This is a genomic window from Vibrio sp. 2132-1, assembly GCF_033344315.1.
Genome location: NZ_JAWPON010000002.1, coordinates 313,425 through 371,095, shown reverse-complemented (window position 1 = coordinate 371,095; position 57,671 = coordinate 313,425). Strand labels below are relative to the sequence as shown.

The following is a 57,671-nucleotide window of genomic DNA, read 5'->3' as shown; positions in this document are numbered from 1 at the left end:
AACGCTGGCCCACTCGCTCCATCCCATGCATAGCCCTTTTTAATCGTTAACACGCCTTGTTTGGACAAACTAAGAAAAGGGCTGTCATACGCCTGACTCACTGAAATGTGCGTCTCAATCTTTTCTTCAGAATGGAGAGTGTATTTATACTTCTGACGCTTTTTGTATTTCATCAGAGACCTCGCGTTTACTTATTCTTATTTATCACGCACAGCTGAATATTTATCCAGAAACCCTACAAGATCGGCTCTTGTTATTATGGCGTACTACCTATTACAAAGCCCAAATCAATATAAATAGAACTCCATGCAATCAATAAAGCCAGAACCCCTGACTTTATTGACCAAAATTTAACCAACAATCCTTATTCTGAAGGAAGTCTACTCAATTTTTTATGGATATCTTCTACAAAATTGGCTTGTTCACTTGGAGAAACCTCTAGAACATAATGAAAAAACGGACTTGTATGCTCAGTAATTTTATACTCTTCACTTAACAGCTTAATTACTTGTTCATGATTAAATCGTGCGGAGACTAAGCCACTCTCGGTTTCTTGAGTTATAACTATATAGTGAGCGGTTGGAAAAACCGTAAACCTTCCTTCGACAGGAAACCAAGGAGCAAAAGAAATAATCTCGTCATCAATTATGTATGCTTGAGGTTTACTGACATAGGTGTAAGGGTACTTTTCATCTAAATAGGGTCTTGCTGTATCAAACAAGCCATCATAATAAGTTGGTATTTCTACTTTTTGGATTTTACTTAAGGGATCGAAAGTGAAGGTATCAAGTGATTTTAAATTATTACTTCCCGAATCTGGATTATTAACACCATTATCAATAGAAGAACAACCTACAATTATCACTGCACAAAAAAAAGCTAAAATTTTATTCATTATTTCTTTTATCTTTAATTGATTGTTTTGAAAGTTAGTCACATTAAAAATGCAACCAATTTAGAAAGTAAAAATGATATATTATTTATATAAAATCCCAAACATATATTTGAGTACAGTAAACTTAAATATTCATAATTTATCCATTTTTCTTCTTCCAACTTGGTAACTTGATAAAAAAACGGAGCCGATTGGCTCCGTTTCTCGCTTTATGTGTTACTACTATTTCTTTGGTACTTCTAATTGCATCTCTGGCATGGCATCGCGCTTCGCTTTAATTTTGCGCCAGACTATCCATGCAATGATCACAATCAGCAGCATTATCAAGTTACCTACCGCGATAATAATCATGCTGCGCTTACGCTCAGCCTCCCGCTCAGCGATAATTTGCTTTTCCATTTCAATACGGCGCTGCTCGGCTAATTCAGCTTCTTTTGCAATTCGAGCAGCTTCTAGATCAACTTCATCAACAACACTGAAAGTTTGCTCTGGAATAGGAAACACCAACGGACGCTGGGTTGCAAAATCAGTGGTAAAGATCTCGCCGCGCCATGCGTACTTACCAAGCTCAGCATCGTTATTGAGGTTCAACGTAACTCTCATTCCATCTTTAGAGACCTGTCCTTGGCTGTAACTAATGAAACCATCGGGAGCATCCTTTTTCACTGTGACTGCAATAGAGCCTGGTGCAATCATACCTTGCTCACCACTCACCACTAATTGATGTGGCTTATCGGGATTACGAGCCTGAATAAAAGTACGAGAGATTGGGTTCGGATAAACCAAGATGACTTGTTCTTGCGCTCGTAAGAATACGCCATTGCCAGACGTGATGCGCGCGCGGTACTTACCAGGCTCAACGTCTATTGGGAGCTGAACCGTGAACACTCCATCCCCTGCTTTTTCATCCAAGCCGCGGCCGTCATCAGAAAACTCACCCACAACCATCGGCACTGGACGTGCTTCTTTGATCAGCTCATCTTCATTTTCGACAAACTTGGTAAATGTCACGCGCAGATTCACGCGATCAAGGAAGTCGCGCAGTACAAGAGGTTTGCCGTCGGAGGTCAGGCGAGCTGTAAACTTAAGCGCTTCCCCATTATATAATCGGTTTGGGAACAGATCCGTACTGAGCTTTAGGTGAGAAATTAAGCGGATGTTATTTTTAGGCGTAACTTTCCCCACAGCCTGCCATGGACCTGGCATAGGGTTATCAACGGAAATAATATCGAGTGAGGCTTCTTGATACCAACGTACATTGTCGTAAGAGCCCCAAGCATAGTATTTTTTACCGTCAGGACGGACTAAAACAACTGGCTGAGAACTTTGCTCACGATAAACCAAAAACGTGATCTGCTCGATGGTTGGATCAACTCGAAAGCGATTGTCTAACAAAGACATTGTAGATTCACTCGCAGCACTCGAGAGACTACTCCATATCGCTAAAAACGCGACCAACAAAGCCCTCAACATAGCTTCTCCTATTGATGCCAAATACAGTCGTTCACCAACTCTAATCTTTTTTGGTGAGCTTCTAGTTCATCGGCACTTGCGCGCAAAACCTTTAGCGCTTTTCTTCCTTCAATACGACGAATGGTTTCTACCCCACCCTCTTGTTTATTCGCGTTAAATTCTAGACTCGTTTGACCACCCGTCATAAAGAGGTAAACGTCGGCTAGAATCTCCGCATCGAGCAAAGCTCCGTGGAGTGTACGGTGCGAGTTATCAATACCGTAACGTTCACATAAGATATCAAGGTTGTTTCGCTTACCAGGGAAGATTTTCTTCGCCATTGCAAGGGTGTCGGTCACCTTGCAGTAGTCGTCCGTTTTGCCGATGTTAGGATCGAGCATGCCAAACTCGTAATCCATAAATCCGGTATCGAAGGGCGCGTTGTGGGCAACAAGTTCTGCGCCTTTAATAAACTCAAGAAACTCTTGGTGCACGCTCGCGTATTCCGGTTTATCAACCAAGAATTCATCCGTAATACCGTGAACTTCAACCGCTTCTGGTTGGATTTCACGATCGGGTTTTAAATAAACGTGGAAGTGACGACCAGTCAGCTTACGGTTGATGATCTCCACGGCACCGATTTCAATAATGCGGTGTCCCATGTAGTGAGGACCACCCTCGCGGTTCATACCTGTGGTTTCGGTATCGAGAACGACAATGCGGTTATATTCAGAATTGCTGCTGGTATTCATAAGGTTATGTATGTCAGACTATGCTTTATTAAATGTTTCGGCTAATAGTACCAAAAAATATGACCAAACACGTTGAGATTTTCACTGACGGTTCTTGTTTAGGTAACCCAGGACCAGGTGGTTACGGCATAGTATTGCGTTACAAAGACGTAGAAAAGACACTTTCCAAAGGCTATACGTTAACTACCAACAACCGCATGGAAATGTTGGCGGCTGTCGTCGCGCTACAGACGTTAAAACAACCTTGTAAAGTCACTTTAACGACTGACAGCCAATATGTGCGCCAAGGTATTACTCAGTGGATCCATAACTGGAAGAAGCGTGGTTGGAAAACAGCGGATAAAAAACCCGTGAAGAATGCCGATTTATGGCAAGCTCTAGACAAAGAAACCGCACGCCATCAAGTTGAATGGCATTGGGTAAAAGGCCACGCAGGCCATCGTGAGAACGAAATGTGTGATGAGCTAGCCCGGACTGCTGCAGAAAACCCAACTGAGGAAGATACAGGTTACCAACCCTCTTAGCGAGATTCTTTCCTCATAGTGTTACCCTCTCGATTCATCACCCCAAGTGGTGTGAGCTTTTTCTTCAAGCGCCAATGCGGTTTGATAGGCTTGAGAGGGTATGTCCGTTTCCGCGCGACTATGTAATACAAACTCCCAGCGGGTGATGCCCAATCACCAAGACTATTTTCCAACCATGTCCACATCGTACGGTAACGTTTCATCGGAAACAGCGCATAACGATCACAATGAATCACTTGATAATTAAGTAACCCTAACCAATCTTTGATGCGGTTCGACGTAAACATTCGTCCACTCCAAGGCAAATTATGTTTACGCCATGGAAGTAAACTCGCTAATCCAGTCAAGCTTAATGGGTTGAATCCAGTAATAATTACATAGCCATCATCCATCATCACTCTATCGACTTCACGCAACAAACGGTGTGGATCGCTTGCATAGTCGAGCTGATGAGCGAGTATCACAACATCAAAGCTTTTTTCCAAAAAGGGTAATTCGTAACCATCTGCAATCACATTATGCAACGGGTTCTGGATATCTACGTTGACTTGGTGTTGAATGTTACAATTACAGCTGGTTAGCTCACAGCTCAACCCGCCCAGTTTGAGCATATGGTAGCCGAAGAGTTTCGGACACCATTCATCAAGTCGGGTCTGGATTGACTCAAGCACCCACGGACCGTTGTTCATTGCTGACCAAGTCGACGGGTGTGGTATAGTTTTGTTGCTGAGTGCTGGTTTCATTAACCACCTGACTAAAATGGGTGACGGAGAACGAATCGTGTTAGAGATCAAAAGCATACCCGCATTTAATGATAATTACATCTGGCTGATACAAAATAGCGATAAGCGCTGCGCAGTCGTTGATCCGGGCGATGCGAAGCCAGTATTAGAATTTCTGCAGGCTAACGAATTAACTTTAGAAGCGATTTTAATTACGCACCACCACAACGATCACATTGGTGGCGTTCCAGACTTAGTGCGTGCATTTCCTGACGTCGCCGTTGTGGGCCCAAAATCAGAGCCAATTCCAACCCTAACGACACCAATGGAAGAAGGCGACAAGCTGGAGTTGTTTGGTGAGATTTTCTTAGTACTTGGGTTACCCGGCCATACTTTGGGCCATATCGGTTACGTTGGGGACGGAAAACTGTTTTGCGGTGATGTGCTCTTTTCTGCTGGCTGCGGTCGTATTTTTGAAGGTACGCCTGAGCAAATGTTTGAATCACTGAGCAAACTAACGTCTCTACCAGAAGAAACTCAAGTCTTCTGCGCGCATGAATACACCGCGAGTAACGTGGCGTTTGCTCTAGCGGTTGAACCTGACAATGAGCAACTTCGCCAATATCGCGACGATGTAAACCGACTGCGAGCACTCAACATTCCGACACTTCCAACAACAATACGCAAAGAAAAGTGGATTAATCCGTTCTTGCGAACCTCTAACCCTGACGTGGTTCAATCTGTTGCTAGTCGCATTAAAAATAGCGATCCATGCTCGGTTTTTACTGCTTTACGCGAGTGGAAGAACGAATTTTAACCATTTTCTGCTTGTAAGTTTGCAAGACCCCAGTATTATCAGGGACTGATTTTTCGAGAAGCGCCACTGGCGCTTCTCTTACGTTTGGGGTTGATATAAATCTATTTGAATTTCTCCCCATTGCATAATTAGAAGCTCTTTGCCTCTATAAATTAGTTAGTGTTTAAAAGATGTCTATTATCTTGCGACTGCCACGCACATTACGTTGCGCGACAGGCAGGTGAAGATAAACAGGCCCTAAATAGGCTGAATCCATGCGTTTGAAGTATACTTGGGCGTTGGCGTTGTTATTATCTGGCTGTCAATTGACTCAGTCAGATTCAACGTCTTCTACACCAGAAACCAATAAATCTGAGCAGACTGCAAAGCAAAATGCAGTAAAAGCTCAACCGGGCAATAAATCGTCACTAGCAAAAAAATCCGCTAACGACGCGCCTAAAGTTCTCTCCCCCCAAGAACAAGAAGATGTGTGGCAACGTATCGCCATGCAGCTGGACATGGATATCCCAAACCACAAGAAAGTGGACTACTACCGTACGTGGTATTTAAAGCACCCAAATCACCTTTACACGGTATCTAAGCGTGCGACTCCTTTTCTATACATGATCACAAAACGTATCGAAGAGCGCGGACTCCCAATGGAGCTTGCATTACTTCCTGTAGTGGAAAGTTCATTCGATGCCTTTGCCTACTCACATGGTAGCGCGGCTGGGTTGTGGCAATTTGTCCCAGGCACCGGAAAAATGATGGGATTAGAGCAAAACTACTGGTATGACGGTCGCAGAGATGTGGCAGCAGCAACGGATGCAGCGCTGGACTACCTAGTACAACTAAACGAGCGTTTTGATGGTAACTGGGAACATGCAATCGCCGCTTATAACAGCGGTGGAGGCCGAGTTTCTAGCGCAATTCGTAAGAATAAAAAGCTCGGTAAACCTATCGATTTCTTCTCATTAGACTTACCAAAAGAGACCAGCAGTTACGTTCCTAAGCTATTGGCCTTGGCTGACGTTATCGCAAACCAAGACAAGTACGGACTTAATATTCCTGCAATTCCAAACAAGCCTGTTCTAACGCTTGTTGATCCAGAAGAGCAGTTAGATCTGGCTATTGCCGCAGATTATGCCGGCATTAGCGTAAAAGAGTTGCAGAGTTACAACCCAGCATACAACCAGTGGTCGACAGCGCCTGAGGGGCCGCACCAACTTTTGATTCCCGTAGAGAAAAAAGAGACTTTTCTCACCAAGGTGGAGAAAAATCGCGGTAAAGGGATGAAGGTCGCTCGCTACAAGGTGAAATCTGGTGACTCTTTAAGCGTGCTAGCTAATAAATACGGCACAACCACGAAAGTCATTCGACGTGCCAACGGCCTATCGAATAACAACATTCGTATTGGTCAATACCTATTGATTCCGACATCAACAAAAGACGATGCAAAATATGCATTAACGGCACAAAACCGATTAAACAAGACTCAATCTCGTGCTCGTGGTCAACTCAAGCTCACCCATGTCGTTCAGTCTGGAGAAAGTTTGTGGTCAATCGCACGTAACAATAAAGTGTCGTATAAATCGTTAGCTAAATGGAATGGTATGGGCCCTAAAGATCCATTGCGTGTGGGTCAAAAGCTAGTGATTTGGAAAGACTCAGACAAAGGTTCTGTGATCCGTACCGTTTTCTACAACGTTCGCTCTGGCGACACCATTAGCGGCATTGCAAGCAAGTTCAAAGTAAAAACGAACGACATCGTGAAATGGAACTCGCTACACAAGAAAAAATACTTACAACCAGGTCAAAAGCTTAAGTTGTACGTTGACGTAACGAAGGTAAGTGTATGAACCCATCAAGCAATCCACTTGTGATGCTGTTGGACATTTTTCGTTCTCCAACATCTTGTTTTCTTGCGCTTTATCAACGCGGTGGATGGGGATGGCAACCGTTCATCTTCCTGATGCTTAGTCCGTTTTTATTCTGGGGTGCTTACTTTTCGAATGTCGATTTCACGTGGCTCAGTGACCAACTTGCTGCGCAATTTCAGCAAATCGACCCGAAGCAGATTGAGCTATTAGAACCAAACACGCTAATGGCAAGCGCGATCATCAATGATGTATTCAACCGCTTTGCCACCTTACTATTGCTCGCGCTTTGGTTCTTTCTTGCAACAAAGGCAAGCAAACAACAATACGGTTACTGGAAATGGTTTGCCGCATCGTGTGCTATCTTATTCCCAGCAGTATTGGGCGATGTAGCAAGCTACGCGAGCTTGCTACTCAAGCATGGTCAGGTAATGACTTACGCTGCCGATTTAAATAGCCTCAATGGTCTATTAAAGCTGCCTCTTACTAACGAATGGTCTCATTTCGCTAGCTCGTTACCTTTGCTTCTGCCTTGGTACATTGTGCTCGGCTACGGCGTTGTACTGACGTGGACGGAGTTTGAACGTGGCCAAGCTTTGGTGATAGCAAGCCTGCCATGGGTATTCTTCTACGTTATTTGGGCACTTTATATTGTGGTAACCTAAGCTAGTTATTTAACGTAAATGACAATAACAATGGGTTATGATCGGAAGCGTCGCTCTGCGGCGCTTTTGCGTACTTAAGCGTCAGACCTCGGTAAAACACATGGTCCAGTGGTAACCCTGTTATAAATTGGACTCGATGATCCGGCAAGAACGTCACCTCTTGTAAGTCCGCAGCCTTTAAGGCCTGCCTCATCGCATTAACGCGAGATTCACTCCAGCTATTGAAGTCTCCAGCAAATAGAATTGGCCCCACATGATGCTTTAAAAGCATTTCAAGCGCCGTTAACTGAGATACATACTCTTTTGTACCCACGGTGAAGTTAATCGCATGTACATTCACCACTGCGAGTTTCTCGCCATTACTCAAGTGATACTGGCTATATAATGCAGACTTAGGTAAGCGAAGCCACGGCTCTTTAGAGGTGTAAGCGCAGGCTTTTTCTGGTTGCCCTTGAGCAATACTAATTACACCGGCACCGCTACCCAGCGCCTTAAAAGCACTCACTTGATTACTAACCCAGCGACCATCCACCAACCACTGTTTAAATGATGGTGTCATGCTGGCTTCTTGCAATAACAGTAACTGCTTATCAGCAGAAAACTCATCGAGTGCACGTTGCCAATTAGCCCGGTTCTGTTTGTAGATATTCCAGACAAGCACATTGATTTTGCCGTCATGATCGAGAGCTTTTGAATCGCTAAATTCGATGCACCTAATATCCTGCGTCAACTCTGAGCCTGTTTGAGTAATGATTTGCGGCTGATCTGGTACGGTGAAAATAACCTGGAAGCCGACCAATACCGCCATAATAAGAAAAGCTAACGCCAGAAAAAAACGCTTAAACATACGACAAACCTGAATGTAGGCACCCGAAATCTAGAACAACCAATCTCGGGTTAAATGATTTCACTAATAAGCAAACAACAAAAAAGGAGCCACTTGGCTCCCTTTTAGCATAATAAATACGAAACAGGTGACAAGAAACCTTAGATCGCGTCTTCGTCTTCTTCACCAGTACGAATACGAACCACACGCTCAATATCAGTGACGAATATTTTACCATCACCAATCTTACCAGTTTGCGCGGTTTCAATGATTGTCTCTACGCATTTATCAGCCACATCTTCGGTTACAACGATTTCGAGCTTCACTTTAGGTAGAAAGTCCACCATATACTCTGCACCACGGTAAAGCTCTGTGTGACCCTTTTGGCGACCAAAACCTTTCACTTCAGAGACGGTCATCCCTGTAATGCCAACTTCAGCTAGCGCTTCTCGAACATCATCCAATTTAAATGGCTTGATAATCGCTTCAATTTTTTTCATGTTCATCCCTTAAGCTTCAATCGATTGCGCTTATTATCGTTTAGCGTTTCGCAACATTCAATGTTTGTCTCTGATCCACCAGCGAAAATCCAGGCTGAGCAAATTAACATGGCGAATATCATAAGTTGATAAAACCCAATGAGGACTGCTCAATGCCCAATCGTCCAAGCTTTACTTCAGACTCGCGTTTACTTCAAACTTGCGTAGTAAGCCGCTAGGTTAGCGATGTCTTCATCAGACAACAATGAAGCTTGAGCTTGCATCACAGCAGCAAGCCCACCTGTTCGCTCTTTATTTTTATAAGCTTTAATTGAACTGATAATATATTGCTCATTTTGCCCTTTCAGATTTGGGTAACCCGGAATGACAGCAATACCATCAGCGCCATGACACGCCGCGCATACTCCCGACTTTGCTTGACCTGCTGCGACATCTCCCGCAGCTAGAGCTTGCCCACTGAACATGGTTAACGCCACCATTGCACCCATGATTGTTTTCTTCATTGCTTCACCTAATCAATTATTATTTAAGGATTTTTATATTTTATAATCGACATTGTGGCATGAATTTTCATTACCTGCGCCAAATAAGTTCACAATCTTGACCATTAAATGCCTGATCAACGAACAGATCTGCCACAGCAACGACTCGGTCTTGATACATCAAAATCGGAATTTGACGACGCAGCCAGCTTGGCACATTGTATTCTTGGAACAACTTCTTCAGTTTTCGACTGTGATTACGCGTGGTTGGATGCGCTGATAAGCCTTCCGGATTAAAGGTCACGCGAAGCAATTCTGGCTGACTCGGAAGCGCAATCGTTGCGTTGCTAGAACTCGTCGTTAAGGTCAGCTCCCCTAGCCGCTCTGGCAGCGATAAAACGGTATCGACTTGAATCGTACTTTGCCACTCAGTGACGTCAGCGATTTCCGTTACCCAATAGAGACGATTTCGAAAACGGCGCACTTCACCTTGTTTAAGTTGTAGTTTGGGGTTGGCATCTTGCTGAGCTAATGCGACTTCATTCCAGATAAGATTGAGTTGTACCTGAGTCGGCATACTAGTATTAAGCTTAGCCAGCCACATACGAATCAAGCGCGCACGCGCTAATCCACTGTGCTTAGCCAGTTCTTCAATACTCAAACTTAGATCCGTTTGTAAAGCGCGTTCAAACACCGCGCTCAATAGTTCATCCAATAGCACCTCTTGTTGAGCACATAAGCTTGCACTGCGCTGAACCGCTTGATGGATACTCGGCCAGCGACCAGACAATTCAGGGATAACACAATGACGAAGAAAGTTACGATCATAACGAGTATCTTGGTTGCTTTCGTCTTCCACCCACTCCAAACCTAATTTAGTAGCCGCGTCTTCGATGGTCTTCCGCTTGATAGTAAGCAATGGTCGAACTAGAGATCCGCAAGAAAACGGCATACTCTCCGCCATCGAAGATAACCCTTTTGGCCCGCTACCGCGCTTAAGCGCAAGGAGAAAAGTCTCTATTTGATCGTCGGCATGTTGACCAGTCAACAGTATATCGCCTTCTTGAATGTACTTAGTTAAGGCTTGGTAGCGAGCTTCACGAGCAAGAAGTTCAATACTTTCACCATTGCTGATGTCTAAGCTCACTCGCTCGATCGAGCACGATATCCCCACTTGTTGTGCCCAAAGTAAGCATTTATCGGCCCAATTATCGGCATTCGAGCTTAAACCATGGTGCACATACACAGCGTGACACTCTACAGAGTGCGCTTGTTGGTAGCGACTGAGTAATTCGAGTAAAAGACGTGAATCCACTCCTCCGCTAAACGCCAAGACAACCTTAGTGCCTAATTGATAGTAGCGGCCGAGAACTTGAGCAAAATGCGGGTAAAGCGATTCCATAAGCGATCCGATAGGTACAAAAAAAGGGCTGGACTCTCATCCAACCCTTTCTATTTTAACTGTTATCACTTGAGATATCAGCTAACGCTTAATAGCAATCACCGAAATTAACAGTAACCGTAGCTCATTAGACGCTGGTAACGACGCTCACGTAGCGTCTCTTCATCCAGTTGTTCTAGATCTTCTAGCTGACGAAGTAGTGTCGCTTTCATATTCGCTGCCATTTGAACATGATCGCGATGAGCGCCGCCTAGTGGCTCTTCAATGATTTCGTCGATCAGTTCAAGCTCTTTAAGACGCGGAGCAGTTAGACCCATTGCCTCTGCCGCTTGTGGCGCTTTGTCTGAATCACGCCATAAGATTGAAGCACAACCTTCAGGAGAAATTACTGAGTACGTAGAGTACTGAAGCATGTTCACGTAGTCGCCTACACCGATTGCTAGTGCACCACCAGAACCGCCTTCACCAACAACGTTACAGATTACTGGCACTTTAAGACCAGACATCACTTTTAGGTTTTTCGCGATAGCTTCAGATTGACCACGCTCTTCTGCGCCCACACCTGGATACGCGCCAGCCGTGTCGATAAATGTGATAATCGGCATGTTGAAACGCTCTGCCATTTCCATCAAACGTAGCGCTTTACGGTAACCTTCTGGTTTCGGCATACCAAAGTTACGTTTCACCTTTTCTTTGGTCTCACGACCTTTTTGGTGACCAATGATCATCACAGGGCGGCCTTCAAGGCGAGCCATGCCACCCACAATCGCTTTGTCGTCTGCAAACGCGCGGTCACCCGCTAATTCATCAAACTCCTCAAAAGCGTGTTGGATGTAATCCAGCGTGTAAGGACGTAGTGGGTGACGAGCCAGTTGAGCTGTTTCCCATGCACCTAGGTCACTGAAGGTTTTTTTCTTCAGCTCTAAGCTTTTCTTCTCAAGCTGTTCGATTTCTTTATCCAGGTCAATCGCAGAATCACCACCGTGACGAGAGACATCACGTAATGCTTCAATTTTCGCTTCTAGTTCTGCAATTGGCTTTTCAAATTCAAGAAAGTTTAGGCTCATCTATGAATCCTTGTTTACTCAGCGTCTAACATATTGCGCTGAATTTTTAGTTAAATTCGAGTTCTACCTGGCTTTTGCCAAGCAACTGTTTTAAATCGTCGAGTAATGTATCACTTGGCGTAACTCGCCACTCGGTGCCCAATGTTAACCGCGCTCTGGCGTCGGCACGCTGGTAGTATACATTGACGGGTACGGTTCCGGCTTTGTGCGGTTCTAAAATACGGCTGAACTGCTCAAAAAACTGATCGTTGATCTGATTTGCATCTATCGATACCGACAAACCACGAGCGTATTTCTCGCGCGCACTGCCGAGATCCATAACTTCACGCGCCGACATTTTAAGGCCACCGTTGAAGTCATCAAAGCTGACCTGTCCAGAAACGACCAAAATTCTGTCTTTTTCGAGAAGTTCAGCGTATCGATCCAGTGCATCTGAGAACAACATCACTTCCATGCGGCCACTTCGGTCATCCAGTGTCATAATACCAATTCGTGTACCACGCTTGGTCGTCATTACACGAGCGGCAATAACCAGGCCGGCTACCGTGACAGATTGATCGCGGCGAGTGGGCGTTGCGTCTTTTAGTCGACAACTGGTGTATTTGTTTAGTTCCTTTACGTAGGCGTTAATTGGGTGCCCTGTCAAATATAGACCTAGGGTATCACGCTCGCCCTCTAACCACACTTTTTCTGGCCAAGGCGGAACTTGCGTATACTTGTGCTCTACTTCTTCAGGCGCATCCGTTAGCACACCAAACATATCCGTTTGACCAAACGCCTCAGCTTGGTGATGTTGACTTGCGGCTTTTACCGCATCATTGAGTGACGCCATCATCGCCGCGCGGTGTGGGCCTAGTCGATCCAACGCACCCGCGTAAATCAGCTTCTCTATCACTCGTTTATTGACGCGTTTTAGATCAACTCGAGCACAGAAATCAAACAGGTCTTTAAAGTGACCACCTTTATTTCTCGCCTCAAGAATCGCATCGATAGGACCTTCACCTACCCCTTTTATCGCACCAATACCGTAAACAATTGCGCCATTTTCATCAACATTAAAGCGATATAGGCCAGAGTTGATGTCTGGTGGCAGCACGGTGAGCTTCATACGGAAACACTCATCGACCAAGCCAACGACTTTTTCCGTGTTATCCATATCGGCTGTCATTACCGCAGCCATAAATTCGGCAGGATAATGTGTTTTCAGCCAAAGAGTTTGATAAGAAACCAATGCATAAGCAGCAGAGTGCGATTTGTTAAAACCATAACCGGCGAACTTCTCTACCAAGTCGAAGATTTTCATCGCCAACTCGCCATCGATACCGTTCTTTATCGCACCTTCTTCAAAGATAGCACGTTGTTTTGCCATCTCTTCTGGCTTTTTCTTACCCATTGCACGACGGAGCATGTCCGCACCACCTAGCGTGTAACCCGCTAAGATCTGCGCAATCTGCATTACCTGCTCTTGGTACAGGATGATGCCGTAGGTTGGATCAAGCGTCTCTTTTAGAGACTCGTGTTGCCACTTTTCATCTGGATAAGAGATCGCCTCTCGGCCATGTTTACGGTCGATAAAGTTATCTACCATGCCCGATTGCAAAGGACCCGGACGGAAGAGTGCTACCAATGCGATAATGTCTTCGAAACAGTCTGGCTGAAGTCGTTTGATCAGCTCTTTCATGCCTCGAGATTCAAGCTGGAATACTGCTGTCGTTTCAGAGTTTTGCAACAAACGGAAAGAGGCAGGGTCTTCTAACGGTATGGATTCAATTTGAACCGGTTCTTTCCCTTCTCGCTCTAGGCGTGGGTTAATCAGTCCTAACGCCCAGTCAATAATGGTTAAGGTACGTAAACCCAAGAAGTCAAACTTAACTAGGCCAGCGGTCTCAACATCGTTTTTATCAAATTGAGTAACCGGAAAGTGACCTTCAGCGTCTGCATAAATTGGCGCAAAATCGGTAATTGTTGTAGGTGATATTACAACACCACCAGCGTGTTTACCGGCGTTTCGCGTACAGCCTTCCAAAATATGACACATGTCGATGAGTTCTTTAACTTCCTCATCGGCCTCATACAATTCAGGTAGTGCAGGTTCAGCTTTAAACGCTTTATCTAGCGTCATACCTGGATCGGGCGGGATCAGCTTTGAAATACGATCAACAAAACCAAATGGGTGGCCCAATACGCGGCCAACGTCACGGATTACCGCTTTTGCCGCCATGGTACCAAACGTGATGATCTGAGACACCGCGTCACGACCGTACATTTCCGCAACGTGGTCAATAACCTGGTCACGTTTATCCATACAGAAATCGACGTCGAAATCGGGCATCGAAACACGTTCTGGGTTCAAGAAACGTTCGAACAGCAAGTCGTATTCTAGTGGATCCAGATCGGTGATTTTTAGTGCGTAAGCCACCAAAGAACCAGCACCGGAACCACGTCCAGGACCGACAGGAATTCCATTATCTTTTGACCACTGGATGAACTCCATTACGATCAAGAAGTAACCAGGAAATCCCATTTGGTTGATAACATCTAGCTCTATCTGAAGACGTTCATCATATTCAGGGCGGCGACGTTTTCTCTCTTCCTCATCTGGAAATAGGAACTCTAAACGCTCTTCCAACCCCTCTCGGGATTTCATGACTAGGAACTCAGTCTCTTTCATCCCTTCGGTTGGGAAAGCAGGTAGGAAGTACTCCCCTAAGCGCACAGTCACGTTACAACGCTTCGCTATCTCGACACTGTTTTCTAACGCTTCAGGAATATCAGCAAACAGCTCGCACATTTCTTCTTCTGTACGAAGATATTGCTGCGGACTGTAGTTTTTTGGCCTACGCGGATCTTCTAATGTGTAACCATCGTGAATCGCTACGCGTATTTCATGAGCATCAAATAGGTCTGGACTCAGGAATACAACTTCATTGGTCGCCACTACTGGCAAGTCTTGCTGCTCTGCCAATTCAACCGCAAAGTGAAGATAAGTTTCTTCATCTGGACGACCGGTACGAAGTAGCTCAAGATAAAAGCGATCTGGAAAATGCTGTTTATAGAAATCAACACACCCTTGCACTATTTGACGGTTGCCTTTCAAAAGGCCGCGACCAATTTCTCCGCTTTTACCGCCGGATAATACAATCAGGCCTTCAGACATTTCAGCCAACCAGGCTTTGTCAATCACTGGGTGGTGTTGAACATGTCCACGTAAGTACGCTTTTGATATCAATAACGTCAGGTTCTTATAACCTACATTATCCGCCGCAAGCAAAGTCACTTGTGTCAGCTCTTCACCAAACTCGTCCGACTGCATTTTAAAGTCAGCACCAATGATCGGTTTAACACCACTGCCATGCGCCGTACCGTAAAACTTCACCAAACCACATAGGTTGGTAAAGTCGGTCAACGCCATTGCGGGCATACCGAGCTCAGCAACTTTCTTTACGATTGGCGGAACTTTGTTGAGGCCATCCACCATCGAGAAGTCACTATGAACACGCAGGTGGATGAATTTGGGATCTGACATTAACAGGTACCGTGTAACTCTATTTTGTTGGGGATTCTAACCTAAAGAGGTTGGGTTTATAACACCAATTAGATCGTTTGATTATTCTATGCTTAACGCTTTTTTTACTGGCTTGAAACTCTTGCGGTGTTCACTGATCACTCCGTGTTGCTCAATCGCTTCAAAGTGCGCTTTAGTTGGGTAACCTTTGTGCTTCGCGAAGCCAAATTGTGGATGAAGTTTATCCAACTCTTCCATCTCTTGGTCACGCACGACTTTGGCAATAATGGAAGCCGCACTGATTTCGGCAACACGTAGATCGCCTTTTACTACAGCTTGAGCATCCATTGGCAGCTCCGGACAACGGTTACCATCAATCAACACCAAATCAGGTTGAACCTGTAACCCCGCCACTGCACGCTGCATCGCAACCATAGTCGCCTGTAAAATATTCAGTTGATCAATTTCTTCAGGAGAACAACGCCCGACCGCCCACGCCAATGCTTTTTCTTTGATTTCAGGAAGCAACGCCATGCGTTTCTTTTCGGTCAATTTTTTCGAATCGTTCAACCCTTCAATAGGATTGTGAGGATCAAGGATAACCGCAGCGGTGACGACGTCTCCCACCAAAGGGCCACGTCCGACCTCGTCGACTCCGGCCACAAGCTGATAACCTTGCGGATATTCAAACGGAGGGAGTTCAACTTTGGTTTTGGTCGCTTTTGGTTTAACAGCCATGATAAATCTCTATTTCTCAATCAGTTTTAGAACTGCGTTTGCGGCTTGTTGGTCCGCATCTTTACGAATCCAATGATGCATTTCCGTAAATTTATCTAACATCGGTTTATTGTTGCTTTCCAATAAGCGAGAAACCTCAGTAAACAAATTGTCTGGTGTGCACTCATCTTGTAGATATTCTTTGACGAGCTCATCATCCGCCAAGATATTCGGCAATGACACATACTTCGTTTTCAATAGACGTTTAGCTAAGAAAGCAGTAAATGCATTCACACGATAACCCACCACCATTGGACGCTTGAGAAGCATACACTCCAACGCTACGGTACCGGAGGCCAACATCACAGCATCGGATGCGGTGATGACGTTGCGTGCGGTGTCATCAACTAACTTGAAGTCCAACTCTGGCGCGAGCGCTTTCCAGGCTTGTTCAAACTGCTCACGGCGTTTTTGATTAACAAGCGCGACAACAAACCCCAGTTCTGGAAATTTTTTATGGAGTAACTTGCAGGTTTCAATAAATGGCTCTGAGAGCATTTTTAACTCGCTACCACGACTGCCTGGCAGGACAGCAAGCCACTTTTTATCTTGTTCTAAACCAAGCAACTCACGTGCAGGCGCTTGTTCTGATTCTAGTGGGATGGCATCAGCCAAGGTATGACCAATGAACTCGCAAGGTACATTAAATTTGTCGTAGAACGCTTTCTCAAACGGAAGAAATGCTAGCACCAAGTTCGTTGCCGCTTCTATTTTAAAGATGCGCTTCTGACGCCAAGCCCAAACAGACGGACTCACGTAATGAACGGTTTTAATGCCCGCTTGCTTGAGGTCAAGCTCCAAGCGTAAGTTGAAGTCAGGAGCATCGATCCCTATGAAAACATCAGGCGGATTCTGAGTAAAATACTGAACGAGATCAGCTTTCACTTTAAGAAGTCTCGGTAAGCGGCCTAAAACCTCGACTAATCCCATCACCGCAAGCTCTTCCATATCAAACAGAGACTCGCAACCTTGGGCTATCATTTTCGGACCGCCAATGCCTACGAACTCTGCGTCTGGATATTGCTGCTTTACTGCTTTGATAAAGCCTTCACCTAGCGTATCGCCAGACAATTCTCCGGCAATGATGCCAATACGTAATGGTCTTTCCATATCTACTTCGCTATTTTTCCTGTGCGCTATGGATAACGGTTTGCCTTATCCATAAAACACAAAAAGATCGTAACCTCAAATTCGGTCACGATCTTTTTATTTATTGGTTCATTCGCCAATTAACGAATAATGCCACGTTCCGTCGTTTCCAGAATATCTGAGAAACGCTTCACTGCTGGCCACTCTTGAGCCATTTCAGCCAGAATAGGCTTCACTTCTTCTAGCGTCTTACCTGAACGGTAGATTTCTTTATACGCTTTTTGTAGCGCACGAATCTCTGGTTTCTCAAAGCCATTACGCTTCAAGCCAACAAGGTTCAAGCCGAATGGAGTAGCGTGGTTACCTTGCGCGAGTACATAAGCTGGGACATCTTGCACCACAGCTGAACAGCCGCCAATGTATGCGTAAGCGCCCACTGTACAAAACGGATGAATCGCAGACAGTGCCATCACACCGGCATAGTCATCAACAGTAACGTGACCACCAAGAATCGAGTTATTACCGATATGAGTGTGGTTACCAATAACAACATCATGCGCAACGTGTGCATTCACACACAATAAGTTGTCATCACCAATGATCGTGGTTGCTTTGTCTTGCACTGTGCCGCGGTGAACTTGGACCGCTTCACGAATGACGTTACGGTCACCGATAACCACAGTTGTGTCTTCACCACCGTATTTTTTGTCTTGGTTTTCTTCACCAATGACAGCATGTGGGAAAATACGGTTATCTTTGCCAATAGTTGTGTGACCTTTGATCACAACGTGAGACATCACTTCTGTGCCTTCACCAATTTCAACCGTAGAGGTGATGTACGTAAAAGGACCTACTGTTACGTTAGCACCAATTTTGGCGCCCTCTTCTACCACCGCTGCCGGGTGGATTTTAGCGGTTTCATGAATCATATTAAAACTCTCGACGAGCACACTTCAGTTCTGCAGAACATACCACTTCACCGTCAACTTTTGCTACACCGCTAAATGCAGCAATGCCGCGACGTTCTTTCAGAAATTCTACCTCAATAACCAATTGGTCGCCCGGAACCACTGGTTTACGGAATTTCGCGCCGTCTACGCTTGCAAAGTAGTACAGTTCATTTTCTGTTGGTGCACCAAATGATTTAAATGCAAGTAAGCCTGTTGCCTGAGCCATTGCTTCTAAAATCAAAACACCTGGGAATACTGGTAGTTGAGGAAAGTGACCTGTGAACTGAGGTTCGTTAACCGACACGTTTTTAATCGCGTGAAGGTACTTCTCTTCTTGGAAGTCTATCACTCGGTCGATCAATAAGAATGGGTAGCGATGAGGTAGTAGCTCTTGAATTTCAGAGATGTTCATCGTTTTCTTTTCAGTAGTCAAAGTCGTCTTCCTATATCAATTTTTTGCCGCCAAGATGGCAAACGTGGCAACAGGTCGTAAAGCCGAATCGCTTTGCAATATACTAGCAAAATACGCACCATCTTGGAGTTAAATCTACTTAGAGCGCGTCATTATAGAAGAAAAAGACCCGCATTTCGCGAGTCTTCGTACAGAATATGGAACTAGAGCCTGTTAGCTTTCACGTTAAATACAGAGCGAAAGATAACTTGTTCTAAATTTCTTCTTTCTGTTCCAGCTGTTTTTCAACCGCTTTCAGGCGCTTATTCATCTCATCAATACGGTGAACTCGAGTTGCAGTTTTACGCCACTCTCTGTTCGTTTGTAGTGGAATACCTGATGAGTAAAGGCCTTTTTCTTCGATACTGCGCATTACCATGCCCATACCTGTAATCGCCACACCATCTGCGATAGTGATATGGCCATTCAGAACAGACGCGCCGCCAATCTGGCAGTACTTACCAATTTTTGTACTGCCCGCGACAATAGTACCACCAGGCATCACGGTACCATATCCGATCTGCACGTTGTGCGCGATTTGAAGTTGGTTATCCAGAATGACATTGTCTTCAATGATAGTATCTTCGAGTGCACCGCGGTCAATCGTAGTACAAGCACCAATCTCAACGCGGTTACCGATACGCACTGAACCAAGCTGAGGGATTTTGATCCACTCGCCTTTGTCATTCGCATAACCGAAGCCATCAGAGCCAATGACGGTACCCGATTGAACAAGACAGTCATCACCTAATGACACTTCATGGTAGATAGTGACATTAGCCCAAAGCTTGGTGTTATTCCCTAGCTTGGCGTTCTTACCGATAAAACAACCAGCGCCAACGCTTACGTTATCGCCGAGTTCTACGCCCGTTTCAATCACAGCGTTAGCGCCGATTGTAACGTTCTCACCCATCTTAACGTCAGCGGCAATCACAGCACTTGGTGCAATATCGTCTGCCGGTTTTGGTGTGGTATCCATCGCTTGAACCACACGAGCAAATGCGACATAAGGGTCTGAAACCACTAGCGCATTTCCAACGCATTGATCTTTATGCTCAGCCTTTACCATAACAACGGTAGCTTGGCACTCAGAAAGGTGTTTTGCGTATTTTGGGTTAGACAAGAAGGTTACGTCACCTTCTTGTGCTTTATCCATTGGGGCAACACGGCTTACAACGAGAGACTCGTCACCAAACAGCTCACCCCCGGTAATTGTCGCCAATTCGGCTAATGTCAATGTCTTCATAACTTCTTATTTTAGAGCTTTAATTACGTCTTCAGAGATATTGTATTCTGGCTTGCCGTACTGCAAAGCAGAGATATCAATCACAAGATCGTAACCATTTTTGTCTGCGACTTTCTTAACTGCATCTTGAATCGTTTTGAAAAGCTTCGCTTTTTCTTCAGCTTCACGACGCGCACTTGCTTTTTCAAGTGCTTGTGCTTTCACTTTGTACTCGCTGTCTAGCTTCGCGATATCGATACGTAGCTTTTCAACTTCGTCTTGACCCAAAAGCTCGCCGTCACGTTGTAGCTTCTCAATCTTTGTTTTAGCTTGTGCTTGGATTGACTTCAGTTCATCAGCTTTGCTTTTGAAGTCTTTCTGCATTTTTTGTAGTACAACTTCACGTTGAGGAAGAGCTTGAAAAACTTGAGCTGTATTTACGTAAGCAATTTTCTGTGCAGCTTCTGCCGCATTTGCAAACATTGAAGAGCTCAGTACAAGAAGGCCAATCCCAGCCGCTTTGATCATTTTATTCAAAATATTTTCCTCTTTAGAAAGTTCTACCGATAGTGAATGTGAAGAACTCTTCATCATCGCCATCAAATTTCTTAATTGGTTTCGCTAGTGAGAAGACTAGTGGCCCCATTGGAGACATCCACTGCAACGCCGCACCGTAAGAAGAGCGGTAGTTGGTTGGATCTGAGTAATCGTAGTAGTAACGGTCACCATATTCCGCACCTGAATCGCGGTAGTCAAACTCCGTATCCCAAACACTTGCCATATCAAAGAAGATACTGGTACGAATTTGGTTTTGTACTTCTTCTGATGCAAATGGTGTTGGGACAATCAACTCAACACTTGCTAGCGCTACGGCGTTACCACCAACAGAGTCATCTGTTGCTGTATCTGCGCCATTGTTTGAACCAGATGTATCACGGTAAACCGCTTTAGGACCAACAGAGTTTGAGCCAAAGCCACGAAGCGATGTAAAGCCACCTGCGTAGTAGTTTTCGTAGAATGGGAACAAGTTATCGTTGCCATCCGTTTGACCGTAACCATTACCGTAACCTAAGCGGCCACGGAACAAGAGGGTAAACTCGTGCTTTTTAGTCAATGGCACATACTGACGAACATCGTACTGCATTTTGAAGTATTGAACGTCAGAGCCAGGTACGGTCATTTTATAGAATGCACGCTGATGGTTACCTGCCGTAGGGAAGTAGCCACGGTTTAAGTTATTACGTGTCCAAGAGATATTGAAGTCGAAATCGTTTGTGTTCAACGCTCCACTAGAATCAATGTTGTCTGCTTGTGCTCGTAAGAACTGCTCTACCTGTAAGTAAGGCGATAAGTTACCGATCTTGTTGTGCGTATAACCGACACCGAATTCAAAACGGTTCAACTCATCGAATGGGAAACCCCACGTTAAGCTCGCGCCATAGCTTTCGTTGGTATAGTCAACGATATTGGCTTCTTTCGCTTCAAATTCGTTATAGAAAACCTTACCACCTAAGCTTACACCGTCTAAGTTCCAGTACGGATCACGGTAATCTAGACTGATGTTTTTCTGGTAGTCATTCATCATCGCGTTGATACCAACACGGTTACCACTACCAATGAAGTTATCTTGTTGCAGGCCAACCTGGAAGCTCACACCCGATTCTGTGCCGTAGCCAACACCGAAGTTAACGCTACCAGAGTTCGCTTCTTTGACAGAGTAAACTAGGTCAACTTGATCATCACTACCAGGAACTCGAACCGTCTGTACTTCAACATTTTCAAAGTAGCCCAAACGATTTAGACGAGTTTTACCCGTTTCAATCGATTTCGAGTTCAACCAACTGCCTTCCATCTGACGCATTTCACGACGAAGGACTTCATCTTTGGTTGAGTTATTACCCGTGAAGCGAATGTCACGAACATAAATTCGGTTACCCGGATCTACGTTAACGACCAAAGAAACTTCTTGATTCTCGTCGTCAAACTCAGGAATGGTATTCACTTGAGGATAAGCATAACCGGACTCACCAAGCACACGCTTAATCCCTTCTTCCATTGAAGTAACCAACGAGCCGTTGTATGTCTCATTGTCTTCAAATGGCACAAGTCTTTCGAACGTCGCTTCCTCGCCAATCAAATCACCACGGAACTTCACGTCCTTAACGGTGTAAACCTCGCCCTCTTCTAGACCAAGAGTAATGTATACCCCTTTCTTGTCAGGAGAGATTGCAACTTGTGTCGAATCAACGTTAAATTTTAAGTAACCACGATCCAGGTAGAATGATTTGAGTGCTTCAATATCACCTGCAAGAACTTGCTTTTGATACTTTTCATCAGAAAGGAAATTCCACCACGGCACATCAACATTTAAGTTAAAGCGCGAAAGCAGTTCTTCATCACTGAACACTTCATTACCGATAAAGTTGATTTGCTGAATTTTTGCCGACACACCTTCAGTAAAGACAAACTTAAGATCAGAACGATTACGTGGTAGTGGAGTCACCACCGCTTTTACTGTTGCGTTGTATTTACCTACGCTGTAGTAAAAGTCTTCTAAGCCTTTTTCAATGTTGCTTAGCGTGGTGCGGTCAAGCGCTTCACCTTCACGAACGCCAGACGCGTTCAGGTTTTCTTGTAGCTGCTCGTCCTTGATTGCTTTGTTACCTGAAAAAGAGATGCTTGCAATGGTAGGACGTTCTTTGACTTGAACCATCAGAACACCACCGTCACGCAACACTTTCACATCTTCAAAGTTACCAGATGCATACAGGGCGCGGATAATTTCTGCAACATCGCCTTGGCCAATGGTATCACCGACACGTACAGGCATTTTCAACAATGCAGCACCCAGTGCTACACGCTGCAATCCATCGATTTCAATATCTTGAACTACGAAGTTCTCTGCTCCATTTGCAGATACACTGGTCGCCAGTAAACTTGCAAATAGAATTCGCTTAATCGCCATACTTGTTCTAATTATTCCTTGCTACTGCTTTTGTCTCTGAACTATCACAGACGAGTAAAATCATTAAATAGCGCTAACGCCATGAGCGAGAAGATGATCGCACCACCAATTCTAAAGCCCATTTCCTGCACTTTCTCAGGAACAGGACGTCGAATGACTGCTTCAATTGCAAAAAACAACAAATGACCGCCATCCAACATTGGTAAAGGAACGAGATTAATAATACCTAGGTTAACACTAATTAGAGCGAGAAAACCTAAAAAGTAGACCAAACCATAATCTGCTGTCGCGCCTGCGCCTTTGGCTATTGATATTGGTCCACTCAGATTATTCAGACCAACGTCTCCAACAATAAGCTTCTTAAGCATGCTGATTGTCAAACCAATGACTTGGCCAGTTTTGTCTACTGCTTTACCTATTGACTCGAATACACCAAACTGAAGATCGAAGCGATAACTTTCTGGCCATTCTGCGACTTTAGGTGCAATACCTGCAAAACCAACGACTTCTTTGTTAGCTAGCTCACGGCTACCGGGCGTCAGCGTCAATGTTTGCTCATAACCCTGACGTAACACCGTCAATTCAAGCGGTGTATCAGGATTAGAACGAACCGCTTCAACTACTTGCTTCCATTCGGTCACGCGTTGTTGACCAATTGCGACAACCTCATCACCTGGAAGCACACCGGCTTTTTCCGCCGCTCCACCTTGCGAGACCTGCTCGATAACTCGATACACCTCCGGTGTATACGGAGCAAAACCTAACGACTGCATCGCTGACTGAGTTTCTGGGTCGAACTTCCACTCACGTAAATCGAGCGTTTTCGTTACTTCTGAACCAACTTCATTCGCTGACGTTAGTGTTACCGTCATCAAATCATCGCCAATATGAGAAATCAATCCCATATTTACTGATTCCCAATCCGGAGTTTTGATACCAGATATCGATTTAAGTTCCATTCCAGATTCAATTCCAGCTTCCGCAACAATCGAATTGGGCGTAACTTCACCAATTACAGGCTTAACAGCTGGGATACCAATTAGAAATACCAGCCAATAGGCAAAAATTGCGAAAAGAAAATTAAAGATGGGGCCAGCCGCAACAATAGAGGTACGCTTCCATAACGGCTTCTTATCAAACGCTAGGTGCTTCTCATGTTCTGGCACCTCATCGACACGGCTATCAACCATTTTCACATAGCCGCCGAGAGGGATCATTGAGATGCTGTACTCCGTTCCGTCTTTGCCTACTTTACTCCAAATAGACTTGCCGAAACCGATTGAAAACTTTTCAACTTTAACGCCGCAACGGCGAGCAACCCAAAAATGCCCAAATTCGTGCACGGCAACAAGAATGCCCAGTGCGACGATAAAAGAAATGAGATTCCACAATATACCAGTCATCAGCTACGCTCGCGTATGGTTTCTAGGGCAATAGTTCGTGCCATTCTATCTAGCTCGAGCAAGCTTTCCAAGCTATTCGCATTCTCAGCTTTGCAGCTTGCGTTGATTTTATTCAACACAGACTCATTGATGCGAGCAATATCGGTAAAACCTAGTCTGTTATTTAAAAATGCATCAACAGCGACTTCATTAGCTGCATTCAATGCCGTTGTTGCGTGTTGACCTTCATAACAAGCATCAATTGCGAGTTTTAAACATGGGTAACGAGCAAAGTCAGGCTGCAAAAACGTCAGCTCACCAACTTTCGTGAAGTCTAGCGGCTTAACCCCAGCTTCCACTCTTGACGGGTATGACATGGTGAGCGCAATTGGCGTCGCCATATCCGCTTCTCCCATTTGTGCCAAGACCGAACCATCACGATACTGAACCATAGAATGAATTACCGATTGAGGATGAATAACCACCTTCAGTTGTTCGCGAGCAGCATTAAATAGCCACTTAGCTTCTATATACTCAAGGCCTTTATTCATCATCGTGGCAGAATCAACAGAAATTTTTGGCCCCATCGACCAGTTTGGATGAGCGATCGCCTGAGCGGGTGTCACCTGCTCCAGTTCTGCGATGTCAGTGTAACGGAAAGGACCACCAGATCCAGTCAACAAAATATGAGAAATGCCATGTTCTTGTAAATTGCAACGACCTAGATTGGTTTGTACTTGCTGTGGTAAACATTGGAAAATGGCGTTGTGTTCACTGTCGACGGGAAGTAGCTCTGCGCCAAATTCTTCAACGGCATCAATAAATAGCTGGCCTGACATTACAAGTGCTTCTTTATTTGCCAACAAGACTCGCTTACCTGCTTTCACGGCAGCCATGGTAGGCAATAAGCCGGCTGCTCCTACAATAGCAGCCATTACACTGTCGACCTCGTCCAGCGAAGCAATATGGCATAGCGCATCAACACCACCTAGCACTTCGGTACCTGGCGAAACCGAGTGTAGCTCAGCTTGAAGTTGAGACGCCGCAGCTTTATCTGCCATGACCGCATACTTAGGTTGCCACTGACGACATAGACCGATCATCTTTTCAACGTTAGTGCTTGCCGCTAAGGCAACGACAGAAAACAGATCTGGGTTTTGTTCGACCACTTTAAGCGTGCTTGCACCAATTGATCCAGTAGCACCAAGAATCGTTAACTTTTGCATGTTGTAAGACCGTTAGAAAGCTCAGGAGCGACGACGCCGCTCCTGATAAATTAGAATACGTAGTAAAGAAGAGCAAAAACTGGGAATGCTGCGGTTAGGCTGTCGATACGATCTAGCACACCACCGTGCCCTGGGATAATGTTACTGCTGTCTTTAATGCCTGAGACACGTTTGAACATACTTTCAACCAGATCACCAAGCACTGAAATAACGACAGTCACTAGCGTAATCAGCACCATATGGACAGGGCTAGTGAACTGGATATCGAACCAATCAGCAAATGCCCACGCTACGATTAATGCCGTGATAATGCCACCAATTAGCCCTTCAATGGTTTTATTGGGGCTTACATGAGGAGCCATCTTACGTTTGCCTAAGCTTTTGCCTGCAAAGTAGGCGCCGCTATCTGCAGCCCATACCAAGAAACAAACGTACAACACAAGCTTTGCGCCGTGGTATGGATCTACAGTGATGTCATACGCTCTGAGAATAATCACACTCCAAAGGAATGGGATTAATGTCAGAAAACCAAATACATGACGTAAAACAAAATTACTTTGCCAAGATTTCGTCGTTTTGGGGTAAGTAATCGCCATTAAGCTAGCAATAATCCACCAAACAAAACCAATACCCAAGACGACATAATGAGGTGTCGTTAAGTGATTGAGGCTATATGCATCAGGCGAGATGTATAGAAAACTAAGTCCGGTAATAATGATTGCCGGCACAAGGGCAGCAATGCGAGAGTTGCTTCCTGTAAACTGAGTCCACTCCCAAAAACCTAATAGCGTTATTGCAGTTAAAGCGGCAATAAAGCCCATTAGCGGTAATTTAAAAATGCCTAAAATAACCAGGGGAGCTAAAATTAGTGCTGTTATTATTCTCTGTTTCAAACTAACTAGTCCTTATTGAGCTGCCATCAATGCCTTTATTTGTTCACCTGTACAGCCAAAACGACGTTCTCGGTTGATAAACCAAGTCACAGCTTCTACCAAACTGTCTTCATCGAATTCTGGCCAGTACTCTGGTGTAAAGTACATTTCTGCATAAGCCATTTGCCACAACATAAAGTTGCTGATGCGGCACTCTCCACTGGTGCGAATTAAAAGATCCACTTCCGGTAGGTCTGCCATGGTCAAATGCTCAGTGATTAGCTGCTCATTGATATCCTCTACACGAATTTCACCGTTACGTGCTTTTAGCGCTAACGTTTTAGCAGCTTCTGTGATGTCCCATTTACCGCCATAGTTGGCTGCAATGTTGATCACCATACCCGTGTTATCTGCCGTTAGGTTTTCTGCTTCTACAATTTTCTTTTGTAGACGCTCACTAAATCGACTGGTATCACCGATCACGCGCAACCGTAAGTTATTTTTGTGTAGTTTTTTTACTTCACTAGACAGGACCGTGATAAACAGTTCCATCAAAAGACCCACTTCTTCCTCCGGACGACGCCAGTTTTCACTACTAAAAGCAAACAGCGTCATGGCTCTAATGCCTAGTTTTGAAGCAGCAGCCACGGTCTTACGAACGGCACTAACGCCTTTTTTATGACCAAATACGCGAGGTTTTCCTTTGGACTTAGCCCAACGGCCATTACCGTCCATAATGATGGCAATATGCTTAGGAAGGGAATCAGAGAAGGCTTGAGAATTTTGCATAGGGAGTTAATTGAGTTCCATCAGTTGGATAGACTAACATAAAAAAACGCTGAGCTGTGAGCACAGCGTTTTCCAACAGTGATGTGTGTGGGAGTATTAAACTTCCATCAACTCTTTTTCTTTTGCAGCAAGAACTTCATCGATCTTCTTAACTGCAACGTCAGTTAGCTTTTGAATTTCGTCTTGTGCTTTACGGTCTTCATCTTCAGAGATTTCTTTATCTTTTAGAAGCGCTTTAAGATCGTTGTTTGCGTCACGACGGATGTTACGAACAGCAACACGACCACCTTCAGCTTCACCACGAACGATCTTAACTAGGTCTTTACGACGCTCTTCCGTTAGCGGTGGAAGTGGAACGCGGATGATAGTGCCAGCTGACATAGGGTTTAGACCAAGGTCAGACGTCATGATCGCTTTTTCTACTTTCGGCGTCAGCTCTTTATCAAAAACCGTGATTGCAAGTGTACGTGCATCTTCAGCAACAACGTTTGCTACTTGGTTTAGAGGTGTTGCTGCACCGTAGTATTCTACAGAAATACCAGATAGTAGGCTTGGGTGTGCACGACCTGTACGAATTTTAGAAAGGTTGTTCTTAAGCGCTTCAACGCTTTTATCCATGCGCTCTTGCGCGTCTTTTTTGATTTCGTTAATCACAGTTTCACCTTAAAAATGTCATCTTTCCTGAAGAAAGCCTAAAACGGTTGAGCAAAGCAAGCACCACCCTAACGCTTTGGAGTGGCACCTTAAGCCAAGCTTATTCGTTGATGAGCGTGCCTTCTGCTTCGCCCATTACCACGCGACGTAGTGCGCCTGGCTTGTTCATATTAAATACGCGGATTGGCATTTTGTGGTCACGAGCTAGCGTAAACGCCGCCAAGTCCATAACTTTCAGCTCTTTATCCAGAACTTCTGCATAAGATAGCTTATCATACAGCTCTGCGTCTGGGTTTGCTACAGGGTCAGCAGTAAATACACCATCAACTTTCGTCGCTTTTAGTACGACATCCGCTTCAATTTCGATACCACGTAAACAAGCAGCAGAATCCGTTGTAAAGAACGGGTTACCAGTACCAGCAGAGAAGATGACAACTCGGCCTTGGCGAAGCTCACGGATCGCATCAGCCCAATTATAGTCGTCACATACGCCTTTTAGAGGGATTGCAGACATAACGCGCGCATTTACGTATGCACGGTGAAGAGCATCACGCATCGCTAGGCCATTCATTACTGTAGCAAGCATACCCATGTGGTCACCAACTACGCGGTTCATACCAGCTTCAGCTAGGCCTGCACCACGGAACAAGTTACCGCCACCGATAACTACACCAACCTGAACACCCAGTTCAACCAGTTCTTTAACTTCTTGTGCCATACGATCAAGGACCGCAGGATCAATACCAAAACCGTCTTCACCTTGAAGAGCTTCACCACTCAGTTTTAATAGAATACGTTGATACGCTGGTTTAGGGTTCGTAGTCATGGAGTTTACCTTCCAAAGAGAGTTGTTGATTAACAGTCATGAATAGACACAACTTCAGTTATGGCTATTCATCACGGCTAATCGTTCACTGCTCATAAAAAGACCGCAGCCTTGGCTACGGTCTAATCTTTATACAGTCTCTAAGGATTAACCTTTTTGAGCTGCTGCAACTTCTTCAGCGAAGCTCATTTCTTCTTTCTTCTCGATACCTTCACCTACTTCTAGGCGAACGAACGTAGAAACTGAAGCGCCTTTTTCTTTCAGCATTTCGCCTACAGTTTTCTTAGGCTCCATGATGAAAGCTTGACCTGTTAGAGAGATCTCGCCAGTGAATTTCTTCATGCGGCCAACAACCATCTTCTCAGCGATTTCAGCAGGCTTGCCTTCGTTCATTGCGATTTCAACTTGAACAGCTTTCTCTTTTTCTACTACGTCAGCTGGTACGTCTTCTGGGTTAACGAACTCAGGCTTAGAAGCAGCAACGTGCATTGCAACGTGCTTAAGAGTTTCTGCGTCGCCTTCACCAGCAACAACAACACCGATTTTCTCACCGTGACGGTAAGAAGCGATTGCAGTGCCTTGAACGTATTCTACGCGACGGATAGTGATGTTTTCACCGATTTTAGCTACTAGAGCTACACGTGCGTCTTCGAATTGTGCTTGTAGTTCTTCAACAGAAGCTTTTGAAGCTAGAGCTGCAGCTGCAACTTCTTCTGCGAATGCAGTGAAGTTACCGTCTTTAGCAACGAAGTCAGTTTGGCAGTTAACTTCAAGAAGAACAGCAACGCCGTTTTCTTCTTTGATGATGATTGCGCCTTCAGCTGCAACGTTACCAGCTTTCTTAGCTGCTTTCGCTGCGCCAGATTTACGCATGTTTTCAATTGCTAGTTCGATGTCAGCGTTTGCTTCTACAAGCGCTTTCTTACATTCCATCATGCCAGCGCCAGTACGCTCGCGAAGTTCTTTAACTAGAGCAGCAGTTACAGTTGCCATTCTGTCTTCCTCGTTTGATTCGAAATAAGGTAAAAAACAGGGGCCTAACATTGTCGGCCCCCATTGCTAACTATAACTTAGTTTATGCTACACAAAGGTTTCACATAGACCAAGTGTGACACAGAGCCGCTATTATTCAGCTTCTACGAAACCGTCTTTTTCAGCAACTGCAGCTACGTCTTTGTTACGACCTTCAGATACTGCTGAAGCAGCAGCGTTCAGGTATAGCTGTACAGCGCGGATCGCGTCGTCGTTACCTGGGATTACGTAGTCAACGCCGTCTGGGTTAGAGTTAGTATCTACCACAGCGTATACTGGAATACCTAGGTTGTTAGCTTCTTTAATTGCAATGTGTTCGTGATCAGCGTCGATTACGAATAGAGCGTCTGGTAGGCCGCCCATGTCTTTGATACCACCAAGAGATTTCTCTAGCTTCTCCATTTCGCGAGTACGCATTAGAGCTTCTTTCTTAGTTAGTTTGTCAAAAGTACCGTCTTGAGATTGAGTCTCTAGTTCTTTTAGACGCTTGATAGACTGACGAACTGTTTTGTAGTTTGTAAGCATACCGCCTAACCAGCGGTTGTTTACGTAAAACTGGTTGCTTGCGATTGCAGCTTCTTTAACAGCTTCAGATGCAGCGCGCTTAGTACCTACGAATAGAACCTTACCTTTCTTCTCGCCAACTTTAGCTAGTTCAGCTAGAGCGTCGTTGAACATTGGTACAGTTTTTTCTAGGTTGATGATATGAACTTTGTTACGAGCGCCAAAGATGAATGGCTTCATTTTTGGGTTCCAGTAACGAGTCTGGTGACCGAAGTGAACACCAGCTTTTAGCATATCGCGCATTGATACAGTTGCCATTTTAAAATCCTCTATGGGGTTAGGCCTCCACATTCCCCATAACTCCGACCAAGCTTCTGCTCAGCACCCCGGAATATGTGACGGAATGTGTGTGATTTAAAGATAAAAGGTTATTCGGATGAAGCTTGCTTCGCCGCTTAACTTTGCTAAACGAAGAGAACAGTCCTCTATTCCGGCGCGCTTTATACCATATTTTAGCTCACTGTGGCTAGTAAAAATTATTTCTTCACCGAGCCACTTTCTCCTATTTATAAGCAAAACTTTAAACATATGATCGAATTAAGAATGATGCATATTCCTATCTAACTTGGGTTAACGCCCCGATGTCTGATAGAATGCGGCCATTCGCACGTTTACGTGCTTAGGAATAAGTAGAGAAAGCCAATGTCAATCAAGATTAAAACTGCTGAAGAAATAGAACGCATGCGCATTGCGGGCAAGCTAGCCGCAGAGATTCTAGAAATGATCGAACCACACATCAAAGTTGGTGTGACGACAGAAGAGTTAAACAAAATCTGTCATGAGTACGCTCTAGAAAAAGGTGCATACTCTGCTCCGCTTGATTACCATGGTTTCCCTAAGTCGATCTGTACTTCAATCAACCATATCGTATGCCACGGTATTCCAGCGGAAAAAGACGAAATCGGTAGCAACGGCCAAATGAAGCCGGCGGTACTAAAAGATGGTGACATCTTAAACGTTGATATTACCGTAATCGTTCCAAATGATGAGAATGCCGATCTGAGCGTGCGTCCTCAGGGGTACCATGGTGACACTTCTAAGATGTTCCTAGTCGGTGATGTTTCGCCTGCAAACAAACGTCTGTGCATGGTAGCTCAAGAAGCACTGTATGTTGGTATGCGTACCGTTAAGCCAGGTTCAACGGTTGGTGACATCGGTACAGCTATCGAGAAGTACATCAAAGAGAACAACAAGAACAATCCTCGCAACAAGTTTTCTATTGTGAAAGACTTCTGTGGCCACGGTATCGGCGATGAGTTCCATGAAGAACCACAAGTGGTTCATTACAAGAACAAAGACCGCCGCGTATTAAAAGAAGGCATGTGCTTTACTATTGAGCCGATGATTAACGCAGGTAAATTTGGTTGCTCTGTTGATGCACAAGATGACTGGACTGTTTACACGGGCGACGGCAAGAACTCTGCGCAATGGGAACATACCATTGTTGTAACAAAAGAAGGTTGTGAAGTACTGACGCTTCGTAGCGACGATACGATTCCTCGCCTAATGAAAAACGCGTAAAGCTGACGACCACTCGTTGTTTACTATATCCCTGCTTCGGCGGGGATATTTTTTATCTGCCGCAAATTTGTTAGATTGTTATTAGATTAGCTTGCACGGATGGCAAATATGACACTTCAGTCCCCTCTTACCTTTTCCGATGAACAAATCAATATCGGTGAACTCAAACAAGAATTAGAGAAGTTTAGCTCTAATCAAAACCAAGAGTTTCTCAATCATCATCCGGTAACAAGCTTGGTTTTAGCCAGAGCTGAATATATGGATCTGCTTCTCAATCGTTTGTGGCAACATTTTGGTTTCAAGGATATTTACAACATTTCCCTAGTTGCCGTTGGTGGCTACGGACGAGGCGAGCTGCATCCGCTCTCCGATATCGATATTTTGATTCTGTCGAACAATAAACTGCCAACCGCGTTAGAAGCAAAAATCAGCGAATTCATTACGCTGTTGTGGGATTTAAAACTCGAGGTCGGACACGCTGTTCGCACCGTTACTGAATGTGCTGAAATTGGTAAAGCCGATCTAACGGTCGCGACAAACCTGCAAGAAGCGCGACTGCTGTGTGGAAGCGAGGACACCTTTCAGGCACTGAAGAAAGTCGTGTTATCAGACTCCTTCTGGCCAAGTGAGACGTTTTACCGCGCTAAAATTCAAGAGCAGCGCGAACGCCATGCACGTTACCACGACACGACCTACAACTTAGAACCGGACATTAAATCAACCCCTGGCGGGCTGCGCGATATTCATACATTAAGCTGGGTCGCTCGACGTCACTTTGGTGCGACTTCATTGTTAGAAATGAGCCGATACGGATTTTTAACTGACGCAGAATACCGAGAATTGGTTGAATGTCAGGACTTCCTTTGGCGAGTACGTTTCGCTCTGCACATGGAGCTTCGCCGCTATGACAACCGCTTGACCTTTGCCCATCAAGCACAAGTTGCGGAAAATCTAGGCTACGTCGGAGAAGGCAACCGAGGCGTAGAAATGATGATGAAAGAGTTCTACCGCACGCTTCGTCGTGTGGCAGAGCTCAATAAAATGCTACTCAAACTCTTTGACCAAGCGATCATTAATGGTGGGGCGACAGAAAGTGCCGAGATTCTCGATACGGACTTTCAACGTCGCGGTTCTTTAATTGAAGCGCGGAAACCCGCATTGTTCCAAGCTCGCCCAGAAACTATTCTGGATATGTTCTTACATATTGCTAACGACTCAACTATTGAAGGGGTGAGCCCACCAACGCTGCGTCAACTGCGCACCGCTCGGCGTCGGCTCAACAAGTTTTTGCACACCATTCCTGCTGCGCGTGAAAAGTTCATGGCGTTATGTCGTCACCCTAATGCTCTTCACAAAGCATTCAGCCTCATGCACCGATTAGGGGTTATGGCGGCCTATTTACCGCAATGGAGTCAGATTGTTGGTCAAATGCAGTTTGACTTATTCCATGCCTACACCGTTGATGAACACAGTATTCGCTTACTTAAACACATCAACACTTTTAGTGACCCAGAAAATCATGCGAAGCACCCTATTTGCTGTGACGTCTACCCTCGGATGCAAAAGAAAGAGCTGCTGATTATTGCCGCTATTTTCCACGATATCGGGAAAGGTCGTGGCGGCGATCACTCGATTATCGGTGAAGGAGAAGCGTACGACTTCTGCATTGAGCATGGTTTATCGAAGCCCGAAGCGAAACTTGTCGCTTGGTTGGTAAGACATCATCTATTAATGTCTGTCACCGCACAGCGCCGAGATATTTATGATCCTGATGTCATTACCGAGTTTGCCAAAAAAGTCAGAGACGAAGAATCTCTCGATTATCTTGTATGCCTGACAGTTGCAGATATTTGTGCAACCAACCCAGAACTTTGGAATGCTTGGAAACGAACTTTACTTGCGGAGCTGTATTACTCCACACAACGTGCTTTACGTAGAGGCCTAGAGAACCCTGTCGATGTGCGTGAGCGAATTCGCCACAATCAACAAATGGCCTCCGCAATGCTGCGCAAAGAGGGGTTTGCCGCGCGCGAAATTGAAGTATTGTGGCAACGCTTCAAAGCTGACTACTTCCTTCGTCATACCCATACGCAAATCGCGTGGCACTGCGAACACTTACTTCGCATGGAAGATCCGACTAAGCCTTTGGTGTTGATCAGTAAAAAAGCCACTCGTGGCGGCACTGAGGTGTTTGTATATACGAAAGACCAGCCTGCTTTATTTGCGACGGTCGTGGCGGAGTTAGATAGGCGTAATTTTAATGTACACGACGCGCAAATCATGACCAGCAAAGATGGGCACGTGATTGATACCTTTATGGTACTCGATCAACATGGCGAAGCGATCGATGAGTCTCGTCACGCCGCGGTGATTAAACACCTCACTCATGTACTGGAGGCAGGCCGACCAACCAAGATTAAAACGCGCCGTACTCCGAACAAACTTCAGCACTTTAACGTGAAAACCAAAGTCGACTTCTTACCAACCAAAGGTAAAAAACACACTTTAATGGAGTTTGTCGCGCTAGACACACCAGGGCTATTGGCCAAAGTAGGCCGTACGTTTGCTGATTTAAATATCAACCTTCATGGTGCAAAAATCACCACCATTGGTGAGCGAGCAGAAGACTTGTTTATTTTAACCAGTGATGCAGGGGGAAGATTAAGTGAAGAACAACAGGATGAGCTAAGAGAGAGATTGATCGAAAAGTTATCTGATGAGGTCGCAGCTTAGATCAAACCTGCCAATCTTTTCGGTTCAGGGCGAGAGCGATCTTGCCCACAAGTTAAGCATTTTGGCTAAATATCAGCTATCTAGCTCATACATAGGCTGCTACAGTTATATCAATATCAATTCGATGTAATAGAGGTAGCCTATGTATCCCCACCTCACTGGTTTGGGTATTCACGACCCTAAGCAGATTGAACGTTATTCCCTACGCCAAGAAGCACACAAAGACGTACTCAAGATCTATTTCCACAAGCAAAAAGGCGAACTGTTCGCTAAAAGCGTTAAATTCAAATACCCGCGCCAAATCAAAAATGTTCTTGTGGACAGTGGCAGTCACAAATATAAAGAAGTAACGGAAATCAACCGTAACCTCACATTAGTCATTGATGAACTGAATAAAATCACTAAGCCAACGAAACAACCTGAGGTTGATGTAAAAGAGAAAATTCTTTCAGACCTTCGTCATTTAGAAAAAGTCGTTTCGAGCAAGATCGCAGAGATCGAAGCGGATCTTGAAAAACTAAAGTAAAACGTTAAGTCTTAAATATTAAAAAGGGTTAGCATTGATGCTAACCCTTTTTATTTGTACTCAATCATTATCTAGATCTAACTGCGCCGATTATCGGTTCATCCCACTCAAATCGAGTAAACAATTGCTGCCAAGTTTCATCAAGATTGGCCGTCATGACAATCTCTTGATCGGTAAATGGATGGACAAACCGTAACTCTGAAGCATGCAGTAGCAAACGATGAGAATCAAACTCTGTGCGATACAGCTTGTTGTGCTTTCCATCCCCGTGCGTTGTATCACCCACGATCGGATGGCGTAGATGTGCCATATGACGACGAAGTTGGTGCTTACGCCCCGTTTTAGGTTTCATCTCAACTAAGCAATAACGCGTTGTAGGAAATTTACCCGTCGAATAGGGAACCTCCACTTTAGCCAACGGCTTATATTCCGTCACCGCTTCTTGCGCTTCTTTTTCTTGTGAAGCGAACTTATCCGCAATCTTGTCTAACTCGACTTTGAGCGCGTAATCCAAGACGCCCTCTTCCTCAATCCAACCGCGTACTACTGCGTGGTATGTCTTTTCCATTTTATGTTCAGCAAACATCGGCATGACTTGTGATGCGACTTCACTCGACAACGCAAACACGAGCACACCAGATGTTGGACGATCCAGACGATGCAATGGGAACACATGCTGACCAATTTGGTCGCGCAAAGTTTGCATGACAAACTGAGTTTCGTGTTTATCTAACCAACTGCGATGCACTAACATGCCTGCAGGCTTGTTGACCGCTACAAAATATTCATCCTGATAAACGATCTCCAGCTCAACTGGTTCTGAAGATCGCGCTATTTCTTGTTCTAGCATTCGTTTACTTACACAGTTCGTCAATGGTTCGGATTGTAACAAGCAGCTCTGCGAACTGCGGTTCCTGCTTCCACGCTTCTGAAAAATAGGGCTCGAGAGAAAACCCTCTTGGCAATGGTTGGTTGTTTTCCACTAGCACGTGCATTCTGTCTATAAAGATCCACTGCAACCACTCATGAGGATGCAATGTATCAATCGCAAATGGCTCCACGCTTTGTAAGGCTTGCTCTGAAGGCCTAGTGTGTTGCCACAACTTATGTTCTTTAAGCTGCGTTTCAAGTTGGTGAAGTAAGTCGACCAATTGAGTATTTGTTACCATTAATTCTATCTCGAACCTTGAATTAGCCGAGAATGATACCATTTCTTGTGAAAAGAACGTTAGGACGTCGTATTTAATGGAAAACATTCAAACCCTCACTCAACTGTTGAACAACAGCCGCTGTGATTATCAAATCTTCGATCTTGGTCGTCGTATCAAAACCATCGCTAAGAAAGAGTTTGCCGATGTAGAAAAAGGTCAAGCACCGTACCCATTCCCAATGCAGCGTAAAGCACACCTTGCCATCGCTTATTGGAATGAACAAAAGCAGCCTTGGATTTGGTTTCTAAAGTTTGAATTGGACGAGCGCGGTTTGTTAAAGCAATCAGATATCGGCAATTTCATTAAATACGTAGTGGAAGCCATGGGAACACGCCTCAATGGTGATATCTCTGAAGAGCAACAGCAAAAGCTGTCTAATAACCCATATACGTTCAAACCTTCCGAAGACAAAATGGCCGTGTTTCATAGCCAGGTCCGCGCGAACCTCGATCTTCCTACCAGCCAATATTATGAGCACACTCAGCATTACTTTTCAGGTGGTTTAGGCTGGGATAATTGGCAAACCGTAGGTCTGCAAGGGATCACCGACATGACCGCTCGTTTGGACAAAGAGCAAAACGGGGTAATGATACGCAAAGCGTTGAACCACCTACCAAATGAGCCACTTTATGCCCTATTAGGTGCGCTTGAGCATGTAGAGCTTCAAGAGCGTTTAGCAGAACGTATTGCGGAAAAGGCACAGCAAGAAATCGCAAGTAGCGAACCTGATCTCTTCCTACTTTCAGCACTTATCCGAGCCCTTGCTGGTGCACCAACAGAAGTCGCCTCTCCAGTATTAGATGCGATATTGCATAGCCCTCGTTTAAGCCATCAGGAGGTTTTGATTGGTGTGGCGGGTCGCGCTTGGCACTTACTCGCCAATGAAAAGGTAGCAGAACAGTTTTTGCTGCGTTTAGCTCAAACCGGTAATCAAGCCCTATTTAATCAGTTATTTGCCGATTTAGTGATGCTGCCAGAGTTAAGAATGGTGTTATTGCCTTTGCTGCATTCAAACCCATCAGAGGAACTAGCAAATGCGCTAGTAAGCTTACAACAAGCAACAAAAAGCTAAGAAAGGTTCAGGAATGATTGGTGATCTTTTAGCAATTTTAGGGCTCTGCTTTTTCTGTTACCTGTTTTGGCAACAGCGTCGCCAAGCCGAACTCGCAAAAGCGGCCATCACGCGTAAATGTGAGCAATTGGATCTCCAATTAATCAGCATCGCCTTTGGTGCCCATAAACTAAAAACGCCAGACGGAGTCTGGCGTTGGCATACGGTGTATCAATTTGAGTTTTCATCTCTTGGTGACGATTGCTACCAAGGAGAGTTAACCATGGTCGGTTTCAGGCCGCAGAACTTTCACCTACCACCGCATCGCTTGTAAATTCCATTTCAAAGTAAGGACCATATATATCCTTACTTTCTTTTGTTTTAACAAATCCCAGCTTTTTCAGTACCGCCATAGAAGCTTGATGATTGCTATTCACGTTAGCTTTCACCTTATTCAAGCCCAACTCATGGCACGCTTTGGGGAAAAATGCTTTTAGTGCTTCTGTTGCTAACCCTTTACCCCAATATGATTTATCAAAAATAAACCCTAATTCAGGTTCGGAATCGAGATTAGCAATAAACACGTGCCCCATATAGTCACGACTGGTGCTCTCTAGCACTGCCATACTATAAATGTTCTCATCATCCAGTATTTTCTCAAACATCTGTTTGGCAGACGCAACTGTATACGGACCATTCAATTCAGCACGGTTTTTCGCACAGCAATTCAGCATGACGAATTCTAGTTGCAACGACTCATTGTAGGGTAGAAGAAGCATTCTTCTGGTTACTATGGCCACATCTGTTCCTTGATTACAACAAACTTAATCTATCCGCAGATCACAAACTCGATGAGCTGAACATGCTCAATGATTGCGGGCATAACACCTTGTAGAGAAGCCGAAAGTTAAACCAACTGGTTGGAAAGGATATTGATCTGAGTTGTTTTTTATTAAGTGTTATTAGGAATTTATATATTTTGTGATATTGATATCCCCAAGCAACATCGAGATGCTTAATTCAATGAGAACACTGGATATCGTTTTTATATAAGAAAGACCCCGACACATAAGTATCGGGGTCATGGTCTTACTCGCAGCAGTCCGGCTACTAAAAGTGCTCCATGCATCATCCATAATAGTGGCTGATTCCGTCAGCTTATTCCTTACGTCGCCGTCCTAGCGGTGTCCTTATCATCCTGACTGCTAACATTCCTCGTTAGCACACGTCACTTGTTCCTTGAGCGGTGTCCCTTGCATCTTCCTGATGCTGTCCATAACCTCAATCCTAGAGGGTCCATTGTCTATCCTTAGTCATCAACATCCTATTGATGATCGTATCCTTACAATGTCCTACGCTCCATGCTTGATTAATCATCCTGACCAACCAAATCGTCTTCCTGACGATAACCAAATCCTTGGTGCTTTCCTGTTCCATGTCTGCTTCCTGCTGACAACTCTCAATTTACGCCTTTTCCAAAAATAGACAATCTATCCAAGATAAATATTTGGCTCTCACATTGGTTAACAAGTTGTTAAATCATTATTTATCATAAACTTAAGCTCTTTATCTTCTCTTTTCCCGCTTACGAAATCGTTTTCTCTCACAACCTATGTAAGAGATCTCTCACACTACACTCTCCAAAATGCCATTCGCCAAATTAGCGCACTCAACGTATGATGATAGATATATCGTTGTTAAGGATTAAAAATGTTAACTCAAGACGTTACTAAAGAATTAGAAGCGGTAATGGAACAACTGCAACAACAAGGAAAAGAACCAACCGTAGCGTTAGTGAAAGCACGCTTGAAAACGCCCGTCCCAATGCCTGCATTAATCACCGCAATAAAAAGTTGGAAAAGTGCTCAGCGTGTTCCCAAGGTTGAAGTCGCAGCACAAGCGCACACCGATAATGATCGTCTTGCAGCGCTAGAAAGCACGGTGAAAAAATTAGTGGCTCGTATTGAAGAGCTAGAAGCCAAGCTAAGTGAGAAATCATCATGAAGTTATGGGTAGATGCAGACGCGTGTCCAAAAGTTATTCGCGAAACCATTGTGCGTGCCGCCGAGCGTACGGGGATTGAATGTACGTTTGTCGCTAACCACGTTGTCCCTGTGCCGAAAAGAGACAACATCCATTCGCTACAAGTCCCTGCGGGATTTGACATCGCAGACAACGAAATCGTCAAGCGTGTAGAAGCCAACGATTTGGTGATCACGTCAGATATTCCGCTTGCAGATGAGGTTATCTCTAAAGGCGCTCAAGCCCTCAGTTCTCGTGGCGAGCTCTATACAAAAGACACCATCAAAGCTCGCCTAAATATCCGCAACTTTATGGAAACCATGCGTTCAAGCGGAATTCAGACAGGTGGACCCGCCGCGCTTTCTCAAACCGATCGACGCGAATTTGCAAACCATTTGGATCGTATTTTGGCGAAATTTAAGAAGTAACCCTCACTCTATTCAAATTGAGCCAGCAAATAAAAGCCTGGCTCATTCCTGAAAATTCATTCTCAGCATTGCACCCAAAGCGTGCTCTTACTCCCATTTGTTTTGTTCTGTTTATTTTTCATCTTGCTCGCCATAGCTTCAATATGCAACGTGGTTTATTTTGAACGACGTTTTTAATAAGTGTATAGAGAATAATGGGCTTTAACATCGTTTCCAGTGGAAGCTACCTGCCAACGAATCAATGGTCTGATCGAGAGATGGATCGCTTCCTAAAATTAGCGCCAGGGACCTGCCGAAATAAATTCGACGTTGAATATCGTCATGTAGCCAATACAAAAGAGACCGCTATTTACATGGCAATGCAGGCAATAGAGCAGTGTTTAGGAAACACACATACCTTAAGCTCCGTTGATCTTCTTATCTACGCTAGCGGCACACACCACCAGTCTCTACCCTACGACGCCTCAGCGGTTCTCGCCGCGTTAGACGCTCCAACATGGCTAGAAAGCTTTGATTTGAACAGCACCTGTTTATCCTTTCTCTCTGCGCTTGATCTTGCTCAGAGTCTATTCTTAGCAAAACGGTACCGTCGGATTCTTATTGTCACCAGCGAACTCGCCACTGGCATCACACTGAATCGAAATTTTACGCTCAAACCAGAAGTTGCAACCTTATTCGCGGACGGTGCCGCCGCATTTTTGCTCGAAGAACACGACGATGATGGATTGCTCACCAGTCACTTTGAAACGCATCATACCGGGTATTCATTTTGTCAAATTAAGGGCGGAGGTAGTCATATCAATCCGCATACCTCCGAGCATCAAGCCTATTTAAAAAGTTGCCAGTTTGAGATGGAGGGCAAAGCACTCTTTAAACATGTGCGTAAAGCCTTACCAGCGTTTCTAAAAAAAGGGTTTGACGCCTCTCCGGTAACACTCGGCGATATTGATTATTTTCTTCCTCATCAAGCCAGCGCGCATGGATTAAAAAAACTGCCTTCACTCACCGGGCTACCAACAGAGAAAACCGTTAATCACTTTTCGACTTTGGGAAACCAAGTCGCCGCCTCACTCCCAATTAACTTACACTGGCTGCGTAATCAGCCAGAAACCGCAGGAAAACATGTGTTATTAGCTGGCACCGCCGCAGGGTTGTCGCTAGGGATGGGAGTGCTAAAACTATGAAGATATTGGTCACTGGTGGCAGCGGGATGTTGGGTAGCGCAATTCTGAGAATGTTTCACCAGCAGCATGAACTGCATTTTATAGCACGAAATACAGTCATCGCTAAACAACTCGCCGAGCAATTCGATGTTATCCCACATATAGTCGATTTAAGAGACCACTCAGCAGTTCATGCGGTATGCCAAGGTATGGATGCAATCATCCATTGTGCCGCTCTCTCAAGCCCATGGGGAAAGTGGCAGGCGTTTTATCAAGCCAATGTAGATGCCACCAAAAACCTCGTCAATGCGGCTAATACCTATCAAATCTCGCGTTTTATCCATATTTCCTCCACCAGCGTCTACTTTGACCATCAAGACCGTTGGAATATTCGAGAAACCGACGCCATAGCTTCATACTGGTGTAATGATTACGCACACACAAAATACCTATCGGAAATTGAAGCCGTAAAAGGCCAAAGCAAAGCGATCATTTTAAGACCGCGTGGCATTTTTGGACCCAATGATCGCGCTATTATCCCAAGAGTGCTTAAGGCGATAAAAAACAACACTCTGCTTCTGCCATCGGGTAGAAATCCTGTGGTTGATCTGACTTATGTCGATAACGTTGCCCATGCAGCGATGCTCGCTTGCACTCAGGCAGACCGACTTCAGCATGGTGATGTGTTCAACATTTCCAACAACGAACCAATGCCAATTGAGACTGTTCTGCAAGCTTTATGTGAGGGGTTAAACCTAAAAGTAACGTTGCAATCATTACCATATGGCGTTGTATCACCATTATTAAAGCTCAGTGAGCAAATACGAAGGCACTTACCACATCAGCCAGAACCAAGGCTCACCTCATACAGCGCAGGATTGTTTAACTATCATCAAACTCTGGATATCAGCAAGGCGAAACAAACACTGAATTACCAACCGCTTTTTTCAATTCAAGAAGGAATACAGCAGTATGCAAACTGGTCTAAAAATAAAAATCTTTGAGGTTGGACACTGCGTACACCCAGGCTTTGTTGTCAAACCAGGTTCTGGTATCAAGCCTAGAGCATTTCCGGCAGCCGTTGCGTTAATTCAGCACCCAACACAAGGCAACATCCTGTTTGACACGGGATATCACGAGCATTTTTTTAGCGCGACTCGTCCCTTCCCTGAACGTTTTTATGCTTGGACAACACCTTGTCGCTATAACAAAGAACACGGAATTGTTGCGCAGTTAGCAAAAGAAAGTCTCAAACCTCATGATATTGAACACTTAGTACTCTCCCACTTCCATGCTGATCACATTGCTGCCGTGTCTGAGTTTTCCCACTCTCAATTGCATTGCCAACAAAAAGGGGTGGATGCAATTACTAAGAGTGGTCGAATTGGAGGCGTAAGAAAAGGATACCTAAAAGCTCTACTTCCTCCACAACTTGAATCTAACTTATTCATTCATAGTGACTTTTCCGTACCAATCAGCCAAATTATTCCTCAGTGCCAAGGTGTTAATTTGCTCTGTAAAGACATGTTCGACGACGGATTCATTTATATGGTTAGCTTGCCAGGCCATGCTGCGGGTCAAGTGGGCTTGCTAGTTAAAAGAGACCAAAGTTGGCTGTTCTTACTCGCCGATGCATGCTGGTTAATCGAGAGCTTGAGTGAAAATATCGATCAACATTGGCTGGCGAACATGCTTTGCGATGATACAAAAGCCTATAAAAACACCCTCTCCGAGTTGAGAAGTTGCTACCAACAAACCCACCACTTTGTTCGCTTCGTGCCTTCACATTGTCAGGAAACTATCCAGCAGCTAATCAAAGAAGGATGGATGAAGTGAGAACGCTTATCTCAGAATTCTGGCGAACCCGCTACCGCCCCTTCGGCTCAAGGGAACAAGTCGAAACATGGCAGCAACAACACTTAACGCAACACTTGGATTGGGTATGCCGTCATTCACCGTATTACCGCTCACTTCAAGGTGCACCACTCAGTGATTTCCCTATCATGAATAAGCAAACCATGATGGAGAACCTCTCGGAGTTGAATACGAAAGGCTTAGATGCTGAACAGCTAATGCAACAAGCACTCGACGCAGAACAGTCACGCAACTTCGCCGCTTCGAAAGTTGGCGATGTTACTGTTGGGCTTTCTTCGGGCACATCAGGCATGCGCGGGTTGTTTCTTGCTGACAAACAGGAAACACAACTATGGGCTGGCAATATATTGGCTCGCCTGTTGCCCAACCTATGGCAAAAACACCGAATTGCTCTAGCCTTGCGCGCCAACAGCCCACTGTATAAATCCGTCGCGAAAGGGCCTGTAACATTTTTTTATGCCGATTTAACCAAACCTTACCAAGAATGGATAAAAGAGCTGGATGAGTTCCAACCCACGCTTTTGGTTGGTAGTGCGCAAGCTCTTCAGCTCTGCGCCCAGTTCAGCGGTCAATTTGGTCAACCCGCAATTCAACCACAGCGGATCATTTCTGGTGCAGAAGTCCTAACCGAGAGTGACCGTCACTTTATTTCTCAACGGTTCGACAGCGAACTCCATGAAGTCTATCAATGTACTGAAGGTTTTCTTGCATGTACGGATCAGCATGGACAAATGCGCTGGAATCAAGATGTTGTTTACATCGAAAAACATTGGCTGAATACCGAACGTACTCATTACAGCCCAATCATTACCGATTTTCGTCGTAAAACTCAGCCAATTATTCGTTATCAGCTCGACGATATTATTGAGAATAAACAGGATAATGGCGTATTTGAACCTCTTGGCGCAATTGCCGGACGATGTGGTGATCGCCTCACGCTAAACGCAAACCACGTCCCAGTGACGGTGTTACCAGATCTCATCTACCGCGCTATAACACTATCCGCCCAAAGTCGCGTGGATTACCGAATCACCCAAACAGGGTCACAAGCCATTCAAATTGAATCGGATGTTCACCACCATCGGGTTATACATCAAGCCTTGATAAAGTTGTTTGAGCAATTGCGGCTTGATCCTGTCAGATTTAGTTACCGCCCTGCGCCTATTTGGACGCCAATGAATAAACAACGACGTGTGGTGAACATATGCGGGTCTTAATCACCGGAGCCCGATCACCAGTTGCACTAGAGTGGGCAACCATGTGTATGCATCATGGACATGACGTAACTCTCACCGATTCGCTAAAAAAACCTCTAGGATCGTTTTTGCGAGGCATCGAGTCTTATATCCCCACCGCTTCGCCTCGATTTGCGTTTCCCACCTATCAACAACAGATCCTAAAAATCATTACTCAGATGCGTATTGATATAGTGATACCCACTTGTGAAGAAGTGTATTACTTGGCTCATGTTGCCAAACAATGCCCAGAAGTAGATTTTTTTCTGCCCAATGTGGGACTACTCAATGCCCTGCACAACAAGTTGACCGTCTTTGAACAGCTTCAAAGTTTGCCAGAAATCACACTTCCAAAAACTCGTTTGGTCGCTGATAAAAGTGAGATTGAAATTAATAAGAGAACCGTTCTAAAGCCCGTTTACTCTCGGTTTGGCGGGCAAGTCATAAGAGATGTGACGACTCAGTCTATTTCTGCCGCCACGATATCGCCCCTTTACCCTTGGGTTCAGCAACAAAAAATCCATGGGACTCCGGTGTGTAACTATGCCATTTTTGAACATGGTGACCTTAAAGCACACCAAGCTTATGTGCCGAAATACTGTGTAAACGGCTCGGCCGCCAGTGCTTTTCAGCCGATCTCGTGCGAACGACTAGATACATTTATCGCAGCTTTTGGTAAACGTCATACTTATCATGGGCAAGTGTCGTTTGACTTCATCAAATCACAAGATGAACTCTACGTGATTGAATGTAACCCAAGAGCCACCAGTGGTTTGCACCTACTCTCGTCTCGATGCAACCAACTGCTTCCTAATATGGAGTTTACCAGTCCTTCCAAGCAGCGATTGCATCATTTAGGTCCAATAACACTCATCGCTGAAGGCGGGTTATCCCTGTTCAAGGCTCGAACTTGGCAAGATTGGTGGTCTGGAGTGAATGTGATGCAACAGCATAACTTACCGGTCGGGAGCCAAATCCGGAGTATGTTTGAATTACTCCGGTTAGCTAGGCAGAACAAGACGAAGTGGAGCGACGCTTCTACCGTTGATATTGAGTGGAATGGAGAGGCATTGAACTCATGACACTTTCCTCTCAAGAATGGCATCAAACCTTTATCACTCTTATGCAGTCAAATCCTATTGATGAATGCACAGCAAGCTTTGGTTGCTACTATATCGATGATGTTGCCATTCCTTACTCCGTAACACCACAAATACCAAACAACTGTTATGCAGTCTCCCCTATGACACTGCTTAGTGGCTACGCCGAAGAAGAGCTTCACAAAGTCAAAAATGTGGCTGTTCGATGGGTATGTAAGTTACTTATTAATATGACTAAACCAATCTTATCATTGGCTGGATTGGATCAAGTCCAAACGCTCAACAATCAGTGCTTGTCCACCAATATGTATAGCGAACAATGGGCAGCCTTAAATCTCGATGAACTGCGTCGCGTCGCACTCGATCAATACCCTACCTTTCCCTTGGTGCTTCGCTCCCTCAACCAGCGTCAGCATTCACACTTAATTCAGCGATTGAAGCAGCCAAAATGGCAAAGCTTGGTAACACGACAAGTGTATTTACTTGATGATTGGCAAGCGTTCAGCTTCAACCGAGATTTAACGAAAGACTTCAAACTGCTTAATGATAAAGATTGGCAGTTTAGGCCACTGACCACTGATGAAGAGTTTCAGCGTGCCAAAGAGTTATATGACATGCTTTACCTTGATAAATACAGCCTCAATAACATCCAGTTTTCAACCCAATATTTAAAACAGGCGAGCCAGAACAAATTAGTAAAGTTAGTGGGACTGTTTTATCAAGAAGAGATGCTGGCTACGTTAGGCATTGTAGAAATTGATAATGATATGACTTGCCCAATTTTTGGCTACGATACCAATAAGCCACAACGCCTCGCATTGTATCGTCGAATATCGGCCTATACCATCCGCCACGCAATGATATTCCAGCGTCGTTTTAATATGAGCTCAGGTGCTCCGGCTTTTAAACGCAACAGAAAAGCCCGGCCAGAAATTGAATTTAGCTATGTTTATATTGCGCACTTACCTTGGTACAAACGCATAATTTGGAAAAGCTTATGCTGGCTCACTCAGCACTTTTATCGCCCTTTGTTGATGCGTTTTCAGCTATAAACCGACATCTATAATCAGGTAAGCCTGCGTACACAGTCTCAATCGATAAAAAAGCCTGCGACGTTCGCAGGCTTTTTATAATGGAGCTGTGTGAGGTAACCGTTTTCTACGGTGTGTAGTATGTTGCTGCGCCAGGGCCTACTGGTAAACCAAATACGAATACCCATAGGTAGAAGAGCACACTCCAACCTACTATGAAGCAGATTGAGTAAGGTAGCATGGTCGCGATCAGCGTACCGATACCTAAGTTCTTCATGTAACGAGTCGCTACGGCAAGAATCAGACCAAAGTAGCTCATCATTGGAGTAATGATGTTTGTCGTCGAGTCACCAATTCGGTAAGCAGCCTGAATCGTTTCCGGTGCATAACCAACAAGCATCAACATAGGAACAAAAATCGGAGCCGTTACTGCCCACTGTGCCGATGCCGAACCAATCATTAGGTTGATAAAGCCACACATCAGGATGAAGGCAAAGAACAACATTGGACCAGTTAAGCCAATTTCTTGCAGGAAGCTAGCGCCAGCAACCGCGAATACCTGACCGAAGTTAGTCCATTTAAAGAAAGCAACGAACTGAGCCGCAAAGAAAACTAATACAATGTACATGCCCATAGAAGACATAGATTTCGCCATTGCATCAATTACATCGCGATCCGTCTTCATCGTGCCAACAACTTTACCAAACACAAAGCCTGGAATAGCAAAGAACACAAAGATGAATGCCACGATACTTTTCAGGAATGGTGAACCTGCAATTGTACCTGCATCAGAACGTAGAATGCCGTCTTCTGGAACAACCGTCCAAGCAAGCAGCGCTGAAACAACCAGTACAGCAACACCTGCTAGTTTTAGGCCTTTCTTCTCAATGTCTGTTAAGCCACCCATTTTGTCGTTCGACAAATCTTCTGAAGCTTCTTCTTCACTGTATTTGCCAAGCTTTGGCTCAACAATTTTTTCAGTAACAAACGCACCTGTGATTGCAATGAAGAATGTCGACACAAACATGAAGTACCAGTTAACTTCTGGACCAACAGTGTAAGTTGGGTCGATCATTTGCGCCGCCGTTTCAGTAATGCCTGACAACAGCGGGTCAACCGTACCAATAAGTAGGTTTGCTGAGTAACCACCAGATACACCAGCGAACGCCGCAGCAAGACCGGCAAGTGGGTGACGACCTAAAGAATGGAACAGCATTGCAGCCAGTGGAATAAGTACCACATAGCCAAGCTCTGATGCCGTATTTGAAATGATACCCGCGAAAACGACCGTCACTGTTACCATGCGTTGAGATGCACCCATTACTAAGCCACGCATTGCTGCAGATAGCAAGCCTGAGTATTCAGCAATAGCAACACCCAACATCGCAACCAATACCGTACCCAAAGGTGCAAAGCCGACAAAGTTTTTCACTAGATTGGTAACGATTAGTTCAAGGCCATCAGCGTTAAGCAAGCTAACGACATGAATCATGCCATCCACGGCACGACCTTTTGCACCCTCAGGACGAGGATCAACTACGGAAACTTCGAAGTATCCTGCAATACCCGACATCACCAGAATGGCTAAACAGAAAATGGCAAATAGTGTGATCGGGTGGGGTAATAAGTTCCCCAAATATTCGACAGTATCCAAAAAGCGCGTAAACAGCGGCTTCTTAGGCGAGTTTTGTTTAATTGAATCAGATGAACTCATCTGTTCCCTCCTTGTTTTTATTCCTATGCAAATGTGACAAAAATGTCAAAAAGCGTGCGAAGGGTACTTGAGTAGAAGGTCAAATAAAAGCCCTAAATGTTACAAACTGTGACGAACGGAGGTATTTATAACCAACATTGAATAAAAATGTAGATATTTCATCCATGTAAGATAATTAACTCAACATTATCAATTAAACAAAACCATAAGTTAGATATATGCAGGTTGATTACTTTTGCACAGCTTTGAATCTCGGGTTCGTTTTACAAATGACATAAAGACGCCCTCTCCGTTTTACAATCTGGCAATCCGGATGACGACTTTTTGCACTTTTTAATGATTTTACTACCTTCATGATTTATTCCTTTTCGCTCTTAAATTGACCAAAACGACGGTTGAAGTTCGCAATGCGACCTTCGGTTTGTACAACGCGCTGTTTACCGGTGTAGTACGGGTGAGAAGCTGACGACACATCTAACGTAAAGTAAGGGTAAGTTTTGCCATCTTTCCATTCGATGGTTCTCTCCGTTTTCAACGTAGAACCAACGACAAAGTACTTATCTACACTGGTGTCGTGGAACACCACAGGACGATATTCAGGGTGGATTCCTGGTTTCATAATACTTTTCCTTTCAATTAAATTGTTATGTTATAACATTTTAATTAATAATCATTATCAAAAAGAAAAGCAAGAGAAATTTGTGATACTTTTCATCTCAATGAATTCTTAGAGATGTCCACCATGTATTCCATCGAACCCATCGGCGTCATTGAGACACCGTACAAAGAAAAGTTTGCAGTTCCGCGCCAACCACGCTTAGTACCAGAGGCTAAAGCACGCGTAAAACTGTTAGGTGCAGCAAATAGCCCTGAAGCAGTGCGTGGGCTAGAACAGTTCTCTCACGTTTGGTTGTTGTTTCTATTTGATCAGAATCTGGAAGCTGGTTGGAAACCAACTGTACGTCCGCCACGATTAGGCGGCAATGAACGAATTGGTGTCTTTGCCTCGCGCTCGACTTTCCGTCCAAACGGAATCGGAATGTCAGCCGTTGAAGTGAAAGGAGTCACTAAGCAAGGCGATCAAATCTATCTTGATTTAGGCAGTGTAGATCTCGTGGATGGGACACCGATTGTGGATATTAAGCCTTATATCCCCTATTCGGATTCTATTTCGGAAGCACAAGGCGGATACGCAGACCAAGAGCCAGAAAAGTCACAAGTCACCTTTTCTGCTCAAGCATTAGCAACGATAGAAAGTCGATCCGATACTGACTATGTAAGATCAGTCATTGAACAAGTTCTGGCACAAGATCCTCGCCCTGCATATAAGAAAAACAAACCGGACGACAAAGAATATGCGGTAAATTTGTTCGACTTGAACGTAAAGTTCACAGCAACAAGCAACTTAATAACGGTTACCGCTATTGAAAGCTTTTGACAAACGCAATTGGCTGATATTATAGACGGCTAACAAATTTCCCTTTCGGGAACTCCCATACTCCTGCTTATTCAAGCTTGAGTATCTAACTTAAATAAACGGATAAATTTAATGCGTACCAGTAATTATCTTCTTTCTACTCTGAAGGAGACTCCAAACGACGCAGAAGTAGTGAGCCACCAGCTCATGCTACGTGCAGGTATGATCCGTAAGCTGGCTTCAGGTTTATACACCTGGCTACCTACTGGTCTACGTGTACTGCGTAAAGTCGAAAACATCGTTCGTCAAGAAATCGACAATGCAGGCGCAGTCGAAACTTTGATGCCCGTTGTTCAGCCGTTTGAACTATGGGAAGAGACAGGCCGCAGCGAAAAGATGGGCCCTGAGCTACTTCGCTTTACTGACCGTCATGTTCGTCCGTTTGTACTTAGCCCAACCGCTGAAGAAGTGATCACTAGCCTTGTTCGCAATGAAGTGAGCTCTTACAAACAGCTTCCGCTAAACCTGTACCAAATCCAAACTAAATTTCGTGACGAACGACGCCCACGTTTTGGCGTAATGCGTTCACGTGAATTCTCAATGATGGATGCGTACAGCTTTGACATTGATAAAGACGGACTACAAAAGTCATACGACGCAATGCATGATGCTTACTGTAAAGCATTCGATCGCATGGGTCTGGATTACCGTCCTGTACTTGCAGATAGCGGTGCTATCGGTGGTAGCGGCTCTCAAGAGTTCCACGTACTGGCTGAAAGCGGCGAAGATATCATCGCATTCTCTAGCGAGTCAGATTACGCGGCAAACATTGAAAAAGCAGAAGCACTAGCTCCAGCCTCTGAGGCTGCGGCACCAACACAAGAAATGACGTTGGTTGATACGCCAAACGCGAAAACAATCGCTGAATTGGTTGAGCAGTTCGAACTACCAATTGAAAAAACAGTGAAAACACTGTTTGTGAAAGCATCTGACGAAGTTGATACGCCAATCATCGCGCTTATTATTCGTGGTGATCATGAACTGAACGAAGTGAAAGCAGAAAACCTTCCTCAGGTTGCAGCTCCACTGGAAATGGCATCTGAAGAAGAAATTCGTGCGCTTATCGGTGCAGGCCCTGGTTCACTAGGCCCTGTTGGCCTTAAACTGCCGTTCATTGTTGACCGCAGCGTTGCGGTAATGAGCGACTTCGGTGCGGGCGCGAACATCGATGGCAAACACTACTTCGGTATTAACTGGGGTCGTGATGTAGAGCTTGGTCAAGTTGAAGACCTACGTAACGTTGTGGAAGGTGACCCAAGCCCATGTGGCAAGGGCATTATCCAGCTTAAGCGTGGTATCGAAGTTGGCCATATCTTCCAACTAGGTAACGCTTACTCCGCAGCGATGAACTGTGGTGTACTGGGTCCTGATGGTAAGAACGTCATCCTAGAAATGGGTTGTTACGGTATCGGTATCACTCGCGTAGTAGCGGCTGCTATTGAACAAAACCACGACAAATACGGCATCATCTGGCCAGATGCAATCGCACCATTCCAGGTAGCGATCGTTCCAATGAACATGCACAAGTCAGAAGAAGTGAAAGAAGCCGCTGAGAAATTGTACGCTGAGCTAACGGCAATGGGCATCGAAGTGCTATTTGATGACCGTAAAGAACGCCCAGGCGTAATGTTCTCTGACATGGAGCTTATTGGTGTACCGCATACCATTATTATCGGTGACCGCTCAATGAAAGAAGGCAACTTCGAATACAAGAACCGTGCTACTGGTGAGAAAACAGCAGTCGCAATGACTGACATTGTTGAGCACGTAAAAGCTCAACTAAAGTAAGTACTCGACGAGTTCGCATTTGAAGTAATTTCAAATAGTTAAAAAGGGTTGGCTTCGGTCAGCCCTTTTTATTACAGCTCAACGCCCCCCTCCACCTTTTTCGAACTATTCACTTTGTTAATCTTTGGTTCAGCTTCTTGCTATTAAACTGATTTCATCATCTAAAGGAGGTCAGTTATGGATTTAAAAAGTCTTCTAAACCAAGCACTCAAATCAGACTTACTTAAGCAAGGTGCAGATGCATTGGGCAAACAAACCAACAACATCAAATCCTCATCAAATTCAAGTAGCCTAAAAACGCTAGGAGCAGGTGCTGTAGGCGGAGGCCTCATCGGTATGCTGATGGGCTCAAAGAAAAGTAAAAAAATGACTAAAAAAGTAGGGTCAAGCGCATTAAAAGTCGGTGGCGCAGCTGCGCTTGGAGCCTTGGCCTACAAAGTGTATAACGACTGGCAAGCCAAGCAATCCGGTCAAGGTGTTCAAGAAACCTTTGACCCCGATGACAGTAAACACAGTGTCTTAATTTTAAAAGCAATGATTGGAGCTGCAAAAGCTGATGGTCACGTTGATGAAGAGGAAATGGCGCGCATTGAACAAGCTCTCGCGGATATGGGCGCAGATGAGCACGTTCGTCACCTCGTTCAGCAAGAGTTAAACAAACCGCTTGATCCTGCTGAAATTGCTAATCAGGCGACCTCTCCTCAACAAGCGTCAGAAATTTACCTAGCGTCTTTGATCGTCGCTGATGAACAAAACTTTATGGAAAAAGCGTATCTGCAAGAACTAGCAAAACAACTTCAACTTTCACCAGAAGTCACTCAGCAGTTAGAAGCACAAATGCAGTGATTAAATCTCGCTCAAGCAAACCTTCAACTTGAGCCAAAACAACTCTGTACTTTGAGTTTCAAATCCGCTGTGTGTATATTGAGATAAGTTATCATTTAGTGGAAAGAAAACATGCAAGTATACGGCTGTTGTGAACTGGTTCGTGAGCTTTATGCTCAGATTGGTAGTGGCGATCAAGCTTATATTCCCCAAGCAATTTCATGTGCAGTTAAAGCACTGAACGATGTTGCAGCGGATGAGTCCCTGCCTAAAAAAGTGCGTGAAAAAGCGGCATTTGCTGCGGCAAACCTACTGATTTCAGATTTTGAGGATAAGTAATGAATCTAGCGAACTTTGAATCCATGGACCCTGTCATGCTGATGAGCATTGTGAATATGAAGCTACGCGATGACTTCGGAGGTGATCTGGACAAACTGGTGGCTTTCTTCGATATCGAGCGCACAGCACTGGAGACAAAACTGGCTTCTGCTGGTTTTGACTTTCTTCCAGAAGCAGGACAATTCCGTTAATCCACACCATGCTTGGCGGATAACCGAAACGAGAATAACCAATATGAAAAAGGGCTTGATGAGTTACCATCAAGCCCTTTTTTTTATTCGATAGGCGTCTCGGTTAGCCAAATGAAGCCCAGATGACTGTCGCCACAAGAATTGGACATACAAACTTCACATACGCAGGCCATAACTTACCAAACCAACCTTGCGTAAACTCCGGGCAACCTTGCTCAAGCTCTTTGATTTTTGAGTTGCGATTCCATACCCAACCACCAAATAAGCAGAATAAGAGCGCAGCGGTTGGTTGTAGATACTGAGTAGCAACCGTCGCGACCATACCAAACAGAGCGCCAAAGTTATAAACAATCACCACACTGAACAAGGCAATGAGACCACCTAAAACCCAGCTCGTTGCGCTGCGCTTAGTATTGAAGCGCTCACTCACTAAAGCCACTGGACACTCTAACATTGAAATGGAGGACGTTAGCGCCGCAATCGTCAGCAATAAGAAGAACACAATAGAGAACAATTGACCAAGCAAACCTAAGCTATCAAACATCAATGGCAATACGGTAAATACCAACGTATCAGAGCTTAATAGAGAGCCATCTTCTGCATAGATCTGAACGCCTTTTTGCATTGCCACAAACATCGCTGGCATCACCACTAATCCTGCAATGAAAGCAACGGCAGTATCTACCATGGTCACGTTCATCGCCATCTTTGGTAGGTTCTCTTTCTTACTCAAGTAAGAGCCATAAATCAGCATTGAACAGCCACCGATCGTAAGCGAGAAGAAGCCCTGCCCCATTGCAGCAAGAATCAACTTGCGGTCCCATACCTTTTCAAAATCCGGCACTAGGTAATGTTTCAGACCTTCCATCGCACCGTTTTGCGTCATGATGTAAGCAAATAGCAGAGCAAACAAAACAAACAATGCTGGCATCAAACGTGTGGACCACTTCTCAATACCTTGTTTTACGCCACCTTGTACGATGAGAATCGTCAGTACATAAAAAGTAATGGTTCCGAACAAGTTACGTTCAACACTAAAGCCCTTTAGCCATTGAGTTGCAGCTTCTAACCCCATTAGATCTGTGATTGCACCCAGTAAAAAGCAGATCAACCAACCACCAACAATTGAATAAAACGCTAAGACAGCGCTTGGTACGCTTAAACCAATCCAACCCACAATGCCGCCGAGCTTTTTACCGGCAGGGTTATCTGTGATTGCACGCATACTGTCTACAGGGTTGGCTTGACCATGGCGACCAATCGCCATTTCAACCACCAGCATCGGAAATGCGACGATAAGAATCATCACCAAATAAACTAACAGGAAAGCACCGCCACCATTACTGGCTGCTTGAGTTGGGAAGCCCCAAATATTGCCAAGGCCAACTGCGGCACCTGCGGCAGCTAAGATGAACCCGAGACGAGAGCCAAAATGCTCGCGAGGCTGAGAAGAGGTTTGCTGTGTCATACTACTCACACAAAAATATCATTGAACTAGCTAACTAGTACACTATAGCAATATTCACTATTCAACAAGAGCACCTCGGTTAAATCCTCGACAGTTGAAACAATTTGTAGTCATTCAGCTTGTAAATTTTAACGTACATCTCATATTCATCGCTCAAAAGCCTCGCGACTGTTGTTCGTTTTACGTGGCTGAATTTTACCAATCCTTCTGCCGTGAAGTGAGCCGAAAAATAATGAGCTCTGGTGTAAGGGACGAACTGTTCCTCGTGATACTGTGTCGAAAAGCAGAATATTGTGCTTCGCTTTTTCCCCCTAATGTCTATTTATCAGCTAGTTATTACTCTGTTCTCATTTATACCCATGATTCAAGGAGAGGAAAATGAAGGTCACCCTACTTCACGGAGCAATGGTTGTAGCACTCAGCGCCAGCTACCAAGCTCAAGCCTATAACTGTCAAAGTTTACCCGACTGGGACAGCACTGCGACTTATACATCGGGCGCTTTAGTAAAAACGCAAGGAGCCGCTTATGAGGCTGCATATTGGACGCAAGGCAATGATCCCGTGACCAACTCAGGATCTTGGGAAGCATGGAAAGCGTTAGGGCAATGTGATGGTGGAAGCAACAATTTATCACCAACGGTGTCGTTCTCCTCTCCAATAAACAACGCACAAATTCCCGAAGGCAGTGCGATCACTTTGTTAGCCAACGCAACTGACGAAGATGGCCAAATCACACAAATTGAGTTTGTTGCAGGCAACCAAACCGTTGCTGTGGTAACTCAAGCACCATTCGAAGCTTCTTGGACAGCTATTGAAGGGATCTCGCAATTGACCGCAATTGCGACAGATAATGAGGGAGCTGTTAGCACCACGACGATTTCTATCCAAGTTCAACCACAAGTCGAATTACCGCCACCAAGCATTTCATTGACAAGCCCAGTAGGCACAGAAGTGCTTAATGTAGGCGATAACCTAACCGTAGCCGCTCAAGCTGACGATATTGATGGTGTGGTCACACAAGTTGAGTTCTTCGTAAACAATCAATCTGTCGCCATTGATACTAGCGCACCTTACGAATATCAATGGACCGCTAGTCCAGGTACATACTCGTTCAAAGCACAAGCGACTGATGATACAAACCTCGCAACGATGAGCCAAGAAGTAGCGCTGGTTATTAGTAATTCAGAAACCGGAACGGGCGGATGTGCAGATGCAGTACCTTATGTGGCAGGCACAAGTTATCAAGCTGGCGACCTGATTTCTCACTTCAACCAAAAATATCGTTGTGATGTTGCTGGTTGGTGCTCCTCGGATGCGACATGGGCTTACGAGCCTGGTGAAGGGCTATACTGGCAAGATGCTTGGAGTGGCCTAGGTGCTTGTTCGACACCACCGCAAGTTACCATTACGGCACCAACGGATGGACAAGTCGTGCTCGCTGGCAGCAATAACGAAATCACGGCAAACGCAAGCGATGCTGATGGCACAGTCACGCAAGTTGAGTTTTTTGCGAACAACACCAGCTTAGGGGTCACCACTCAAGCGCCATATTCCGTTACTTGGAACGCCACACTTATTGGCGCTAACCAGCTTAAAGCCGTCGCAACCGATAATGATAACAACACGTCAGAGTCCCTGGTTGGTGTGGAAGTCAGCGATAAAGATTTGGTCGTCTCTCTGACTTCACCAAGCAGCGGTCAAACCGTCGGATTAGGCAAAAGTCTCGCATTAAGCGCCGATGCAACGTCTTTAACTTCAGGCATTAAACACGTTGATTTCATGATCAACGGCTCTATTGTTGCAACCGATACCACAGCACCTTACACAGCCAACTGGACACCAACTGCACTTGGTAACTTTACAGTTAGCGCCCAAGCTGTGGATTTGTCAGGAAGCAATGCACTGTCTGACGCCGCAGCAATAACGGTGGTTGAGCAAGTAGAGAAACGCCATAAACTCATCGGTTACTGGCACAATTTTGTAAATGGTGCGGGCTGTCCAATTCGTCTAGCAGATATGGCAGATGCTTGGGATGTGATTGATATTGCCTTTGCTGAAAATGATCGCAACAGTGATGGCACTGTGCACTTTAATCTATATTCAGGCGATATTTACAGCGATTGTCCAGCACTCGATCCAACACAATTCAAGCAGGACATGGCAGCGCTTCAAGCTAAAGGTAAGAAGTTTGTTCTCTCTCTTGGCGGCGCAGAAGGCACGATTACGCTGAATACCGACCAAGATGAAGCCAACTTTGTCTCTAGCCTAACAGGTCTTATCGCTGAGTGGGGCTTTGATGGTCTAGATGTGGATTTAGAGAGTGGTTCTAACTTAGTTCATGGCTCGCAAATTCAAGCTCGCCTTGGTCGTGCTTTGCTTCAAATAGAGCAAAACATGGGTGGCGATATGTACCTAACCATGGCGCCTGAGCACCCTTATGTTCAAGGTGGTTATGTGGCTTACAGCGGTATTTGGGGGGCGTACATCCCTGTGATTAACGAGACACGCAGCACGCTCGACTTGCTTCACGTCCAGTTATATAACAACGGTGGTTTGCCAAACCCATACTTGCCAAGCAGTGCACCAGAAGGCTCTGTGGATATGATGGTAGCGCAATCTAAAATGCTTATCGAAGGCTTTGAATTGGCCGACGGCACTCAATTTGCACCATTGCGCGATGATCAAGTCGCAATCGGCTTACCTTCAGGTCCTAGCTCGGCAAATTCAGGGCAGGCTCCAACACAGAATATTATCAACGCACTAGATTGTTTAACCAAAGGCACTTCATGTGGCACCGTTAAACCAGCGTACCATTACCCGAATTATGCAGGAGTAATGACATGGTCTATCAACTGGGATCAGCATGATGGCTTTAACTTCTCAAAACCTGTCGGCGATAAACTCACCGAGATGAATGCGCAATAAGCTATCAAAGAATAAGCGAGTAAAACGCAAAGAGAGCACAATAGTGCTCTCTTTCTTTATCTCATCGAGTTTTTACTTTTTAATGAGTAATTAAATCGTAAATACTCGGTAATCTTTTAGTTCAGGGATTTTCTTCAACAGATCGTCTTCTTGCCCTGCCATGTCATCCAACGAGTCACACAAGTCTTCAGCTTGTTGCTCTACCTCTTTCGAATGCTCAGCTAAACGCTCTTCTACTTTCGCGCTGAGTTCAGCCATACTCTCCGATAATGCAGTGAGGTTTATTCCCCCCTCTTCCTTCATTTTTTTCGATAAAGCATCCAACGAACTCGCTAAAAACTCTTTATTGAAGATCTCTTGTGCTTTTGCAAAGTCTTCAGTCCACCCTTGTGTCATGGACTCAAAACTTTCCGCTGGTAGAATGAAATCGCCATCTTTGTAGTAACGTGATTCAACATCAGCGAAAAAGTCCTGTACTGCGACTTTGACGTTATCAAACGCGCCAGGTGCGTCTAGGCTTTCCGCGACATCATCGATGATGTCATTTGCAAGCGCTAAACCATCACTCGCCAACTGCTTTGCTTGTGGAATATACGCGTTCATTTTTTCGCGATAGTCTTCAATTGCCGCTTTTTGGTCGGCATTGAGTTCAATCAGCTCACCTTTGATGAATAGATTGTTATCTTCATCCACGACAGCTTTATCACCTGTCGTTTGGCGAATTTCCAAGCTTTGCCCATCCATACGGACTTCATTATTGATGTCCACACGACACTGCGCT

General features: G+C 44.9%; 57 protein-coding genes (2 of these 57 cut by a window edge). 23 read left to right on the top strand and 34 right to left on the bottom strand.

Annotated features, from left to right (window positions below):
- The 4 genes from R8N47_RS03380 to dnaQ all read right to left on the bottom strand — a co-directional run.
- On the bottom strand, nt 1-173 hold the 5' end (the start) of the coding sequence (locus tag R8N47_RS03380; protein ID WP_042521425.1) for a DUF1353 domain-containing protein. It extends 220 nt beyond the left edge of the window; the window shows 173 of its 393 coding nt (coding positions 1-173); the start codon lies at nt 171-173; its stop codon lies beyond the left edge, outside the window.
- 191 nt (nt 174-364) lie between these two features.
- Nucleotides 365-937 (bottom strand): hypothetical protein, encoded by a 573-nt coding sequence (locus R8N47_RS03375; protein ID WP_137282305.1) that lies wholly within the window; start codon nt 935-937, stop codon nt 365-367.
- 180 nt (nt 938-1,117) lie between these two features.
- Nucleotides 1,118-2,368 (bottom strand): TIGR03503 family protein, encoded by a 1,251-nt coding sequence (locus tag R8N47_RS03370; protein WP_064354236.1) that lies wholly within the window; start codon nt 2,366-2,368, stop codon nt 1,118-1,120.
- An 8-nt stretch (nt 2,369-2,376) separates the two neighbouring features.
- Nucleotides 2,377-3,099, bottom strand: coding sequence for a DNA polymerase III subunit epsilon (gene dnaQ / locus R8N47_RS03365; RefSeq protein WP_005380385.1), 723 nt, complete (start codon nt 3,097-3,099; stop codon nt 2,377-2,379).
- Between the two features lie 59 nt (nt 3,100-3,158).
- Here dnaQ and rnhA point away from each other — a divergent pair, with 59 nt between their 5' ends.
- Nucleotides 3,159-3,623: a ribonuclease HI gene (rnhA, locus tag R8N47_RS03360; RefSeq protein ID WP_005380384.1), complete on the top strand. Its 465-nt coding sequence runs from the start codon at nt 3,159-3,161 to the stop codon at nt 3,621-3,623.
- Here rnhA and R8N47_RS03355 read toward each other — a convergent pair.
- A complete protein-coding gene (locus R8N47_RS03355; RefSeq protein WP_017636046.1) occupies nt 3,620-4,366 on the bottom strand; it encodes a class I SAM-dependent methyltransferase in 747 nt (248 codons plus the stop codon). The two genes, rnhA and R8N47_RS03355, sit on opposite strands and share 4 nt — an antisense overlap.
- A 37-nt stretch (nt 4,367-4,403) precedes the next feature.
- Here R8N47_RS03355 and gloB point away from each other — a divergent pair, with 37 nt between their 5' ends.
- The 3 genes from gloB (at nt 4,404) to R8N47_RS03340 (ending at nt 7,683) form a co-directional block, all read left to right on the top strand.
- Nucleotides 4,404-5,162 (top strand): hydroxyacylglutathione hydrolase, encoded by a 759-nt coding sequence (gene gloB, locus R8N47_RS03350; RefSeq protein WP_017636045.1) that lies wholly within the window; start codon nt 4,404-4,406, stop codon nt 5,160-5,162.
- Between the two features lie 254 nt (nt 5,163-5,416).
- Entirely contained in the window at nt 5,417-7,000 is a 1,584-nt protein-coding gene (locus R8N47_RS03345) for a LysM peptidoglycan-binding domain-containing protein (protein WP_017820746.1), read from the top strand.
- On the top strand, nt 6,997-7,683 hold the full coding sequence (locus R8N47_RS03340; protein ID WP_005380375.1) for a YIP1 family protein: 687 nt from the start codon (nt 6,997-6,999) through the stop codon (nt 7,681-7,683). Before R8N47_RS03345 ends, R8N47_RS03340 begins: the two co-directional genes overlap by 4 nt.
- 1 nt (nt 7,684) lies before the next feature.
- On the opposite strand, the gene R8N47_RS03335 is transcribed toward R8N47_RS03340, so the two are convergent.
- The 21 genes from R8N47_RS03335 to rpsB form a co-directional block, all read right to left on the bottom strand.
- Entirely contained in the window at nt 7,685-8,530 is an 846-nt protein-coding gene (locus R8N47_RS03335) for an endonuclease/exonuclease/phosphatase family protein (protein ID WP_064354237.1), read from the bottom strand.
- Nucleotides 8,531-8,670: 140 nt separating this feature from the next.
- Nucleotides 8,671-9,009: a nitrogen regulatory protein P-II gene (gene glnB, locus R8N47_RS03330; protein ID WP_005380372.1), complete on the bottom strand. Its 339-nt coding sequence runs from the start codon at nt 9,007-9,009 to the stop codon at nt 8,671-8,673.
- A gap of 188 nt (nt 9,010-9,197) precedes the next feature.
- Complete coding sequence (locus R8N47_RS03325) at nt 9,198-9,512, bottom strand: c-type cytochrome (RefSeq protein ID WP_033905507.1); 315 nt, start codon at nt 9,510-9,512, stop codon at nt 9,198-9,200.
- 70 nt (nt 9,513-9,582) lie between these two features.
- Nucleotides 9,583-10,893, bottom strand: coding sequence for a tRNA lysidine(34) synthetase TilS (tilS, locus tag R8N47_RS03320; protein ID WP_064354238.1), 1,311 nt, complete (start codon nt 10,891-10,893; stop codon nt 9,583-9,585).
- Nucleotides 10,894-11,000: 107 nt separating this feature from the next.
- Nucleotides 11,001-11,960 (bottom strand): acetyl-CoA carboxylase carboxyl transferase subunit alpha, encoded by a 960-nt coding sequence (gene accA / locus R8N47_RS03315; RefSeq protein ID WP_005380365.1) that lies wholly within the window; start codon nt 11,958-11,960, stop codon nt 11,001-11,003.
- Nucleotides 11,961-12,006: 46 nt separating this feature from the next.
- Nucleotides 12,007-15,486, bottom strand: coding sequence for a DNA polymerase III subunit alpha (gene dnaE / locus R8N47_RS03310; RefSeq protein WP_005385364.1), 3,480 nt, complete (start codon nt 15,484-15,486; stop codon nt 12,007-12,009).
- Nucleotides 15,487-15,567: 81 nt separating this feature from the next.
- Nucleotides 15,568-16,203, bottom strand: a complete 636-nt coding sequence (rnhB, locus tag R8N47_RS03305; RefSeq protein WP_025768249.1) for a ribonuclease HII — start codon at nt 16,201-16,203, stop codon at nt 15,568-15,570.
- A gap of 9 nt (nt 16,204-16,212) precedes the next feature.
- Entirely contained in the window at nt 16,213-17,352 is a 1,140-nt protein-coding gene (gene lpxB, locus R8N47_RS03300; protein ID WP_064354239.1) for a lipid-A-disaccharide synthase, read from the bottom strand.
- 119 nt (nt 17,353-17,471) lie between these two features.
- On the bottom strand, nt 17,472-18,260 hold the full coding sequence (gene lpxA / locus R8N47_RS03295; RefSeq protein ID WP_005380357.1) for an acyl-ACP--UDP-N-acetylglucosamine O-acyltransferase: 789 nt from the start codon (nt 18,258-18,260) through the stop codon (nt 17,472-17,474).
- A 1-nt stretch (nt 18,261) separates the two neighbouring features.
- Nucleotides 18,262-18,714, bottom strand: a complete 453-nt coding sequence (gene fabZ / locus R8N47_RS03290) for a 3-hydroxyacyl-ACP dehydratase FabZ (RefSeq protein WP_005380349.1) — start codon at nt 18,712-18,714, stop codon at nt 18,262-18,264.
- A 232-nt stretch (nt 18,715-18,946) separates the two neighbouring features.
- Nucleotides 18,947-19,978, bottom strand: a complete 1,032-nt coding sequence (gene lpxD, locus R8N47_RS03285; RefSeq protein WP_005380347.1) for a UDP-3-O-(3-hydroxymyristoyl)glucosamine N-acyltransferase — start codon at nt 19,976-19,978, stop codon at nt 18,947-18,949.
- Nucleotides 19,979-19,984: 6 nt separating this feature from the next.
- Complete coding sequence (locus R8N47_RS03280; RefSeq protein WP_005391804.1) at nt 19,985-20,494, bottom strand: OmpH family outer membrane protein; 510 nt, start codon at nt 20,492-20,494, stop codon at nt 19,985-19,987.
- Nucleotides 20,495-20,507: 13 nt separating this feature from the next.
- The gene (gene bamA, locus R8N47_RS03275; RefSeq protein ID WP_005391802.1) at nt 20,508-22,922 is read right to left on the bottom strand and encodes an outer membrane protein assembly factor BamA; all 2,415 of its coding nucleotides are present in this window, start codon (nt 22,920-22,922) and stop codon (nt 20,508-20,510) included.
- Between the two features lie 44 nt (nt 22,923-22,966).
- Nucleotides 22,967-24,325 carry a sigma E protease regulator RseP gene (gene rseP / locus R8N47_RS03270; RefSeq protein WP_005380334.1) on the bottom strand — a complete coding sequence of 453 codons (1,359 nt, stop codon included), beginning with the start codon at nt 24,323-24,325 and terminating at the stop codon, nt 22,967-22,969.
- Complete coding sequence (gene ispC / locus R8N47_RS03265; protein ID WP_005385353.1) at nt 24,325-25,530, bottom strand: 1-deoxy-D-xylulose-5-phosphate reductoisomerase; 1,206 nt, start codon at nt 25,528-25,530, stop codon at nt 24,325-24,327. The genes rseP and ispC overlap by 1 nt, the downstream gene beginning before the upstream one ends.
- A 50-nt stretch (nt 25,531-25,580) precedes the next feature.
- Complete coding sequence (locus tag R8N47_RS03260; RefSeq protein WP_005385351.1) at nt 25,581-26,423, bottom strand: phosphatidate cytidylyltransferase; 843 nt, start codon at nt 26,421-26,423, stop codon at nt 25,581-25,583.
- 12 nt (nt 26,424-26,435) lie between these two features.
- Nucleotides 26,436-27,191: an isoprenyl transferase gene (locus R8N47_RS03255; RefSeq protein ID WP_005380331.1), complete on the bottom strand. Its 756-nt coding sequence runs from the start codon at nt 27,189-27,191 to the stop codon at nt 26,436-26,438.
- A 96-nt stretch (nt 27,192-27,287) separates the two neighbouring features.
- Nucleotides 27,288-27,845 carry a ribosome recycling factor gene (gene frr / locus R8N47_RS03250; RefSeq protein ID WP_005385348.1) on the bottom strand — a complete coding sequence of 186 codons (558 nt, stop codon included), beginning with the start codon at nt 27,843-27,845 and terminating at the stop codon, nt 27,288-27,290.
- Nucleotides 27,846-27,945: 100 nt separating this feature from the next.
- A complete protein-coding gene (gene pyrH / locus R8N47_RS03245) occupies nt 27,946-28,671 on the bottom strand; it encodes a UMP kinase (RefSeq protein WP_005380329.1) in 726 nt (241 codons plus the stop codon).
- A gap of 147 nt (nt 28,672-28,818) precedes the next feature.
- Entirely contained in the window at nt 28,819-29,664 is an 846-nt protein-coding gene (gene tsf, locus R8N47_RS03240) for a translation elongation factor Ts (RefSeq protein ID WP_005380328.1), read from the bottom strand.
- Nucleotides 29,665-29,796: 132 nt separating this feature from the next.
- Entirely contained in the window at nt 29,797-30,525 is a 729-nt protein-coding gene (gene rpsB, locus R8N47_RS03235; RefSeq protein ID WP_005380327.1) for a 30S ribosomal protein S2, read from the bottom strand.
- Nucleotides 30,526-30,909: 384 nt separating this feature from the next.
- Here rpsB and map point away from each other — a divergent pair, with 384 nt between their 5' ends.
- The 3 genes from map (at nt 30,910) to R8N47_RS03220 (ending at nt 35,047) form a co-directional block, all read left to right on the top strand.
- Nucleotides 30,910-31,788: a type I methionyl aminopeptidase gene (gene map / locus R8N47_RS03230; protein WP_005380326.1), complete on the top strand. Its 879-nt coding sequence runs from the start codon at nt 30,910-30,912 to the stop codon at nt 31,786-31,788.
- Nucleotides 31,789-31,896: 108 nt separating this feature from the next.
- Nucleotides 31,897-34,521 (top strand): bifunctional uridylyltransferase/uridylyl-removing protein GlnD, encoded by a 2,625-nt coding sequence (glnD, locus tag R8N47_RS03225; protein WP_017636037.1) that lies wholly within the window; start codon nt 31,897-31,899, stop codon nt 34,519-34,521.
- Between the two features lie 142 nt (nt 34,522-34,663).
- Nucleotides 34,664-35,047 (top strand): DUF3461 family protein, encoded by a 384-nt coding sequence (locus tag R8N47_RS03220; RefSeq protein WP_005380322.1) that lies wholly within the window; start codon nt 34,664-34,666, stop codon nt 35,045-35,047.
- A gap of 67 nt (nt 35,048-35,114) precedes the next feature.
- Here the strand turns inward: R8N47_RS03220 and truC are convergent, their stop codons facing one another.
- Both truC and R8N47_RS03210 read right to left on the bottom strand, forming a co-directional pair.
- A complete protein-coding gene (gene truC / locus R8N47_RS03215) occupies nt 35,115-35,897 on the bottom strand; it encodes a tRNA pseudouridine(65) synthase TruC (RefSeq protein ID WP_017636036.1) in 783 nt (260 codons plus the stop codon).
- 4 nt (nt 35,898-35,901) lie between these two features.
- The gene (locus R8N47_RS03210; RefSeq protein ID WP_005391784.1) at nt 35,902-36,216 is read right to left on the bottom strand and encodes a YqcC family protein; all 315 of its coding nucleotides are present in this window, start codon (nt 36,214-36,216) and stop codon (nt 35,902-35,904) included.
- Between the two features lie 76 nt (nt 36,217-36,292).
- Here R8N47_RS03210 and R8N47_RS03205 point away from each other — a divergent pair, with 76 nt between their 5' ends.
- Together R8N47_RS03205 and R8N47_RS03200 are read left to right on the top strand one after the other, a co-directional pair.
- Nucleotides 36,293-37,330 (top strand): DUF3549 family protein, encoded by a 1,038-nt coding sequence (locus tag R8N47_RS03205; protein ID WP_064354241.1) that lies wholly within the window; start codon nt 36,293-36,295, stop codon nt 37,328-37,330.
- 13 nt (nt 37,331-37,343) lie between these two features.
- Nucleotides 37,344-37,643 (top strand): DUF3301 domain-containing protein, encoded by a 300-nt coding sequence (locus R8N47_RS03200; protein ID WP_005380315.1) that lies wholly within the window; start codon nt 37,344-37,346, stop codon nt 37,641-37,643.
- Here the strand turns inward: R8N47_RS03200 and R8N47_RS03195 are convergent.
- Nucleotides 37,603-38,088, bottom strand: a complete 486-nt coding sequence (locus tag R8N47_RS03195; protein WP_080996677.1) for a GNAT family N-acetyltransferase — start codon at nt 38,086-38,088, stop codon at nt 37,603-37,605. The two genes, R8N47_RS03200 and R8N47_RS03195, sit on opposite strands and share 41 nt — an antisense overlap.
- Nucleotides 38,089-39,019: 931 nt before the next feature.
- On the opposite strand from R8N47_RS03195, the gene R8N47_RS03190 reads away from it, so the two are divergent.
- From R8N47_RS03190 to R8N47_RS03155, 8 genes are all read left to right on the top strand, one after another.
- Complete coding sequence (locus R8N47_RS03190; protein ID WP_012841496.1) at nt 39,020-39,313, top strand: hypothetical protein; 294 nt, start codon at nt 39,020-39,022, stop codon at nt 39,311-39,313.
- Nucleotides 39,310-39,759 (top strand): YaiI/YqxD family protein, encoded by a 450-nt coding sequence (locus tag R8N47_RS03185; RefSeq protein ID WP_054576289.1) that lies wholly within the window; start codon nt 39,310-39,312, stop codon nt 39,757-39,759. Before R8N47_RS03190 ends, R8N47_RS03185 begins: the two co-directional genes overlap by 4 nt.
- Nucleotides 39,760-39,953: 194 nt before the next feature.
- Nucleotides 39,954-40,943: a ketoacyl-ACP synthase III gene (locus R8N47_RS03180; RefSeq protein WP_017636033.1), complete on the top strand. Its 990-nt coding sequence runs from the start codon at nt 39,954-39,956 to the stop codon at nt 40,941-40,943.
- The gene (locus R8N47_RS03175; protein ID WP_017636032.1) at nt 40,940-41,926 is read left to right on the top strand and encodes an NAD-dependent epimerase/dehydratase family protein; all 987 of its coding nucleotides are present in this window, start codon (nt 40,940-40,942) and stop codon (nt 41,924-41,926) included. Before R8N47_RS03180 ends, R8N47_RS03175 begins: the two co-directional genes overlap by 4 nt.
- Nucleotides 41,895-42,758, top strand: coding sequence for an MBL fold metallo-hydrolase (locus R8N47_RS03170; RefSeq protein WP_017636031.1), 864 nt, complete (start codon nt 41,895-41,897; stop codon nt 42,756-42,758). The genes R8N47_RS03175 and R8N47_RS03170 overlap by 32 nt, the downstream gene beginning before the upstream one ends.
- The gene (locus R8N47_RS03165; protein ID WP_198039113.1) at nt 42,746-44,014 is read left to right on the top strand and encodes a F390 synthetase-related protein; all 1,269 of its coding nucleotides are present in this window, start codon (nt 42,746-42,748) and stop codon (nt 44,012-44,014) included. The genes R8N47_RS03170 and R8N47_RS03165 overlap by 13 nt, the downstream gene beginning before the upstream one ends.
- Complete coding sequence (locus R8N47_RS03160; RefSeq protein WP_033905524.1) at nt 44,002-45,114, top strand: ATP-grasp domain-containing protein; 1,113 nt, start codon at nt 44,002-44,004, stop codon at nt 45,112-45,114. Before R8N47_RS03165 ends, R8N47_RS03160 begins: the two co-directional genes overlap by 13 nt.
- The gene (locus tag R8N47_RS03155) at nt 45,111-46,184 is read left to right on the top strand and encodes a hypothetical protein (protein ID WP_033905525.1); all 1,074 of its coding nucleotides are present in this window, start codon (nt 45,111-45,113) and stop codon (nt 46,182-46,184) included. The genes R8N47_RS03160 and R8N47_RS03155 overlap by 4 nt, the downstream gene beginning before the upstream one ends.
- A gap of 106 nt (nt 46,185-46,290) precedes the next feature.
- Here R8N47_RS03155 and R8N47_RS03150 read toward each other — a convergent pair whose 3' ends face one another.
- The 3 genes from R8N47_RS03150 to R8N47_RS03140 form a co-directional block, all read right to left on the bottom strand.
- Nucleotides 46,291-47,877, bottom strand: a complete 1,587-nt coding sequence (locus tag R8N47_RS03150; protein ID WP_064354242.1) for an AbgT family transporter — start codon at nt 47,875-47,877, stop codon at nt 46,291-46,293.
- A gap of 229 nt (nt 47,878-48,106) precedes the next feature.
- Nucleotides 48,107-48,232: a type B 50S ribosomal protein L36 gene (ykgO, locus tag R8N47_RS03145; RefSeq protein ID WP_005380299.1), complete on the bottom strand. Its 126-nt coding sequence runs from the start codon at nt 48,230-48,232 to the stop codon at nt 48,107-48,109.
- Nucleotides 48,233-48,235: 3 nt separating this feature from the next.
- The gene (locus R8N47_RS03140) at nt 48,236-48,496 is read right to left on the bottom strand and encodes a type B 50S ribosomal protein L31 (RefSeq protein ID WP_005380295.1); all 261 of its coding nucleotides are present in this window, start codon (nt 48,494-48,496) and stop codon (nt 48,236-48,238) included.
- A gap of 123 nt (nt 48,497-48,619) precedes the next feature.
- Here R8N47_RS03140 and tsaA point away from each other — a divergent pair, with 123 nt between their 5' ends.
- From tsaA to R8N47_RS03115, 5 genes are all read left to right on the top strand, one after another.
- A complete protein-coding gene (gene tsaA, locus R8N47_RS03135; RefSeq protein ID WP_064354297.1) occupies nt 48,620-49,315 on the top strand; it encodes a tRNA (N6-threonylcarbamoyladenosine(37)-N6)-methyltransferase TrmO in 696 nt (231 codons plus the stop codon).
- A gap of 111 nt (nt 49,316-49,426) precedes the next feature.
- The gene (locus tag R8N47_RS03130; RefSeq protein WP_064354243.1) at nt 49,427-51,142 is read left to right on the top strand and encodes a proline--tRNA ligase; all 1,716 of its coding nucleotides are present in this window, start codon (nt 49,427-49,429) and stop codon (nt 51,140-51,142) included.
- A 177-nt stretch (nt 51,143-51,319) separates the two neighbouring features.
- Complete coding sequence (locus R8N47_RS03125) at nt 51,320-51,988, top strand: tellurite resistance TerB family protein (RefSeq protein WP_017820764.1); 669 nt, start codon at nt 51,320-51,322, stop codon at nt 51,986-51,988.
- A gap of 111 nt (nt 51,989-52,099) precedes the next feature.
- The gene (locus R8N47_RS03120) at nt 52,100-52,306 is read left to right on the top strand and encodes a YaeP family protein (RefSeq protein WP_064354244.1); all 207 of its coding nucleotides are present in this window, start codon (nt 52,100-52,102) and stop codon (nt 52,304-52,306) included.
- The gene (locus R8N47_RS03115) at nt 52,306-52,497 is read left to right on the top strand and encodes a DUF4250 domain-containing protein (RefSeq protein ID WP_005380289.1); all 192 of its coding nucleotides are present in this window, start codon (nt 52,306-52,308) and stop codon (nt 52,495-52,497) included. The genes R8N47_RS03120 and R8N47_RS03115 overlap by 1 nt, the downstream gene beginning before the upstream one ends.
- A 103-nt stretch (nt 52,498-52,600) precedes the next feature.
- Here the strand turns inward: R8N47_RS03115 and R8N47_RS03110 are convergent, their stop codons facing one another.
- Complete coding sequence (locus R8N47_RS03110) at nt 52,601-53,965, bottom strand: sodium-dependent transporter (protein ID WP_005391763.1); 1,365 nt, start codon at nt 53,963-53,965, stop codon at nt 52,601-52,603.
- 378 nt (nt 53,966-54,343) lie between these two features.
- On the opposite strand from R8N47_RS03110, the gene R8N47_RS03105 reads away from it, so the two are divergent.
- Nucleotides 54,344-56,890, top strand: coding sequence for an Ig-like domain-containing protein (locus R8N47_RS03105; protein WP_064354245.1), 2,547 nt, complete (start codon nt 54,344-54,346; stop codon nt 56,888-56,890).
- Nucleotides 56,891-56,980: 90 nt separating this feature from the next.
- On the opposite strand, the gene R8N47_RS03100 is transcribed toward R8N47_RS03105, so the two are convergent.
- Nucleotides 56,981-57,671 carry the 3' portion of a YggN family protein gene (locus R8N47_RS03100; protein ID WP_005385316.1) on the bottom strand. It continues 53 nt past the right edge of the window, so 691 of the gene's 744 nt are visible here — the last part of the coding sequence; its start codon lies off the right edge, out of view; it ends in the stop codon at nt 56,981-56,983.

What these genes read in the sequence shown, in the direction of transcription:
- R8N47_RS03355 (WP_017636046.1), bottom strand. Translation starts at nt 4,366, where the DNA reads ATGAAACCAGCACTCAGCAACAAAACTATACCACACCCGTCGACTTGG.
- dnaE (WP_005385364.1), bottom strand. Translation starts at nt 15,486, where the DNA reads ATGTCAGATCCCAAATTCATCCACCTGCGTGTTCATAGTGACTTCTCG.
- R8N47_RS03160 (WP_033905524.1), top strand. Translation starts at nt 44,002, where the DNA reads ATGCGGGTCTTAATCACCGGAGCCCGATCACCAGTTGCACTAGAGTGG.
- R8N47_RS03170 (WP_017636031.1), top strand. Translation starts at nt 41,895, where the DNA reads ATGCAAACTGGTCTAAAAATAAAAATCTTTGAGGTTGGACACTGCGTA.
- R8N47_RS03155 (WP_033905525.1), top strand. Translation starts at nt 45,111, where the DNA reads ATGACACTTTCCTCTCAAGAATGGCATCAAACCTTTATCACTCTTATG.
- dnaQ (WP_005380385.1), bottom strand. Translation starts at nt 3,099, where the DNA reads ATGAATACCAGCAGCAATTCTGAATATAACCGCATTGTCGTTCTCGAT.
- R8N47_RS03340 (WP_005380375.1), top strand. Translation starts at nt 6,997, where the DNA reads ATGAACCCATCAAGCAATCCACTTGTGATGCTGTTGGACATTTTTCGT.
- rnhB (WP_025768249.1), bottom strand. Translation starts at nt 16,203, where the DNA reads ATGGCTGTTAAACCAAAAGCGACCAAAACCAAAGTTGAACTCCCTCCG.
- R8N47_RS03200 (WP_005380315.1), top strand. Translation starts at nt 37,344, where the DNA reads ATGATTGGTGATCTTTTAGCAATTTTAGGGCTCTGCTTTTTCTGTTAC.
- R8N47_RS03370 (WP_064354236.1), bottom strand. Translation starts at nt 2,368, where the DNA reads ATGTTGAGGGCTTTGTTGGTCGCGTTTTTAGCGATATGGAGTAGTCTC.
- R8N47_RS03180 (WP_017636033.1), top strand. Translation starts at nt 39,954, where the DNA reads ATGGGCTTTAACATCGTTTCCAGTGGAAGCTACCTGCCAACGAATCAA.
- map (WP_005380326.1), top strand. Translation starts at nt 30,910, where the DNA reads ATGTCAATCAAGATTAAAACTGCTGAAGAAATAGAACGCATGCGCATT.
- lpxD (WP_005380347.1), bottom strand. Translation starts at nt 19,978, where the DNA reads ATGAAGACATTGACATTAGCCGAATTGGCGACAATTACCGGGGGTGAG.
- truC (WP_017636036.1), bottom strand. Translation starts at nt 35,897, where the DNA reads ATGCTAGAACAAGAAATAGCGCGATCTTCAGAACCAGTTGAGCTGGAG.
- tsf (WP_005380328.1), bottom strand. Translation starts at nt 29,664, where the DNA reads ATGGCAACTGTAACTGCTGCTCTAGTTAAAGAACTTCGCGAGCGTACT.
- R8N47_RS03175 (WP_017636032.1), top strand. Translation starts at nt 40,940, where the DNA reads ATGAAGATATTGGTCACTGGTGGCAGCGGGATGTTGGGTAGCGCAATT.
- R8N47_RS03185 (WP_054576289.1), top strand. Translation starts at nt 39,310, where the DNA reads ATGAAGTTATGGGTAGATGCAGACGCGTGTCCAAAAGTTATTCGCGAA.
- R8N47_RS03255 (WP_005380331.1), bottom strand. Translation starts at nt 27,191, where the DNA reads ATGCAAAATTCTCAAGCCTTCTCTGATTCCCTTCCTAAGCATATTGCC.
- R8N47_RS03195 (WP_080996677.1), bottom strand. Translation starts at nt 38,088, where the DNA reads ATGCTTCTTCTACCCTACAATGAGTCGTTGCAACTAGAATTCGTCATG.
- R8N47_RS03165 (WP_198039113.1), top strand. Translation starts at nt 42,746, where the DNA reads ATGGATGAAGTGAGAACGCTTATCTCAGAATTCTGGCGAACCCGCTAC.
- lpxB (WP_064354239.1), bottom strand. Translation starts at nt 17,352, where the DNA reads ATGGAAAGACCATTACGTATTGGCATCATTGCCGGAGAATTGTCTGGC.
- ykgO (WP_005380299.1), bottom strand. Translation starts at nt 48,232, where the DNA reads ATGAAGGTAGTAAAATCATTAAAAAGTGCAAAAAGTCGTCATCCGGAT.
- R8N47_RS03150 (WP_064354242.1), bottom strand. Translation starts at nt 47,877, where the DNA reads ATGAGTTCATCTGATTCAATTAAACAAAACTCGCCTAAGAAGCCGCTG.
- R8N47_RS03140 (WP_005380295.1), bottom strand. Translation starts at nt 48,496, where the DNA reads ATGAAACCAGGAATCCACCCTGAATATCGTCCTGTGGTGTTCCACGAC.
- rseP (WP_005380334.1), bottom strand. Translation starts at nt 24,325, where the DNA reads ATGACTGGTATATTGTGGAATCTCATTTCTTTTATCGTCGCACTGGGC.
- rpsB (WP_005380327.1), bottom strand. Translation starts at nt 30,525, where the DNA reads ATGGCAACTGTATCAATGCGCGATATGCTAAAAGCTGGTGTTCACTTC.
- R8N47_RS03190 (WP_012841496.1), top strand. Translation starts at nt 39,020, where the DNA reads ATGTTAACTCAAGACGTTACTAAAGAATTAGAAGCGGTAATGGAACAA.
- R8N47_RS03345 (WP_017820746.1), top strand. Translation starts at nt 5,417, where the DNA reads ATGCGTTTGAAGTATACTTGGGCGTTGGCGTTGTTATTATCTGGCTGT.
- R8N47_RS03110 (WP_005391763.1), bottom strand. Translation starts at nt 53,965, where the DNA reads ATGACACAGCAAACCTCTTCTCAGCCTCGCGAGCATTTTGGCTCTCGT.
- accA (WP_005380365.1), bottom strand. Translation starts at nt 11,960, where the DNA reads ATGAGCCTAAACTTTCTTGAATTTGAAAAGCCAATTGCAGAACTAGAA.
- R8N47_RS03120 (WP_064354244.1), top strand. Translation starts at nt 52,100, where the DNA reads ATGCAAGTATACGGCTGTTGTGAACTGGTTCGTGAGCTTTATGCTCAG.
- ispC (WP_005385353.1), bottom strand. Translation starts at nt 25,530, where the DNA reads ATGCAAAAGTTAACGATTCTTGGTGCTACTGGATCAATTGGTGCAAGC.
- R8N47_RS03130 (WP_064354243.1), top strand. Translation starts at nt 49,427, where the DNA reads ATGCGTACCAGTAATTATCTTCTTTCTACTCTGAAGGAGACTCCAAAC.
- pyrH (WP_005380329.1), bottom strand. Translation starts at nt 28,671, where the DNA reads ATGACTACGAACCCTAAACCAGCGTATCAACGTATTCTATTAAAACTG.
- bamA (WP_005391802.1), bottom strand. Translation starts at nt 22,922, where the DNA reads ATGGCGATTAAGCGAATTCTATTTGCAAGTTTACTGGCGACCAGTGTA.
- R8N47_RS03335 (WP_064354237.1), bottom strand. Translation starts at nt 8,530, where the DNA reads ATGTTTAAGCGTTTTTTTCTGGCGTTAGCTTTTCTTATTATGGCGGTA.
- R8N47_RS03105 (WP_064354245.1), top strand. Translation starts at nt 54,344, where the DNA reads ATGAAGGTCACCCTACTTCACGGAGCAATGGTTGTAGCACTCAGCGCC.
- R8N47_RS03125 (WP_017820764.1), top strand. Translation starts at nt 51,320, where the DNA reads ATGGATTTAAAAAGTCTTCTAAACCAAGCACTCAAATCAGACTTACTT.
- glnD (WP_017636037.1), top strand. Translation starts at nt 31,897, where the DNA reads ATGACACTTCAGTCCCCTCTTACCTTTTCCGATGAACAAATCAATATC.
- rnhA (WP_005380384.1), top strand. Translation starts at nt 3,159, where the DNA reads ATGACCAAACACGTTGAGATTTTCACTGACGGTTCTTGTTTAGGTAAC.
- tilS (WP_064354238.1), bottom strand. Translation starts at nt 10,893, where the DNA reads ATGGAATCGCTTTACCCGCATTTTGCTCAAGTTCTCGGCCGCTACTAT.
- R8N47_RS03210 (WP_005391784.1), bottom strand. Translation starts at nt 36,216, where the DNA reads ATGGTAACAAATACTCAATTGGTCGACTTACTTCACCAACTTGAAACG.
- glnB (WP_005380372.1), bottom strand. Translation starts at nt 9,009, where the DNA reads ATGAAAAAAATTGAAGCGATTATCAAGCCATTTAAATTGGATGATGTT.
- R8N47_RS03115 (WP_005380289.1), top strand. Translation starts at nt 52,306, where the DNA reads ATGAATCTAGCGAACTTTGAATCCATGGACCCTGTCATGCTGATGAGC.
- R8N47_RS03220 (WP_005380322.1), top strand. Translation starts at nt 34,664, where the DNA reads ATGTATCCCCACCTCACTGGTTTGGGTATTCACGACCCTAAGCAGATT.
- R8N47_RS03205 (WP_064354241.1), top strand. Translation starts at nt 36,293, where the DNA reads ATGGAAAACATTCAAACCCTCACTCAACTGTTGAACAACAGCCGCTGT.
- R8N47_RS03325 (WP_033905507.1), bottom strand. Translation starts at nt 9,512, where the DNA reads ATGAAGAAAACAATCATGGGTGCAATGGTGGCGTTAACCATGTTCAGT.
- lpxA (WP_005380357.1), bottom strand. Translation starts at nt 18,260, where the DNA reads ATGATTCATGAAACCGCTAAAATCCACCCGGCAGCGGTGGTAGAAGAG.
- tsaA (WP_064354297.1), top strand. Translation starts at nt 48,620, where the DNA reads ATGTATTCCATCGAACCCATCGGCGTCATTGAGACACCGTACAAAGAA.